At 71.6% G+C, this 46511-nt stretch carries 40 protein-coding genes and 1 pseudogene (1 of these 41 only partly in view); 23 read left to right on the forward strand and 18 right to left on the reverse strand.

Going from position 1 to position 46511, the window contains the following annotated elements:
- Nucleotides 1–774, reverse strand: partial view of a discoidin domain-containing protein gene (locus tag KXC43_RS07260; protein WP_221375155.1) — the 5' portion only. It extends 1482 nt beyond the left edge of the window; the window shows 774 of its 2256 coding nt (coding positions 1–774); its start codon is at nucleotides 772–774; its stop codon lies off the left edge, out of view.
- Nucleotides 775–1107: 333 nt separating this feature from the next.
- Here KXC43_RS07260 and KXC43_RS07265 point away from each other — a divergent pair, with 333 nt between their 5' ends.
- From KXC43_RS07265 to KXC43_RS07295, 7 genes are all read left to right on the forward strand, one after another.
- Entirely contained in the window at nucleotides 1108–1515 is a 408-nt protein-coding gene (locus KXC43_RS07265; RefSeq protein ID WP_308128993.1) for a VOC family protein, read from the forward strand.
- 36 nt (nucleotides 1516–1551) lie between these two features.
- Nucleotides 1552–2163, forward strand: coding sequence for an MCP four helix bundle domain-containing protein (locus KXC43_RS07270; protein WP_255643684.1), 612 nt, complete (start codon nucleotides 1552–1554; stop codon nucleotides 2161–2163).
- A gap of 121 nt (nucleotides 2164–2284) precedes the next feature.
- Nucleotides 2285–3073, forward strand: a complete 789-nt coding sequence (locus tag KXC43_RS07275; RefSeq protein WP_221375157.1) for a class I SAM-dependent methyltransferase — start codon at nucleotides 2285–2287, stop codon at nucleotides 3071–3073.
- Between the two features lie 77 nt (nucleotides 3074–3150).
- Complete coding sequence (locus KXC43_RS07280) at nucleotides 3151–4164, forward strand: hypothetical protein (protein ID WP_221375158.1); 1014 nt, start codon at nucleotides 3151–3153, stop codon at nucleotides 4162–4164.
- A 425-nt stretch (nucleotides 4165–4589) separates the two neighbouring features.
- Nucleotides 4590–5936: a glycosyltransferase family 2 protein gene (locus KXC43_RS07285; RefSeq protein ID WP_221375159.1), complete on the forward strand. Its 1347-nt coding sequence runs from the start codon at nucleotides 4590–4592 to the stop codon at nucleotides 5934–5936.
- A gap of 18 nt (nucleotides 5937–5954) precedes the next feature.
- Nucleotides 5955–7115, forward strand: coding sequence for a non-hydrolyzing UDP-N-acetylglucosamine 2-epimerase (wecB, locus tag KXC43_RS07290; protein ID WP_221375160.1), 1161 nt, complete (start codon nucleotides 5955–5957; stop codon nucleotides 7113–7115).
- On the forward strand, nucleotides 7115–8737 hold the full coding sequence (locus KXC43_RS07295; protein ID WP_221375161.1) for a DUF2334 domain-containing protein: 1623 nt from the start codon (nucleotides 7115–7117) through the stop codon (nucleotides 8735–8737). The genes wecB and KXC43_RS07295 overlap by 1 nt, the downstream gene beginning before the upstream one ends.
- Before the next feature lie 60 nt (nucleotides 8738–8797).
- On the opposite strand, the gene KXC43_RS07300 is transcribed toward KXC43_RS07295, so the two are convergent.
- The 4 genes from KXC43_RS07300 to KXC43_RS50585 form a co-directional block, all read right to left on the reverse strand.
- A complete protein-coding gene (locus tag KXC43_RS07300; RefSeq protein ID WP_221375162.1) occupies nucleotides 8798–9448 on the reverse strand; it encodes an MSMEG_1061 family FMN-dependent PPOX-type flavoprotein in 651 nt (216 codons plus the stop codon).
- A 52-nt stretch (nucleotides 9449–9500) separates the two neighbouring features.
- A complete protein-coding gene (locus KXC43_RS07305; RefSeq protein WP_221375163.1) occupies nucleotides 9501–10052 on the reverse strand; it encodes a DUF4262 domain-containing protein in 552 nt (183 codons plus the stop codon).
- Between the two features lie 93 nt (nucleotides 10053–10145).
- Entirely contained in the window at nucleotides 10146–10886 is a 741-nt protein-coding gene (locus KXC43_RS07310; protein WP_221375164.1) for a S1 family peptidase, read from the reverse strand.
- 129 nt (nucleotides 10887–11015) lie between these two features.
- Nucleotides 11016–11654 (reverse strand): GNAT family N-acetyltransferase, encoded by a 639-nt coding sequence (locus KXC43_RS50585; protein WP_308128994.1) that lies wholly within the window; start codon nucleotides 11652–11654, stop codon nucleotides 11016–11018.
- Between the two features lie 24 nt (nucleotides 11655–11678).
- On the opposite strand from KXC43_RS50585, the gene KXC43_RS07320 reads away from it, so the two are divergent.
- A complete protein-coding gene (locus tag KXC43_RS07320; RefSeq protein ID WP_221375165.1) occupies nucleotides 11679–12380 on the forward strand; it encodes an HAD family hydrolase in 702 nt (233 codons plus the stop codon).
- A 9-nt stretch (nucleotides 12381–12389) separates the two neighbouring features.
- A complete protein-coding gene (locus KXC43_RS07325; RefSeq protein WP_221375166.1) occupies nucleotides 12390–13805 on the forward strand; it encodes an MFS transporter in 1416 nt (471 codons plus the stop codon).
- Between the two features lie 6 nt (nucleotides 13806–13811).
- On the opposite strand, the gene KXC43_RS07330 is transcribed toward KXC43_RS07325, so the two are convergent.
- The gene (locus tag KXC43_RS07330) at nucleotides 13812–15224 is read right to left on the reverse strand and encodes an NAD-dependent succinate-semialdehyde dehydrogenase (RefSeq protein ID WP_221375167.1); all 1413 of its coding nucleotides are present in this window, start codon (nucleotides 15222–15224) and stop codon (nucleotides 13812–13814) included.
- Nucleotides 15225–15301: 77 nt separating this feature from the next.
- On the opposite strand from KXC43_RS07330, the gene KXC43_RS07335 reads away from it, so the two are divergent.
- Complete coding sequence (locus KXC43_RS07335; protein WP_221375168.1) at nucleotides 15302–16165, forward strand: LysR family transcriptional regulator; 864 nt, start codon at nucleotides 15302–15304, stop codon at nucleotides 16163–16165.
- A gap of 147 nt (nucleotides 16166–16312) precedes the next feature.
- Here the strand turns inward: KXC43_RS07335 and KXC43_RS07340 are convergent, their stop codons facing one another.
- Both KXC43_RS07340 and KXC43_RS52615 read right to left on the reverse strand, forming a co-directional pair.
- Entirely contained in the window at nucleotides 16313–17320 is a 1008-nt protein-coding gene (locus KXC43_RS07340; RefSeq protein ID WP_221375169.1) for a DNA topoisomerase IB, read from the reverse strand.
- Between the two features lie 211 nt (nucleotides 17321–17531).
- Entirely contained in the window at nucleotides 17532–18869 is a 1338-nt protein-coding gene (locus KXC43_RS52615; protein ID WP_221375170.1) for a vanadium-dependent haloperoxidase, read from the reverse strand.
- Nucleotides 18870–19142: 273 nt separating this feature from the next.
- Between KXC43_RS52615 and KXC43_RS07350 the strand changes: the two genes are divergently transcribed.
- The 4 genes from KXC43_RS07350 (at nucleotide 19143) to KXC43_RS07365 (ending at nucleotide 23256) form a co-directional block, all read left to right on the forward strand.
- Nucleotides 19143–20708 carry a M28 family peptidase gene (locus tag KXC43_RS07350; RefSeq protein WP_308128995.1) on the forward strand — a complete coding sequence of 522 codons (1566 nt, stop codon included), beginning with the start codon at nucleotides 19143–19145 and terminating at the stop codon, nucleotides 20706–20708.
- Nucleotides 20709–20776: 68 nt separating this feature from the next.
- A complete protein-coding gene (locus KXC43_RS07355; RefSeq protein ID WP_221375171.1) occupies nucleotides 20777–21238 on the forward strand; it encodes a hypothetical protein in 462 nt (153 codons plus the stop codon).
- 107 nt (nucleotides 21239–21345) lie between these two features.
- A complete protein-coding gene (locus tag KXC43_RS07360) occupies nucleotides 21346–22125 on the forward strand; it encodes a hypothetical protein (RefSeq protein WP_221375172.1) in 780 nt (259 codons plus the stop codon).
- A 150-nt stretch (nucleotides 22126–22275) separates the two neighbouring features.
- Nucleotides 22276–23256: a methyltransferase gene (locus KXC43_RS07365; RefSeq protein ID WP_221375173.1), complete on the forward strand. Its 981-nt coding sequence runs from the start codon at nucleotides 22276–22278 to the stop codon at nucleotides 23254–23256.
- 191 nt (nucleotides 23257–23447) lie between these two features.
- Here the strand turns inward: KXC43_RS07365 and KXC43_RS07370 are convergent, their stop codons facing one another.
- Nucleotides 23448–24593 carry a glycosyltransferase gene (locus KXC43_RS07370; RefSeq protein ID WP_221375174.1) on the reverse strand — a complete coding sequence of 382 codons (1146 nt, stop codon included), beginning with the start codon at nucleotides 24591–24593 and terminating at the stop codon, nucleotides 23448–23450.
- A gap of 475 nt (nucleotides 24594–25068) precedes the next feature.
- Nucleotides 25069–26427, reverse strand: coding sequence for an SGNH/GDSL hydrolase family protein (locus KXC43_RS07375; protein WP_221375175.1), 1359 nt, complete (start codon nucleotides 26425–26427; stop codon nucleotides 25069–25071).
- An 80-nt stretch (nucleotides 26428–26507) separates the two neighbouring features.
- On the opposite strand from KXC43_RS07375, the gene KXC43_RS07380 reads away from it, so the two are divergent.
- Nucleotides 26508–27899, forward strand: coding sequence for a PA0049 C-terminal domain-containing protein (locus KXC43_RS07380; RefSeq protein ID WP_221375176.1), 1392 nt, complete (start codon nucleotides 26508–26510; stop codon nucleotides 27897–27899).
- Here KXC43_RS07380 and KXC43_RS07385 read toward each other — a convergent pair.
- Both KXC43_RS07385 and KXC43_RS07390 read right to left on the reverse strand, forming a co-directional pair.
- Nucleotides 27875–29161, reverse strand: coding sequence for an MFS transporter (locus KXC43_RS07385; protein ID WP_221375177.1), 1287 nt, complete (start codon nucleotides 29159–29161; stop codon nucleotides 27875–27877). The two genes, KXC43_RS07380 and KXC43_RS07385, sit on opposite strands and share 25 nt — an antisense overlap.
- A complete protein-coding gene (locus KXC43_RS07390) occupies nucleotides 29158–30549 on the reverse strand; it encodes a pyridoxal phosphate-dependent decarboxylase family protein (protein ID WP_221375178.1) in 1392 nt (463 codons plus the stop codon). The genes KXC43_RS07385 and KXC43_RS07390 overlap by 4 nt, the downstream gene beginning before the upstream one ends.
- Before the next feature lie 50 nt (nucleotides 30550–30599).
- Between KXC43_RS07390 and KXC43_RS07395 the strand changes: the two are divergent.
- Nucleotides 30600–31597: pseudogene (locus KXC43_RS07395) on the forward strand (APC family permease); the annotation flags it as partial.
- The gene (locus KXC43_RS07400) at nucleotides 31594–32607 is read left to right on the forward strand and encodes an acetamidase/formamidase family protein (RefSeq protein WP_221375179.1); all 1014 of its coding nucleotides are present in this window, start codon (nucleotides 31594–31596) and stop codon (nucleotides 32605–32607) included. The pseudogene KXC43_RS07395 and the gene KXC43_RS07400, both read left to right, overlap by 4 nt.
- A 35-nt stretch (nucleotides 32608–32642) precedes the next feature.
- Here the strand turns inward: KXC43_RS07400 and KXC43_RS07405 are convergent, their stop codons facing one another.
- Complete coding sequence (locus KXC43_RS07405; RefSeq protein ID WP_221375180.1) at nucleotides 32643–32918, reverse strand: hypothetical protein; 276 nt, start codon at nucleotides 32916–32918, stop codon at nucleotides 32643–32645.
- A 25-nt stretch (nucleotides 32919–32943) separates the two neighbouring features.
- Between KXC43_RS07405 and KXC43_RS07410 the strand changes: the two genes are divergently transcribed.
- The gene (locus tag KXC43_RS07410; RefSeq protein ID WP_221375181.1) at nucleotides 32944–34023 is read left to right on the forward strand and encodes an MFS transporter; all 1080 of its coding nucleotides are present in this window, start codon (nucleotides 32944–32946) and stop codon (nucleotides 34021–34023) included.
- Between the two features lie 132 nt (nucleotides 34024–34155).
- Here KXC43_RS07410 and KXC43_RS07415 read toward each other — a convergent pair whose 3' ends face one another.
- The 4 genes from KXC43_RS07415 to KXC43_RS07430 all read right to left on the reverse strand — a co-directional run bounded on the left by KXC43_RS07415 (nucleotide 34156) and on the right by KXC43_RS07430 (nucleotide 38769).
- Nucleotides 34156–36753: a helix-turn-helix transcriptional regulator gene (locus tag KXC43_RS07415; RefSeq protein WP_308128996.1), complete on the reverse strand. Its 2598-nt coding sequence runs from the start codon at nucleotides 36751–36753 to the stop codon at nucleotides 34156–34158.
- A 108-nt stretch (nucleotides 36754–36861) separates the two neighbouring features.
- The gene (locus KXC43_RS07420) at nucleotides 36862–37053 is read right to left on the reverse strand and encodes a hypothetical protein (RefSeq protein WP_221375182.1); all 192 of its coding nucleotides are present in this window, start codon (nucleotides 37051–37053) and stop codon (nucleotides 36862–36864) included.
- Nucleotides 37054–37123: 70 nt separating this feature from the next.
- Nucleotides 37124–38089, reverse strand: coding sequence for a nucleoside hydrolase (locus KXC43_RS07425; protein WP_308128997.1), 966 nt, complete (start codon nucleotides 38087–38089; stop codon nucleotides 37124–37126).
- Nucleotides 38086–38769 carry a serine hydrolase gene (locus KXC43_RS07430; RefSeq protein ID WP_221375183.1) on the reverse strand — a complete coding sequence of 228 codons (684 nt, stop codon included), beginning with the start codon at nucleotides 38767–38769 and terminating at the stop codon, nucleotides 38086–38088. Before KXC43_RS07430 ends, KXC43_RS07425 begins: the two co-directional genes overlap by 4 nt.
- Before the next feature lie 125 nt (nucleotides 38770–38894).
- On the opposite strand from KXC43_RS07430, the gene paaK reads away from it, so the two are divergent.
- The 5 genes from paaK (at nucleotide 38895) to KXC43_RS07455 (ending at nucleotide 43460) form a co-directional block, all read left to right on the forward strand.
- Nucleotides 38895–40208 carry a phenylacetate--CoA ligase PaaK gene (paaK, locus tag KXC43_RS07435; RefSeq protein WP_221375184.1) on the forward strand — a complete coding sequence of 438 codons (1314 nt, stop codon included), beginning with the start codon at nucleotides 38895–38897 and terminating at the stop codon, nucleotides 40206–40208.
- Between the two features lie 175 nt (nucleotides 40209–40383).
- Nucleotides 40384–41733 (forward strand): threonine/serine exporter family protein, encoded by a 1350-nt coding sequence (locus KXC43_RS07440; RefSeq protein ID WP_221375185.1) that lies wholly within the window; start codon nucleotides 40384–40386, stop codon nucleotides 41731–41733.
- Nucleotides 41734–42244: 511 nt separating this feature from the next.
- Nucleotides 42245–42898, forward strand: a complete 654-nt coding sequence (locus tag KXC43_RS07445) for a nucleoside/nucleotide kinase family protein (RefSeq protein WP_221375186.1) — start codon at nucleotides 42245–42247, stop codon at nucleotides 42896–42898.
- The gene (locus tag KXC43_RS07450) at nucleotides 42895–43080 is read left to right on the forward strand and encodes an SDR family NAD(P)-dependent oxidoreductase (protein ID WP_221375187.1); all 186 of its coding nucleotides are present in this window, start codon (nucleotides 42895–42897) and stop codon (nucleotides 43078–43080) included. The genes KXC43_RS07445 and KXC43_RS07450 overlap by 4 nt, the downstream gene beginning before the upstream one ends.
- Nucleotides 43077–43460: an SDR family oxidoreductase gene (locus KXC43_RS07455; protein WP_221375188.1), complete on the forward strand. Its 384-nt coding sequence runs from the start codon at nucleotides 43077–43079 to the stop codon at nucleotides 43458–43460. The genes KXC43_RS07450 and KXC43_RS07455 overlap by 4 nt, the downstream gene beginning before the upstream one ends.
- Nucleotides 43461–43550: 90 nt before the next feature.
- On the opposite strand, the gene KXC43_RS07460 is transcribed toward KXC43_RS07455, so the two are convergent.
- The gene (locus KXC43_RS07460; protein WP_221375189.1) at nucleotides 43551–46334 is read right to left on the reverse strand and encodes a glycosyl hydrolase; all 2784 of its coding nucleotides are present in this window, start codon (nucleotides 46332–46334) and stop codon (nucleotides 43551–43553) included.
- Between the last annotated feature and the right edge of the window lie 177 nt (nucleotides 46335–46511).

Here is a 46511-nt window from a genome sequence, read left to right on the forward strand (position 1 = left end):
CACGGTGGTGTAGAAGCCGATGTTGGCCCACACCCGCCCGTACGAGCCGGGCTTGAAGAGGAAGACGTGGCGCTGGCTTCCGAACTGCGCGGTCGGGCTGCGCAGCTGCGCGTTGAACGCCGAGTCCACCGCCGACTGGATGGTCGCCGCCGGCGTGGACGGCTCGAAGATCCGCACGTTCGGGCCCAGGTCCGGGGTGTCGGACGTCGGCAGAGCCGGTCCGGTCGGGGTCGGCGTGGGAGTCGTGGGCCCGGAGCCGTTGGCGAAGACCTGGAACTCCCAGAGCGAGTAGCCGTACGGGGTGGCCCGCGTGGTGCCGTTCATCCGCACGTACCGGCCGCTGCCGGTGGCGTTCAGGGTCTGCACGCCGGCCTGGCCCGCCGTGACCGGCGTGATGTTGGTCCAGGAGGTGCCGTTGGCCGAGGTCTGGATGGTGAACGCCGAGGCGTACGCGGCCTCCCAGTTCAGCACGACCTGGCTGATCGTCTGGGTGCTGCCGAGGTCGACCTGCAGCCACTGCGGATCGGCGAAGGTGCTGGACCAGCGGGTCCCGGCGTTACCGTCGACCGCAGCGGCCGCGCTGAAGGCAGCGCTCTCGACGGACGACGCGGTGGCCGGCTTGCCCTGAGACACCGGGAGTTCCGCGGCGCTGGCATTGGTGGCGACCGAGGCGACGGTGATGCCGAGAGCTGTGGCGAGGACCGCGCTCAGCGCGACCAGTCCGTGGCGTCGGCGTGTCTGCGGCGGTGGGGATGTCAGTGTCGGGGATGTCATGTGCCTGCCTTTGTCGGGCGGTTGCCGCGCGTCCGTTGGGGACGGACGCACGGCGAAACGGGGATGACCGTGCGGCGCTGAGGAAGCGCTTTCTCGGCGATTGTTACTTCGCCGTAACGACGAGTCAAGAACTCGGCAACAACTGGCCGGCAACCGTGCCCTTCTATGCCGTTGCCCGTCACAACCGCGTGCTCCGCTGAAGGAAAATAAGAGGAAGCGCTTCCCAGAAAAGTGTTATCCGGCGCATTAAGTCTGGTTTGCAGTGACCCGGGCGAACCTGACAGCGGTCGATGACCGAAGGTCCGCCCCCGCTGTCCGTGGTGAGATGGACCGGTGTCCGACTATCCCGAACTGATGCACACCGCGCTCGACGCCACCGACGTCCGCGGGCTGGCCGAGTTCTACCGCGAGCTGCTGGGCGCCGAGTACCGGCCGGGCGACGAGACTCCCGAGGACGGCGAGGACTGGCTCGTGCTGGTCGACGAGCACGGCCGCCGGGTGCTCGCGTTCCAGCGCGTGCCGGTGCTCGACCGGCCGACCTGGCCCAGCCACGACGTCCCCAAGCAGATGCACCTCGACTTCCGCGTGCCGACGGCCGGCGAACTGGAACGGCACCGCCGGCGGGCGGAAGAGCTGGGCGCGACCCTCCTGTACGACCGCACCGACGACAAGGAGGAGCCGCTGTACGTCCTGGCCGACCCGGCGGGCCACCCCTTCTGTCTCCTCGTGGGGGCTGAATGACGCCGGTTTCGCGCCGGTGGCGGCTGGTTCGGTAACCTGCCGGTCGGCGCCAAGATCACCATGGCGTTGTCGGTCACGGTGATCGCGGGTCTGATCGTGGCCGGCATCGGGCTCCGCGGCATGAGCCAGGCGGATCACAACGCCGAGGCCATCTACGAGGAGAACCCGAAACCGACGGCGGTCCTGGCCAGCGCGCAGGGTTCGTTCGACGACGAGCTGTTCAACCTCGCCATCATGAACGTCACCGGCACCGCCGCCGGCACCGAGCAGGCGCGACAGGAAGCGCTCGCGGCCGCCGACCTGATCGCCACGGGTTTGAAAGGCTACGTGGACCTGGGCCTCGCCCCGGAACAGGAGGAGCCCGTCGCCCGGCTCCAGGACGGGCTGGCCGCCTTCGCGAAGGTCCGCGACGGACAGCTCATTCCCGCCGCGGCCGCGGGCAACACCGCCGCCTTCGCGAGGGCCTACACGAACAACGCCGTCCCGCTGGTCGACCAGGTCAACGACGCCCTCGACGCGCTGTCGGCGTTCGAACAGGCCAGCGCCGCCCGAGCCGCCCACGACACTCACGCCGGCTACGTTTCGAGCCGGCTGCTCATGCTGAGCGCCGTGGCCGTCGGGACGGGGCTCGCCGCGCTGCTCGGCTAAATCACTGCAAACCATGGTGAACCGGTTCCGGGTCTGACACCGGCGCGCCTCGTGGTCGGCCTGTTGGTGGGCGATCCGGGCTCGGTCGTCGTCCACAGTGAAACCGGCATACGGTGGCTGCGTGACCGAGGATCTGTTCGACGCGGCGTCGATGTACGACGAGGACTATCTGCACTTCTTCGCGGCAGCGGACGGTGGCGGGGCGCCGTCGCACGGGCCGGTCGTGGGTACGGCGTACCCGGGCGCGGCGGTGGCGGCCGACCTCGTGTGGCGGCTGCTCGAACTGCAGCCGGGCATGGCGGTGCTCGACCTGTGCTGCGGGCACGGGGCGCTGGCCAACGAGCTGGCAGCGCGCGGGTGCCGGGTCACGGGGCTGGACTCCTCGGCGGTCTTCCTGGAGCGGGCCCGTGCCGACGCGACCGCGGGAAGCGTCGAGGTCGACTACGTCGCCGGGGACATGCGGGCGCTCCCGCGGTGGGACGGACGCTTCGACCGGGTCGTCAACTGGACCACCGCGTACGGCTACTTCGACGACGACGGCAACCGGGGCGTGCTGGACGAGATCGTGCGCGTGCTGCGGGCCGGCGGGCGGATGGCCATGGACCTCGACAACCAGACGAAGTTCCTGGCCTCGTACACGCCGTCGCGGGTCACGGCCCGGCGCGCCGACGGGGACATGCTCGTCGACCGGCACCGCCTCGACCCGCTGACCGGGCGCTTCGAGGTGGAACGGACCGTGGTGCGCGACGGGCGGACCCGCACGCTGCGCTTTCTCAAGCGGCTGTTCGGCTTTCCCGAGCTGCGGGACTGGTGCACGGCCGCGGGCTTCACCGCTGTCACCGCGTACGGGGAAGATGGCGAGCCGCTGCGAGCCGACCACAACCGCATGGTCGTGATCGCGGAAAGTTAGAAACCTCTCGTGATTCAATGGCGGGCCGCCCATCGACAGCGGTGAGCGGCGTGACAAGAATCCACGGGGAGACGATTGTGAAGCGTAGACGAGTCCTACTGGCCGCCGCCGGAGTCTTGGCGGGCGCGCTGGCCGTGCCGTCCCGGGCCCTGGCCGCCCCGCGCCCACCGACGATGGTGGCCGACCCGGCCGCGGCCGACCGTGATTTTGTCCGGTGGCTGTCGGTCCACGACCCGCGGGCGGCTGTCCGGGCTGCGGCCGAGGCAGCGGTGACCGGCGGCGCCGCGGCGTTCGTGGCCACGGGGTACGCGTCCGCGCTGAGTCAGGCGGCACAGGCCCGGGCGAACGACCTCGACTTCGCGAACCGGATGGCGGCCGAGCATCCGGCACAGTCGAACCCGTGGGTGAACGCGGCGGCCAGGCGCGCGGCGAACGGCACCGACGCCGAGCTGGCGGCCTTCCGCGCCACCGGCTACGCGGCGGCGCTGACCGACGACGACGCCCACGTCCCCTACGACGACGGCGCGGCGCTCGTCAGTCCCGAGGATTTCGACCTCGTGCGAAGCATCCGCTACCTCGACACGGGCCCGACGGTGCTCGAGCGATCGGCCGAGGTGCGAACCGACGCCGACGCCGCCGAGTTCCTGCGCCACGGCTGGCTCAGCGCGGCCCGGATCGACGTGGACACCTTCCGCGCGCGGTACGTCGCCGACGAATGGGACCGGTGGCGCGAGGCGAGGTACCGGGTCTCCCAGGCCGTGAGCCTCGACCGGGCGGCCCGGGAAGGCGCCGCGGACCCCTATGCCGCGGTGCGGGCGTGGGACGACGTGTTCGTGCGGTTCGCCCGCCAGCCGTCCGGCTGGGCCGAGCGCGAGCGGTTCGTCCGGCCCCGGGCCGACGACTGGCTCCGCATCTCGTACACGGCCGCCGATCGGGAGAGCCCGCTGTGGGCTCCGCTCACGGTCGAGGCCCCGGCGATCCGGTCCCAGTGGCTCAATGAGCTCACGGGCGCCACCCAGCAGGGGGCCTGGTGGAGCGAACTGATCCAGTACGCGCAGGCCCTCCGGGACGAGTGGCTTCACAACTCCTGATTCACCATCGGCCGGTTCCCGGCATCGCCCGGGAACCGGCACGATCCACCACGCCATACCGCCGCCGCCTTCCCGCCGTCCTCGGCAGGCCGTGCTCACTCCCCTCTCGCCCGTGATCACACCCGCCGGCACGCTGCGTCACCCAGCGGCCGGAACCCAGCTCGCACGCCATCATTACAAAGAGTGACATCAGCCTCCTCCCGCCGAGCCTGAGCGGTTCGCGGCAAAGGCCCGATTCGTGCCTCGTTTCGACCGGCCACGTCCAGTGTGAGATGTCTGGGTTCAGCCCTTTAGCCAGACTGCGTCGTCGCCCCGGTCAACAGCCTTGTTTCACACTCCGTAGCTTTCTATTGTCCTGATGTGCCCGAAAAACACGGGTATTCAGAACGGGCAGCATCACCAAAGGTGATCAAGCGGAGGTTCCGATGTTCGGAGAACACGGCGGGTTGATCCTCGTCGCGGGCTACGCGCTCATGCTCTCCTGGCCGATCTCGACGGTTGCGCTGGTGACCCTCGCGGTTCGCTACGTCGCGTCACGCCGGCAGGATCTCGTCCGCCGGTCGCTCGTGAACGGCGACGGCACGCCGGAACACTTCTGGATCATCGTGCCGGCGCTGAACGAGGAAGTGGTGGTCGGCAACACCGTACGGGCGGCGCTGGCGCTCACCGGGCCGGGCAACACGCTGGCCCGGGTGCTGGTCGTCGACGACGGCTCGGACGACCGCACCCCGGACGTGCTGGCCGCGATCGACCACCCGCGCCTGCACGTGATGCGCCGCGAGCTGCCCGAGGCCCGCAAGGGCAAGGGCGAGGCGCTCAATGCCGCCTACCGCTACATCGCCGAGCAGACCGCGCAGGCCGGCGTCAACCCGGAGAAGGTCGTCCTGGGCATCATCGACGGCGACGGCCAGGGCAGCTCCAACATCCTGCTCGAGGTGTCCCGGATGCTGCGCGACCGGGCCATCGGCGCGGTGCAGGTGCAGGTGCGCATCCGCAACCGCAACAAGCTGCTCGGCGCGGTGCAGGACCTGGAGTTCGCCACCATCGTCAACGCCTGCCAGAGTCTGCGCGACCGGCTCGACACGGTCGGCCTCGGCGGCAACGGACAGTTCACCCGGCTCTCGGCGCTGCTGGCGCTCGGCGAGGCGCCGTGGTCGGCCTGCCTGGTCGAGGACCTCGAACTGGGCCTGCGCATGCACCTGTCCGGCGTCGGCATCCGCTACACGTCGCGGGCCGCGGTCACCCAGCAGGCGGTGGTCGACGTCCGCCGGCTCACCCGCCAGCGCACCCGCTGGGCCCAGGGCAACCTGCAGTGCGCCCGCTACCTGCGGCAGCTCGTCACCTCGAAGCGGATCGGGCTGACGTCGCTGGGCGAGGTGCTGCACTACCTGTTCTCGCCGTGGATCAACGCCCTGGTCACGGTCTTCCTGGCCGGCATGGTCGCCACGGCCACGGCCGGACTGGTCATCGGCCACCCGATCTCGTTCATCGCGAGCTGGACGGAGCTGACCGCGAGCGCCGGCGTCTGGCTCGGCATCACCTGGTTCCCCGGCCTGGTCTGGGCGCTGGTGCACCGCTACCGGCTCCACGACGAGACCCTCCCGCGGCTGCTCCTCGCCGCCCTGGCCTACCCCGCGTTCCTGCTCCTCGGCCTCGTGGCCACCTACCGGGCCATCGCCCGCCAGGCCACGGGCCGCCAGTCCTGGGCCAAGACCGAACGGCTGGCCGAAGAACCGCTCCCCACCACCACCGCTCTCGCGCTCGCGGCCTGAGACCCCCAGGAGATAGAGATGTCGCTCCCCGAAGTGCACCTGATCGGCGGCACCCGCCCCGAAGCTGTCAAGCTGGCCCCGGTCGCTGTCGCCATGCGCGAGCAGGGCCTGGTCGAGCCGGTGCTGCTGGCCAGCGGTCAGCACCCGGCGATGGTCACCCAGGCGCTGGCCGCGTTCGACCTGACCGCGGACGTCAGTCTGGCTGTCGAACGCACCACCGGCAGCCAGGCCGAGCTGATGACCGAGATGGTCCGGCAGCTGGACGCGCTGTGGGACGTCCGCCCGCCGGCCGCCGTCATCGTGCAGGGCGACACCACGACGAGCCTGGCCGGCGCGCTGGCCGCCTTCTGGCGGCGGATTCCGGTCGTACACCTGGAAGCTGGTCTTCGCTCGGGCGACCTCGACTCGCCGTTCCCGGAGGAGGCGAACCGCAAGCTGGTGGCCCAGGTCGCCTCGCTGCACCTGGCGCCGACCCCCCTCGCCGCGATGAACCTGCTCGACGAGAACGTGCCGGCCGCGGACGTCATGGTCACCGGCAACACCGTCGTCGACGCCACCCTGGCCGTGGCGGGACGCAAGCTGCCGTACTCGGACGCCAGGATCGCCGCCGCACGGGCGAACTCGAAGAACCGTCTCGTGCTGGTCACCGCGCACCGCCGCGAGTCCTGGGGGCACCCGCTCGACCGCATCCTGACCGCGGTGCGCACGCTCGTCGCGAAGTACCCCGACATCGACGTGATCTTCCCGAGCCACCCCAATCCGGCCGTACGGGCCCAGGTCGAGGCCGGTCTGGCCGGGCTCACCCGGGTCACCGTGACCGACCCCGTCCCGTACGCGGACCTGTCCCGCCTGCTCTCCGAGGCCTACCTCGTGCTCACCGACTCGGGCGGCATCCAGGAGGAGGCGCCGTCGTTCGGCGTTCCCGCGCTGGTGCTGCGCGACGTCACCGAGCGGGTCGAGTCGATCGACGCCGGCTGCGCCAAGCTGGTCGGCTCGGACACCCGGCTCATCGTCGACGAGGCGTCCGCCCTGCTCGACGACCGGGCCCGCCGCGACGCGATGACCGTCAACGGCAACCCGTACGGCGACGGCCTCGCCGCCCACCGGACGGCCCAGGCCACCGCCGCCCTCCTCGGTCTCACCGCCTCTCCCGAAGCCATGGTTGGAGTGTCCCGCTGATGCGAATCTCGAAGCCCCTGATCTCCGTCGCCGCCGCCACCGTCACCCTGGGCGCCTTCGCCCTCAGCTCGGTGCAGGCCGAGGCCGCGGTCAAGCCCGTCGCCGCCGTGAGCGCGCTGCCCGCCGCCAAGTCGGGCAAGGCCGCGCCCGGCGGGGGCGCCGCGAAGACCCTCGTCCTGTACGACACCACGGGCCCCTACGGCTGGATGGGCGAGGTCTACGCGACCCAGACGGCCAACCTGAGCTCACACTTCGGCTCGTGGACGGCGGCGCCGGTCGGCTCGTACAAGGCCGGCGACCTCAACGCCTACACCGCCGTGATCTACGTCGGCTCCACCTACGACGAGCCCATCCCGGCCGCCTTCCTCACCGACGTGGCCGCCACCGCCAAGCCGGTGACCTGGCTCTACGACAACATCTGGCAGCTCACGGCGACCGGCGGTTTCGCGGCCGCGCGCGGCTTCACCAGCGGCGGCTTCGACCTCGCGGACGTGGCCGAGGTCGGCTACAAGGGCCAGAAGCTGACCCGCGACACGACCAACAAGTCCGGCATCATGAACCTGTCGATCAGCGACGCCGCCAAGGTGACCACGCTGGCCACGGCCGTGCGACCGGACGGCACGACGTTCCCGTGGGCTGTACGGTCGGGCAACTTCACCTACGTCGGCGAGATCCCCTTCTCGTACGTCACCCACGACGACCGCTACCTGGCGTTCGCCGACCTGCTCTTCGACTCGCTGGGCTCCTCCACGGTGGAGCGGCACCGGGGCCTGGTCCGCATCGAGGACGTCGGCCCCGACTCCGACCCGGCCGAACTGAAGGCCGTCGCCGACTACCTCTCCTCGCAGAAGGTGCCGTTCACCGTCGCCGTCTACCCGCGCTACCGCGACCCCAAGGGCGTCAACAACGGCGGCAAGGCCCAGGACTACACGCTGCTGAGCAAGCCGAAAATGGTGGCCGCGCTCAAGTACATGCAGAGCAAGGGCGGCACGCTGCTCATGCACGGCTACACCCACCAGTACGGCACGATCGCCAACCCGTACGACGGTGTGAGCGCCAACGACTTCGAGTTCTACGCGGCCCACGTCGACGCCAACGACAGCGTCATCTACGACGGCCCGGTCCCCGGCGACTCGGCCGCCTGGGCCACCAGCCGCATGGCCGCCTCCGGTCTCGTCTTCGCCGCGGCCGGCCTCGGCACCCCCACGATCTTCGAGTTCCCGCACTACGCCGCCAGCGCCGTCGACTACCAGGTCGTCAACAGCCTGTTCGGCAAGCGCTACGACCGCGGCCTCTACTTCCCCGGCGTGCTCACCGGCGCCAAGCCCGACTACTCCCGCCAGTTCGGCCAGTTCTTCCCGTACGCCGTCCGCGACGTCTACGGCTCGGCCGTCATCCCCGAGAACATCGGCAACGTGGAGCCCGACGCCTTCAACAACCACCCGGCCCGCCTGCCGTCGGACCTGATCGGCGCGGCCAAGCGCAACCTGGTCGTCCGCGACGGCGTGGCCAGCTTCTTCTACCACCCCTACCTCGGCACCGACTACCTGAAGCAGGTCGTCACCGGGGTCAAGGCCCAGGGCTACACCTTCGTCTCGGCCAACTCGATGCTCACCAACTGAGCCCCACCCCCAAGAAGCGCCGCCGGTACCGTCACCGGCGGCGCTTCGCCGTGCGACCGGTCATTCGTACCGGTACCTCAGCGCGTCCGCCTCCGTCTGCTCGATGTCAGCGATCGTCAGCTCCGGCATCCGCAGCTGGGCCAGCGTCACCTCGGCCGAGGTCGGCTGGGCGTCCGCCGGCAGCCACTGATCCGGCTTCCAGGCCGCGCCGCGCAGGAAAGCCTTGGGACAGTGCGGGTAGACCTCGTCGATGCCCAGCACCAGCGCGCTGGCCGGCGGCTTGCCCACGGCGGTCAGCCGCGCCAGCAGCTCGGAACGGGTGGAGACGCAGGCCCGGCCGTTCACCCGCAGAGTGGTGGTGCGCCCCGGAATGACGAACATCAGCGCCGCCCGCCCGGTGGCGATGACATTCTGCAGGGTGTCCAGGCGCTTGTTGCCGGTGGCGTCCGGTACCGCCACCGTCCGGGAGTCCAGCACGGTGACGAATCCGGCCGGGCCGCCCCGGGGGGACACGTCGGCGTTGCCGTCGGCGTCCGCGCTGGCCACGAAGACCAGCGACGAGCAGTCGATCAACCGCCGGGTCAGCTCGGTGAGCTCGGTCATCTGCTTGCGCACCGCCCGGTCGCCGGGCAGGTCGTAGACCCGGCGCAGCGCCACCTGGTCGGACACGGCGTCGAGCTGCAACGAGTCGAAGGCACTGGTCGGTTGCATTCCCCGACCCTAATGGACAGCGGGCATGCGAGCCGTCCGCGGACGGACGCCCCTACCGGGCCGCCGAGGCGCTCGTCCACACACTGCCCGGGTGTTCATCGATCGGCAGCCAGAGCGACGGCTGGCCCGAGTCACCCGGGTACCGGCCCGCCTCGTCCGGCCAGAGAAGTTGCGCCATGGGGAACGGCGGCCGTTGGTAATAGTCGATGGCCGCACCGAAAAGGTGTTCGTACCAACTGTCGTGCACCGGAGCCAGGACGAGTTCGCCTTCCTCGATCACGCCGGCCAGCGTGAGATCCGGAGTCAGGGTGAGCCCGTCACGGACCAACGCGCCGACTTCGTTGACGGCGAGCATGGCCCTCTGCTGCGGGAGGCCGAGCAGACAGACCTCGACACTGCCGTAGCTGTGCCACAGGCCGATCGAGTATGCCCAGTCGGGCATCGTCGTGCCGAGGACACCGGTGACACCCCAGCCGTACTCGCGAACCAGCCGGCTGTTGCGGCGCTCGCGAGCCGGCAACGACCGCTCCGCCGAGCGCCACCAACGCTTCGGTGGCTGCTCGCACAGCAGGCAGTGGCATTCGCGGTCGAGCGCATCGGACATCGGCGGAGCATAGCGGGCGTCAGCCGGCCGGTTCGCAGTCCCGTGCGACGGCGTGGCCCGGCGCGGGTGCGCCGGGCCACAGGGTGCTTGTCGTCAGGCCGGGAGGCCGCCGACCTGGGTGTTGACCCAGGCGCGGATCGACGGCAGGTCGCCGTAGATGGACGGTGCGGTGGCGCAGGTGGAGCTGTTGTTGCCGGCCCGGCTGGTGACGCCGATCAGGTTCCAGCGGCCGCTCACCGTGCGGACCTGCGGGCCGCCCGAGTCGCCGTAGCAGGCGCCGGCCACGCCGCCGGTGTTGTTGGTGCAGATCTCGTACGCGGCGTCGATGCCGGCGCAGCGGCTGTCGGTCACGATCGACGTGTCGAGCTGGTGGGCCACGGTCGGCGCGGAACCGCAGCCGCGCGGGGCGCAGGTCTGGCCCCAGCCGATGATGCGGGTGGCGGTGCCGACAGCGCCCGACGTGGACGGGATGGGCGCGGGCGCGTAGCTGACCGACGAGGCGAGCTCGAACAGCTTCACGTCGATACGCGGGTGGCTGACCGCGCGCCGCACAGAGACGACGGTGCCGCCGCTGCTGCGGTTGATGCTTCCCACCCGTACGGAGGAAGGGGTCGGGCAGTGTTTCGCGGTGACCACCCAGTTCGCCTTGATCAGCGAGCCGGTGCAGCCGGAGGTGTAGACCATGAACGGGTAGTTCTCGGTTGCCTGCTGACCGCCGACGACGTTGGTGCCGGGATCGCCGGTGGGCGCGGCAACCGCGGCGCCGGCCGGCGAGAGCAGGCCCGCGGCGAGCACAGCGGTGGCGGTGAGCAGAGTCCGGGCGAGGAGGCGCATGAGGGATCGTCCTGTCTGACCGGGAGCGGGATGACAACGGGCGGGTGGCCCGGCCACACGGTAACCGTAAATAGACACAGGTCGATACATGCCAGCTGGGGCCTATCGCCACGTGATGGTGCGCCGCGGTCAGCCGAGCTCCAGCCGCATGACCACGCGCCGGGTGGTCGGCCGGCTGACCTCCCGGAAGCCGGCCGCCAGAAACGTGGTGCGGGAGCCGACGTTCATCTCGCCCCACGTCACGTTCTGCCCCGGCCGGGGAATCATCGGATAGCCCTCGACCGCCTTCGCCCCGCGCTCACGCGCGTAGTCGGCAGCCGCCCGCGCCAGCGGCCGGGTGATTCCCCGCCCCCGATAGCCGGCCCGGACCGCGAAGCAGACGATCGCCCACACGTCCGGGTCCTCCGGGTCCTCGTTGCGCCCGGCCCACGGCACCGGCGAGCCCCGCAGCCGCCGGTACGCCACACGCGGCTCGACCGCGACCCAGCCCACCGGCTCACCGTCCAGATAGGCGACCAGGCCGCTGGTGTCCTCCGCCTCCGGATGCCCGCAGTCGGTCTCCTCCCGCAGCCGGTGCGCCCGCTCCTCGATCCCCGTGTCGAACCAGGCCCGGTCGCCCAGCTTGACCCGCTGGCACTGGCACTTCGCCGCACCCCCACGCCCGAACACCGTCTGCAGGTCGTCCCAGCTCGCCTCGTTGGCCGGAATCACCGATACGTCGTTCTGCTCCACGGCGACGAAGCGTAGGCCCGGTTCCGGACGTTCCACGCCCGGAACCGCTAGCTTCCCGGTGTGGAAGCCGTGGTTTTCGACCTCCTCTACACGCTCGTCCACCCCGGCGGACCGGGCCGGATGAGATGGCTGGCCGAGATGCTCGGCGTCGACCGGGCGGCCCTGAAGGCGAGCTGGAACGAGTTCGAACCGGTGCTCGAGTCCGGCCGGGCCCCCGGTCCCGACCCCGAAATCACCTGGCTGCGCGCCGTCACGAACGCGTCGGAGGCCGACCTGGCCCGCGCCGAAGCCGGCTGGGACAGGGACCGCCGCGAGGCCCTGCTGAACCCACCCCCGTCGTCGGTGGCGACGCTGACCGCGCTGCGCGAACGGGGCCTCAAGCTGGGCGTCCTGAGCAACACGCACGCCCTGGAACTGCGCGCCTGGCCCGAGTCGCCGCTGGCCCCGCTGGTCGACGTCGTCGCCCTCTCCCACGAGATCGGCCACTGCAAGCCCGACCGCGAGGCCTACGACCACGTGCTCGAGCGCCTCGGGGTGGCGGCGCGCTCGGCCACCTACGTCGGCGACGGCAGCAACAACGAACTGGCCGGCGCCCGCGCCGCCGGCTTCGCCCAGGTCGTCCTGGCCGAGCAGGCCGCCGCCGCAGCCGCGCCCGGCACGCTCCCCCGCCTGCGTGCTCAGGCCGACGTCGCGGTGGACTCACTGCCCGACGTCGTCACATTGGTGCGGGCGCGACGGGCGGGCGGGCCGTTCCGGGGGTAGAAAGCGTGGGTGCCTGATCTCAGTCCCCGCCGGCGTGCGCTCGTGCTGGCCATCTGTTGTCTCAGCCTGTTCATCGTGGGGCTGGACAACACCATCGTCAACATCGCGCTGCCGGCTCTGCGGGCCGACCTGGACACGTCGGTGTCGGGGCTGCAATGGGTGCTCGACGCCTACACGTTGGTGCTGGCCAGCCTGCTGATTCTCGCCGGCAGCACGGCCGACCGGGTGGGACGGCGGCGTACCTTTCAAACGGGTCTGGCCCTGTTCACCGTCGGCTCCCTGCTGTGCAGTGTGGCGCCGGGGCTGGGATGGCTGATCGTCTTCCGGATGATGCAGGCGGTCGGCGGGTCGATGCTCAACCCGGTGGCCATGTCGATCATCACCAACACGTTCACCGAGCCGCGCGAGCGGGCCCGGGCCATCGGGGTGTGGGGCGGCGTGGTCGGGCTCAGCATGGCGCTCGGGCCGGTGCTGGGGGGCGTTCTGGTCGAGACGCTGGGGTGGCGCTCGATCTTCTGGATCAACGTGCCGGTCGGGATCACCGCCGTCGTGCTGACCGCGTTGTTCGTGCCCGAGTCGCGGGCGCCGCGGCCCCGCCGCATCGATCTGGTGGGACAGGCTCTGGTGCTGATCCTGCTGGCCTCCATCACGTACGGAATCATCGAGGGGCCCGGCGTGGGCTGGGGCTCGGCCGAGATCGTCGGCTGTTTCGTGCTGGGCGCGGCCGCGCTGGCCGGCCTGCTGCGGTACGAGCCCAGGCGCGCCGATCCGCTGCTCGACCTGCGCTTCTTCCGCAGCGTCCCGTTCAGCGGGGCCACCCTCATCGCCGTCTCGGCCTTCGCCGCGCTGGCCGGGTTCCTGTTCCTCAACACGCTCTATCTGCAGGACGCCCGCGGGCTGTCGGCCCTGCACGCCGGGCTCCACACGCTGCCCATGGCCGCCATGACCGCAGTGTTCGCGCCGCTGTCGGGCCGGCTGGTCGCCGCCCGCGGCGCCCGGCTGCCGCTGATCCTCGCCGGGACCGCGATGACCCTGGCCGTCCTGCCGCTGACCCGCCTCACCACCACGACCCCGGACGCCGTGCTGATCGGCTGCTATCTGCTCTTCGGCATCGGGTTCGGGCTGGTCAACGCCCCGATCACGAACACCGCGGTCGCCGGCATGCCGCGGGCCCAGGCCGGGGTGGCGGCGGCCGTCGCGTCGACGTCGCGGCAGGTGGGCGGGTCGCTCGGCGTGGCGGTCATCGGGGCCGCGGTCGTGTCCGGCTTCGACGGGTCGATGGCCACCGGTTTCGCCGCCGCCAGTCACGCCGGCTGGTGGATCATCGTCGGCTGCGGCTTCGCCGTGCTGACCCTGGGTGTGGTCACGACCGGGCGCCGGGCCCAGGCCACCGCCCAGCGGGTCGAGGACGCGGTCCCCGCATAGAAGCCGTCAGACGGCCAGGCCGACGTATTTCGTCTCGAGGTACTCGTCGATGCCCTCGGCGCCGCCCTCGCGGCCGAAGCCGGAGGCTTTGACGCCGCCGAACGGCGCCGCCGGGTGCGACACGATGCCTTGGTTGACGCCGACCATGCCGGCCTCGAGGGCCTCGCTGACCCGCACGGCCCTCGACAGGTCGCGCGTGAAGACGTACGCCACCAGGCCGTACTCGGTGTCGTTGGCCCGCGCCACCGCCTCGTCCTCGTCGGCGAACGTGGCGATCGGCGCGACCGGGCCGAAGATCTCCTGCCGGTTCAGCTCCGCCTCCGCCGGCACGCCGGTGAGCACGGTCGGCGGGTAGTAGTAGCCCGCGCCGCCGGTCGGCGAGCCGCCGCACAGCACCTTCGCTCCGAGCCGGACCGCGTCGTCGACCAGCGCGGCCACTTTCGACCGGGCGCCGGCGTCGATGAGCGGACCGACGTCCTCCCCCACGCGCAGGGCGGCCATCCGGTCGGCGAACCGCGCGGTGAACTCGGCCGCCACCGACTCGTGCACCAGGAAACGGTTCGCCGCCGTGCAGGCCTGGCCCATGTTGCGCATCTTGGCCGCCATCGCGCCGTCCACCGCGGCGTCGAGGTCGGCGTCGGGGAAGACCAGGAACGGCGCGTTGCCGCCGAGTTCCAGCGAGAGGCGCAGCAACTGCTCGGCCGCCTGCTCCATCAGCAGGCGCCCGACCGGGGTGGAGCCGGTGAAGCTGAGCTTGCGGGTGCGGGGGTCCCGCACGAGCGGTTCCACGACCTCGGCCGTACGCGTGGTGGGCACGACATTGAGAACGCCGGCCGGCAACCCCGCCTCGCGCAGCAGGTCGGCCAGGGCCAGCATGGTCAGCGGGGTCTGGGTGGCCGGCTTGACCACCATGGTGCAGCCGGCCGCCACCGCGGCGCCGATCTTGCGAGTGCCCATGGCCAGCGGAAAGTTCCACGGCGTGATCAGCAGGGCCGGGCCGACCGGCTGCCGCACGGTCAGCAGCCGGGTGGCGCCGTCCGGGGCGGTCGACCAGGTGCCCCCGGCCCGCACCGCCTCCTCGGCGAACCAGCGGAAGAACTCGGCGCCGTACGCGACCTCGCCGCGCGCTTCGGCGGGCGGCTTGCCCATCTCCGCCGTCATCAACGCCGCGAACTGCTCGCGCCGCTCGGTGAGCAGCTCGAACGCGGCGCGCAGGATCTCGCCGCGGGTGCGTGCCGGGGTGGCCGCCCACTGCCGCTGCGCCTCGTGTGCGGCGGTCAGCGCGGCCAGCCCGTCGGCCGGTGTCGCGTCGGCTGCCGAGGCCAGCACCTCTCCGGTGGCCGGGTTCTCGACGTCGACGGTCGCGCCGTCGCCCGAGTCGCGCCAGGCGCCGCCGATGAAGAGTCCCGTGTGCGTCATGCGTCCAGCCTCGGCAGCCGGATGCCATGCTGTCCAATACTTGAAAAGCCGCGGAACGATGCTCGGGAGGCATGGGCGTGGAGCTTCGACCGGTGCGCTACTTCGTGACGATCGCCGACGCCGGGTCAGTCACCGCGGCCGCGGCGGCGCTCCACCTCACCCAGCCCTCGATGTCCCGGCAGGTGCACCAGCTGGAACGGCAGCTGGGGATCGAGCTGTTCGTCCGCGACCGGGGCCCGTTCCGGCTGAGCGCGGCCGGCAGCGAGTTCCTGCCCGTCGCCCGGCGGCTGCTGGCCCAGGCCGAGAGGGCGTGGGAGACAGCGCGCGCCATCGCCGCCGGCCGCCTGCGACGGCTGACCATCTCAGCCCCCGGCACCACGCTGACCGACGTGGTGGCGCCGTTCCTGGCCACCCTCACCGCCGACGACCCGATGCCCGCGGTGTGGGAGGAGGTGCCGGCATCGGTGTACGCGACGCTGAGCCGCGGGGCCGACCTGGCCATCGGGACGACCCCCTGGCCGTCCGACCTCGAAGGCATGCCGCTGGCCGAGCTGCCGGTCTGGGCGTACGTGCGACCGGACGACCGGTGGGGCCGCCGCGAGACCGTCACGGTCGACGAGCTGGTGACCCGCACGCTGCTGCTGCAGACCCGCGACTTCCACCCGCGGCGGGCCCTCGACCAGGCTCTGGCGGCGGCCGGACTGGCGTACGGCGAGTTCCACGAGTTCGCCACGGCCGAGGTGGCCCAGGCCGTGGCCGCCTCGGGCCGCGGGGTGGCGGTCGTCTCCGACGATCCCCGCTTCGGCCTGCGGCCGGTGGCGATCCAGGGCGTACGGATCAGCCTCTACGCCGCCTGGGAACCGCACCACCACGGCGCCGCCACCCTCGAGTCGATCGCCGAACGGCTACGGTCCTTCTGCGCCGGCCGCTACGGCCTCTGAGGAGCAGGACCGCCGTCACCGGGATCCGGCGCGCCGGTGATCGAACCGGACCGCGCCGGGCCGGACCGCGGTCAACGGAATCGTCATCCGCCGGCGGTTCAGCCCTGAGCGCCGTGCTCGCTGCAGCAGCGGCGGGAATCCTGGGACCTACTTCGGACGCGGCAGGAGTTCGAGCGTGGCTGCCTGCACCGCCGGGTCGCGCCACAGCACGCTGAGGCGGTCGTCCCCAATGCGGCCGGCGGCCTCCCGGACGGCGCCGGCGATCGTGCGCCCGCCCTCGAAGGACGTGAGCACGGCCGGATGGATGTAGGAGGCGCGGGCAACAGCCGGGGTGTTGCCGAGCAGCCGGCTCGTGGCGCGAACCGCAGCCAGCTGCGGGGAGCGGGACTTCTCGTCGTGCCGGGCGCCGCCGAGGGCCGCGGCCGCCAGCACGGTGCCGGCCCAGGTGCGAAACCGCCGGGCCGTCGCGTCGAGCCCGGTGTACGCGTGGATGAAAGCGTTGACGTGCGTGCTGTGCACCCGCTGCCAGCCCCCGTCCTCCCGGCTCCAGGCGAGGAAGGCCGGGTCGTCGTCCGGCCGCCGAAGCAGCCGCCGCGCCCACGGCGCCAGCACCGGGTCGGCCACCTCGACCACCCGATGCAGGTGCTCCTTGGCCGAGTAGTCGAACATGACCGTCTCACCGCTCACGCGCACGTGGTGGCGCTGCAGGGTGGTCAGCCCGTACGTGTGGTTGTCGCGGGCGTAGCGCTCCGACCCGACCCGGAAGAACCCCAGGTCGAGCAGCCGCACGGCCGCGCTCAGCACGTGGTCCCGGTTTAGCTCACGCCGATGCGCCCCCAGACCGCGGCTGACGTGCTCCCGCAACGACGGCAGCGAAGCAGCAAAGCCCGGCACATGGGCGAACTTGTCACGCGACCGGCTCTCGATCCACCACGCCGCATAGCGATACTGCGTGCGCCCCGCGCTGTCGACGCCGACCGCCTGCACCTTGGCTCCGGGATCGGCCGCGATCCACACGTCGCGCCAGGCCGGCGGCACGGCCAGCGCCCTGATGCGCGCGACCGCCTCGCCGTCGGTCACCGCCCGGCCGGCGTCGTCCACGTACGAAGAACCCTGACGCCGGTAGCCCGGCGGCCGGGGATGCTCGCTGATCACCCGCCCCACGGTAATCACGGCGACCGGCGGCGGCCGGATCTTGAGACCGGCACCTCACCTCGACCGCGCCGATCCTCCGCGGAGGTACGGACTGGCCCGGTCGTGCCGGCGAATGCGCCACCCGTGCAGGCGTGAGTGGCGGTGTGGGTCGTAGGCCACTGAACGCGCGGCGTCCGGCCCGCCCGCACCGATGGCGGGCGGGCCGGATCGGTCAGCTCAGCCGGGCGAACGCCTGCCCCGCGACCGCGTCACCCGAGGACATTCCGAAGTCAGCGTCCCACTGGTAATGCACCCCCAGGTAGACGCGGCTCCGGGCGTTCTCGGCGGCGGCGGACGAGAACGACGTGTATGTCCGGTACTGCTGCTCGTTCGGGTCGACGCTGTCGACCCGGAAGGTGACGTTGTCGGTGCCGAAGTACCGCCTCATGACCCCGGCCCATGCGCCGGCCAGCGTGGCGTGCCCGGAGGTGTAGGCCGGGAAGGGCGGCGAGAACCGCACGCCGCTGCGGTTGACCGACAGAGGCTGCCAGTTCGGGTCGGCCACCGTGGCCGGGTTGCCGTCGGTGTCGGCCAGGCGGATCGCCGACTCCGGACGCCACAGGTCGATGGGGGTACGGAACTTGGCGTCCCACGACACGATGGCGGCGTCGGCCATGGCCAGGGTGACCAGGGTGTAGAGCCGGGCGGCCTGGAAGGAGTCGAGGTTCCGTTCCAGGGCCAGGATCGACGTGTGGCGCAGCAGTTGGCCCGGCGGCTTGTAGGTGCCCGCGACGTCGTTGGCCCAGAAGAAGGCGATCTTCGTCTGCTCGGCGGTGCGCGTGGTGGAGTTGACCGCGCCGAGCGACTTCACCTCGTTGACCTGCGCGGCGTACTGCGGACTGGCCAGCAACGCGGGCAGTGAGCTGAACCCGCCCGGCAGGGGCGGCCGGAACTGGGTTCCCGAGCTCAGGGTGAACGGCGTAACCCCACCCCAGTTGGGCGTCGCCGCCGGACCGGATCCGGTCTGACGCCACTGGCCGGGCTCAGTGCCGTCGGCGTACGGGGTGTCGTCGTTCGAGTTGTCGTTCGCCCGGGCGGCCAGGATGCGCTGGGCCGCGGTGACCCCGACCGACGTGCTCCAACCCTCCGGGCCCGGGTTGCCGACCGGCTTGTACTTGGCCGCCTCGGCGTAGAAGGCAGTGAAGTCGACGGTCGGAAAGATTCGCGGCAGGACAGTTCGCGCCGCGGCATCGATGTTGGACACGACGTCGTAGTTGTAGTTCGGCTCGCGTGACACCCGCCCCAGGTAGGGGGTGGCGTTGCCCTGCAGCGAGACGACCGTGTCGTAGATCGCCGCGTTCAGCACGGCCGCCCAACGGGTGAGCGGGCCCGGGGCGAAATCGGTGCGGCTGAAGGCGTACCGCAGGGCTTCGTTCCACAGGATCACGTGGTCGGTACCGGCGGGAATCGCCCCGGCCGGGCCGGAACTCGCCAGCACGACCGCGGTGCTTCCGGTCGCGGCCGCGAGGCCGAGCGCGAGGGTGTTTCTCAGGACGGATCGTCGTTTCACCAGGGTCCCCCGTGAGCGATGGATGCACGGGGCCCCCCGGCCAGTCTTCCCCAGCCGGACCCCCGTACGGCTTCCCCCGATTCTTCGCATGCCCCGCCATCGACGTCAATGGATGCTTGATCCGGACGATGGCCGGAAGGTGGCAACGGATGGCTGAGTGACGGGTTCCGTGCGGACGGTGACGGATCTAGGTTGCTGCATATTCAGGTCCACCGTTCGACCAGGGGAGAGCACATCGTGGTGTCTCGATCGACATGGAGACGGGTAGGCGGCGTGGCCGCCGCGGCCGTGCTGCTGGGCGGCTTTGTCGCCGCCGGGCCCGCGCAGGCCTCGTCCGGGAGCTCAGTCAAGGATGTGACCAAGGCGGTCACGTTGGCCGGGGTGCTGCGGCACCTCGTGGCGTTCCAGGCAATCGCCAAGATCAGCGGGGACACGCGGGCGTCCGGAACGCCCGGATACAAGCGCAGCGCCGACTATGTCGCGACGCTGATGCGAGCGGCCGGCTACCAGGTCACCCGGCAGCCGTTCGAGTTCAATTTCTGTACCGAGAACGGGTCGTCGTTCGCGCAGACCGCGCCGGCGCCGGCCACCTACACCGACCAGGTCGACTACGACGTCATGGACTGTTCCGGCTCCGGAACGGCGACCGGACCCGTCGTCCCGGTCGACCTGCAGCTGACGACACCCAACACCAGCACCTCGGGCTGCGAGGCGGCCGACTTCGTGGGCGTGACCGGCCGGATCGCGCTCGTGCAGCGGGGCGGATGCCCGTTCGGCCAGAAAGCGGCCAATGCCGAGGCGGCGGGCGCGATCGGGGTCATCATCATGAACCAGGGTGACACCACGGGGGCGGACCGCCAGGACCTCTTCTTCGGCACCCTGGGCACTCCGGTCGGCATTCCGGCCATCGGGGTGTCGTACCCGCAGGGTGTTGCCTTCGCCGGCACCGCCGGCCTCACCCTGTCGATCACGACCGACACGGTGGCCGACGTGCGGCAGACCGAGAACGTGATCGCCGAGTCGCGCCACGGCAACCCGGACGAGGTCGTCATGTCCGGCGCCCACCTCGACTCGGTGCCCGCGGGGCCGGGCATCAACGACAACGGCACCGGCAGCGCCGGCATCCTCGAGACGGCGCTCCAGATGCGCAACCAGAAGACCAAGAACAAGCTGCGGTTCGCCTGGTGGGGCGCCGAGGAGGCCAACCTGGTCGGCTCGACGTTCTATGTGAACAGCCTGAGCGAGGAGGAGCACGCCAAGATCGCGCTCTACCTCAACTTCGACATGATCGGCTCGCCCAACTACACGTTCGGCGTGTACGACGGTGACGACTCCGACGCCACCGGCGCCGGGCCCGGGCCGGCCGGCTCGGCCCAGATCGAGGCCGTCTTCCAGAAGTTCTTCGCCGACCGCCGGCAGTTCACGGCGGCCTCGGACTTCACCGGCCGCTCCGACTACGGGCCCTTCATCGGCACCGGCATCCCGGCCGGCGGCCTGTTCACCGGGGCCGAGGTCGAGAAGACCGCGGACGACGTGACCAAGTGGGGCGGCGTCGCCGGGGCGGCCTACGACCCCTGCTACCACCAGGCCTGCGACAGCCTGACGCCCGAGCGGGACGGCGCCGACAAGGCGTTGTACGCCCAGCTCCGGCGGGCCTACAAGAACAAGCTGTTCGGCAACGTCAACACGTTCGCGCTCGACACCAACGCCGACGCGGTCGCCACCGCGGTGGCCACTTTCGCCAAGGACACGTCGTCGATCCCGCCACGCGCCGCGGCGGTCTCGGCGGCCCGGGCGGCGGCGGCCGACCGGAACAGTCACGGTGATTGGCTGAGTTAGGGACAATGGTGGTGGCCGGCGTCACACCGCCGGTCACCACCTTGACCCGATGACGGAGAATGGTTCGCATGATCGCGAGGCGGATCGGCACCCTGGTCGCCACCCTGCTGGCTGTGGCCGGCGCCGGAGCCTGCGGAAACGCGGCCCCCGCCGACCAGCGCCGCCACGAGCAGGCCGCCATTGCCCCGGCTCCCGCGGCCGAGGTGCGCGCGCCCGCACGCGAGGTTCAGGCCGCCGCAGCCGCCATCACCGGCGTCCTGAACGTGCCCGCGACCTTCCGCCTGCCGCCCGGCAGCCAGGTGACCGCCCTGGCCGACAGCGAGGCCGGCGCGTCGTTCACGCTGACCGCGCCCGGTCCCGAGGCGGTCCTCTCGTTCTACCGCAGCGAGCTGCAGCGGGCCTCCTTCACGATCGTCGCCGACCGGGCCGAGGCCGGCGCCACGAGCCTCTCCTTCCGCGACGCCGAGGGCTGGGCCGGCACCATCTACGCCACCGCCCAGCGCGCCACCGTCGCCGTCCGCCGCGCCTGACCCCGCCGCCCCCACGGCGTCGACGATCTTTGGCAGGATGCTGCCGCGGCACGGGAATGCCATTCGCGACACGGGGCGCGGTTCCCGGTCCGCGGGGAGGATTCCACATGCGACGGATATTCCTGTCGATCGCGCTGGTGCTGTCGGGCCTGGCCTTCGCGACGCCGGCGAGCGCGGCCGCGGCGGCGCCCACCGTGCGGCTGGTCTCGGCCACCGTGGTGGCCGGCGGAGCCGGGGTCGATTTCCGCTACACCGTCAACTGCGGCGGTCCGGGCCGCTTCGCGCTCAACCAGTACGTCTCGCAAGAGGTCGGCGAGGAGTCGACCAGCGCTACCGGCACGCTCTACTTGGACTGCACCGGCCGCCCGCAGGACGTGTCGCTGCGCGCGTGGTACTCGTTCCGCCTCGCGGCGCAGCCCGGCCCGGCGACCCACGAGCTGACCGCGGCGTTCCTGCTCGCCGGCGGCAACAACACGCAGCAGAAACAGGAGGGAGCCGTCACGTTGGGGGACGGTGCCCCGCGCAACGTGATCAGCGCGCCGGGTGTGCCGACGATGTTCTTCTACGGCGCCTCGGTCGACCCGGCCGCCGACAAGATGACCCTGAACGCGGTCTGGAAGTGCGACTCCAGTCCGGCCACGAGCACCGGGATCACGGTGGCGCAGGCGGTCGACGGCCGCGTCGCGTACGGCCACGGCGGCTTCGAATACGAGTGCACCGGCCAGTGGGAGACGACCGAGGTGGTCTTCACCGGAACGGTGAGCCAGCCGTCGTTCCGAGCCGGGACGGTCAGCGTCACCAGCCAGTTCGGGTGGTGCGGCAACGACGAGAACGGCGAGTTCTCGTGCACCGACCGCAGTCTGAGCGACACGGTCACAGTCGGCTGACCGCAGCGCCGTTTCGCTCGGAACATCCGACGACTCGGCCACCGGCGGCCCTCAGCCATGGTTGAGGGCCGCCCTCTTGATCTCGGCGCGACCGTTGATTGAAGCGCGCGACGCAGCATAATGGACGGACAGCCGACGCGGGGGTGTCAGATGGCCCGAGTGTTCGAGTCGCCGGACGGGCCGCCCGGCCCGGCGCGCATCATCGATCTGTACTGCGGCTTCATGATCTCGAAGACGGTCTTCGCGGCCGTCGAATTCGGCCTGTTCGAGGCGGCCGGGCCCGAGCCTGCCACCCCGGCCCAGCTGGCCGAGCGCTGCGGCATCCCGGAACGCAGCGCGCGGGCGATGGCCGATCTGCTGGCCGACGCCGGTCTGCTCGTGCGCGACGGCGGCGGGTTCCGCAACGCGCCCGACGCCGAGGCCTTCCTCACCGGCCGCGGGCCCGCCGACCTGCGCACGATGGCCCGCTACTGGGACTCGGTGAGCTACCCGGCCTGGACCCATGCGGTCGAGGCGTTCCGCACCCGGCAGGGCGTGCGCCCGGTGCTCGACGAGGCGCAGACCGAGGCGTACGAGTCGACGGTCGCCCTCGTGACGGCCGAGACGGCGGCCGACCTCGCTCGCACGTACGACTTCGGCCGGCACCGGCGGCTGCTCGATGTGGGCGGCGGCTACGGCACGTTCGTCCGGCCCCTCCTTTCCGCGTACGAGAATCTGTCCGCCACCCTGGTCGACCTGCCCGAGGTGGCCGCGGTGGTGGCCGGGCAGGCTGTTCCCCGGCTCACCGCGGTCGGCGCCGACATCTTCGAGACCCCGCTGCCCGAGGGCCACGACGTCATCCTGGTCGCCAACCTCGTGCACCTGCTGCCGCCGGACCGGATCTCCGAACTGTTCCGCCGCCTGCGCGAGGCCGCCTCCCCGGGCACGACCCTGCTGCTGGTCGACTGGTGGCGCACCGACCTGGCCCCACACCCCTCGGCCCGCTTCGGCGCCGGCGAGTTCCTGATCATCAGCGGCGGCGACCTCTACCAGGTCGACGAGGTGGCCGGCTGGCTGACCGACAGCGGCTGGACCTTCACCGGCCTGACCCCGCTGCCACCGCCGTCCGGCGTGATCACAGCCAAGCTCTGACCCCACTTCCCCACCACCGTGAGGCGGCGTGGTTACAGCTTCGTCCCGAGCCCGACAACGCCGCCATCCGCCGTACAACGGACCCGTTCGCCCCCTCGCCGCTTTCTGGCCGAGCCTCCGCCATGAACAGATTCTGCAATTCGGCGTGCTCACGAGCGGGTTCGAGTCGCTGACACTGCCGTCCGGCGTCCCTACGACTGAGTTTCGAGCCGCTCCACGAATTGCAGCACCGCCTCGGCTCCGTCTTCGGTGGCGAGCTGCCGGGCCAGAATCGCAGCGCGGTCGCGACAGGACGGCTGAGTGAGCGACGACCGCAGCGCGTCACCCAGGGTCTCGGCGGTCAGCTCAGCCATCAGCAGGGGAGGAGGCGCCACGCCGAGGTCGTGCAGCCGGCCCGCCCAGAAGGGCTGATCGAGCAGGACGGGAACGGCGACGGCCGGCACTCCCGCCCGGAGTCCGGCGCCGGTGGTGCCCGCCCCCGCATGGTGGACCACTGCCGCCGTACGAGGGAAGAGCCAGTCGTGCGGCAGGTCGCCGACCACCAGGAGGTCGTCGCCGATCGGCCCGAGCCCGGCCCAACCGGACTGCACGACCGCTCGGGCTCCGGCTCGGGCCACGGCGGCCGCGACAACTCCCGGCAGGTGCTCATGCCCGGGGGTCATGCTGCCGAACCCGACGAACACCGGCGGCGGCCCGGCCTGAAGGAAGTCGACCAGCACGTCCGGCGGCTGCCAGCCCGCCGGTTCGGCGGGCCACCAGTATCCGGTGACGTGAACGTTCGCCGGCCAGTCGGCGGGCCGCGGAACGACCGCGGGGCTGAAACCGTGGAAGACCGGCCACGGCTCGCGTACCTGCGCCGGGAGCTGCAGCCGCCGCAGAACACCGGCGTAGAGGGCCGCCGACCGGGCCGCTGTCTCGTAGTGCACGGGCCATCCGGGTTGGTCGGCCGGGACACCGGGTGCGAGATAGACACCGGCGCTCGGGATACCGAATCGCTCGGCCACCGCCCGGCTCAGTGGAGCCGGGCCGAACGCGGTGAGGACGACGTCGGCCCCGGCGGCTACCGCCGCGACCACGCCGTCGCCCAGTTCGTCGACGAATGCAGCGAAAACCGTCCGGGCTTCCTGCGGGGTGGGAGCGGCGGTGCGGGCGCGCACGAGCTCGACCGGGTCGCCCGGAAGGAGCCGGTGTTCCAGCCCAGCCCCGCGCACCAGGCCGGCGAACCGGTCGTGGGCGGCCAGCGCCACATCGTGGCCCGCCTGCCGCAGTCGCTGACCGAGGCCGGTGAACGGCGCGACGTCACCCCGCGAGCCCGCGGTGACGATCAGAATCCGCATGCGAGCCCTTTCAACACACGAACCAGGCGGCGGCCCCCTGGCAGAATATCGCCGGCGGGACGCGGAATGCCGGACAACAGCATCGTGCCGGCGGGTGCAGGCAGGGGGCCTCCCCATGCTGACCGTGCACGGGTAGGCCCCGGCCACGGCTGAGGGCCAGCACGTTCTCGGTCGAGGGCAGCCAGCTGAAGCCGGCCCGTGAAGCTCGACGCCATGCAGGGTCGTCGCGGCCTACCGGACCTACCGAAGGCCGGGTCTGCAGGTGCGCCGTCTTGATTGCATACCTCTTGACGTCAATATTGATCCAGTCAACATGACGCCGCGCCCATCAACACGACGCCGCGCCCATCAACACGACCGCCGCGCCCATCAACACGACGCCGCGCCCATCAACACGACCGCCGCGCCCATCAACACGACCGCCGCGCCATCAATACGACCGCCGCGCCGTCAACATTGTTCGCCGCTCGTCCACCTAGCGCGCGGCGACGGCATTGAGGGCCCAGCGCCGCAGCTGGTTCACGTCGATCGCGTTGCCCATGGCCAGGAAGCCGGCGCGGTTCGGGTGCAGGTGGTCGCCGGGGCCGCCGACGCTGCTGTTGGTGTCGAACTCGGGGCGCAGGCGGCCCGGGTTGGCGGGGTCCTCGGTCACCGCGGCGAAGTCGGCCACGCCGTCGAACGCGCCGCTGCGTACGAAGTCGTTGACCGCGCGGCGCTTGGCGTCGGTCTCGGGGGTGCCGTAGAGGCCGAACTCGGTGCCGGCCGACGGGGTCAGCGTGGCGCCGACGATCTTGATGCCGCGGGCGTGCACGCGCCGGATGATCTCCCGGTAGCCGGCGATGACCTGGGCCGCGGTCGCGTTGCCGCCGCCGAGGTCGTTGATGCCCTCGAGCAGGATCACCACCCGCACGCCGGGGCGGCCGAGCACGTCGCGGTCGAGGCGGTCCAGCGCGGGCGGGCCGTCACACGGCGTGCAGCCGCCGGGCGTACGACCGATGCGGGTGACCATGTTGCCGCCGATCGCCTCGGTGACCACCGAGATGTCGCCGCGCTCCCCCAGCCTGCGCTGCAGCACGTCGGGCCACCGGTCGTCGCCGTTGATCGTGGAGAAGAAGCCGTCGGTGATGGAGTCGCCGAACGCCACCACGGTGGCGACATCGGAGCGCTGCACCTGCACCTCGGAGAGGAAGAACCACGAGGTGGTCGAGTGCGGGAACGCCGCGTCGCCGCGGTCGGCGGCGTGGTCGCCACTGCCCGGGTCCGAGATGTACGAGGTGGTGAACGAGGCCGCATGCCAGGTCATCGGGCCGCTGAGGCCGGACACGTACAGGCTGACCGCGAGGCGCTGGGACTGCGCGTCGGTCACCTTGACGCGCACCGGGTCGCTCAGGACCGTTCGCCCCGCCGGCACGACGACCGATCCCCGGCCGCCGAACGTCAGGGGCCGGTTGGTGCCCGCCGTGAGGTTGGCGCCGCTGGACTGCAGACCCGCGTACGCGCGGCCGAACGTCACAGCCTGGGTGCCGAACTCGTTGCTGAGCCGGACGCGCCAGCTCGTGCCGGCCACGCTCGGGCGCACGAGCAGGCGCAGTGTCTGGTTCCGGGCCTGGTTGTCCGGGAAAGCGGCGGTCAGCAGCGGCGCCGTATTGCCGGGCCCGGCCGGCCCGGGCGTTCCGGGTTGCCCCACCGAATAGCCCACCGGGTAAACCCCTTGAGCCGACCCGGCCCACGCCGCGGCCCAGGTCTGCCCGCGCGCCTCCGCGGCGGCCACGGGTGTGAGCAACACACAAGCGGCGACGGCGGCCGTCACTCTGCTCATCCGGCTGATTCGCATGGCACCTCCTCGGTATCCATCGACGCTCATCGTTACCACCGGAGCGAGCGGCAATCAATCGACAGTCATATATTGATGGAATGAGGCTTCTCCGAGCGTTCGCAGTGCTGTCCCTGGCCGTGGGCTCCGTGGGCGTCGCCGGTCCAGCCCGGGCGACGGCCGGGTGCCTCGACCCCGGCGTGCCGCTGTCGGTCGAGGAGGGCCGGCTGAGCTTCACGCTTCCGCAGAACGACCGGCCCTTCGCCCGGCAGATGATCGAGGGCGCGGGCTTCCAGGGCTTCACGCCGGCGCTGGTCCGGCGTCTCTGCGCCGCCCGCTCGCCGGAGTCAGCCGAGCGGATCCTGTCGCGCGACGGCGAGAAGCTGTGGCAGGCGGCGGTCGACCGCGCTCAGCGGCGAGGGCCGGTACTCGGGAACCTTCCGTACAGCGACGACCGGCCGCTCTACTGGACCCGGATCGAGGCCATGGCGGCCATCCGGCAGTGGCTGCCCCGCTTCCCCCTCCTCGCGGGCGAGCGGCTGGAGCTGATCGAGAAGTTCGACCGTACGTCGCGGGGAATGTTCGACATCAAGCTGCCGGCGGGCGCCTCCGTCAAGCGCGTCATCGTCAGTGGGTTCGACCCGTACACGTTGGACGGCGGGGTCGGGGGCAACAACATCCGGCACGGCAACCCGTCCGGGGCGACGGCGCTGTCGCTCGACGGCACCCGCCACGGGAACGCGTTCATCGAGGCGTACACGTTGCCGGTGAGCTATCCCGAGTTCCGGCGCGGCTATCTGGAGGACACGGTAGGCCCCTTCCTGCGGCCCGGCCCGCGGCAGGTGGACGCCTCGATCACGGTCAGCCAGGCCGGGGGCGCGGTGTTCAACCTCGAGCAGCACAACGCGCGCTACCACGGCGTCTCGGCGGGCAACGACAACTTCCGGCCGTGCGCGGCAGTCGGCGGCGTGCCGCAACTGGCGGTGAACAACCCCGAATGCAACATCACCGTGGTCGACCGGTGGGGCGGTCCGGCCACGCCCGACCTGCGGAACCCGCCGCAGTGGACCGCGGCGACGCTGCCGGTGGAGCGGATGATCGCGGCCAACACCGGCGCCGACGTGCCGCGGCCGCCGGGTGACACCTGGCCCGACGAGTCGGTCGCGTTCGGCGTCGCGTGGCGCACCTCGTACACCGAGTTCCCCGACTGCGCCGCGCCGGACCGGGTGACCCGCGACGGCGTGCCGCCGGCTCCGCAGTCGTGTTCGTACAGCGGCGGGGGCGGCAACTACCTGTCCAACGAGAGCGCCTACCGCAACACGCTGCTGCGCGACCGGATGGGGCTGACCATCCCGGCCGGGCACATCCACACGCCGGACATGCAGCACTTCGAGACCGACTACGAGCCGAGCGACGCCACCTTCGACGCGTGGCGCCTGGCCATCGCCCAGCAGACCCGCAACCTGGTTCACGTGGTGGCGGACGAGGCGTGAAGATCGGTTCGTGACGTCTCGGGGGCGAACCACAGGGCGACCAGCGTGATGAGGAGCGCGACGAGCACGTACACGGAAACGGCGAACGCGGAGCCGGTCACCTGGACCAGTTTGATCGAGATGAGGGGCGCGACCGCGCCGCCGAGGATGCCGGCGATCTGGTAGCCCATCGAAGCGCCCGAGTAGCGCAGCCGGGTGCTGAACATCTCGACGATGAACGCCGCCTGCGGCCCGTACATCGCCGCGTGGGTGGCGAGGGCGACCACCGTGGCCAGCACGATCACCGCGCGGTTCTCCGTGTCGAGCAAGGGGAAGAAGGCGAACGCCCACACCGCGGCGCCGGCCGCTCCGGCCGCGTACACCGGCCGCCGGCCGATCCGGTCGGACAGGGCGCCGAAGAACGGGATCAGGGCGAGCTGGAAGGCCGAGCCGATGAGCACCGCCGCCAGGCCGACACTGCGGGGCCGGCCGAGCGTGCCGGTGATGTACGTCAGCACGTACAGGGAGAAGGTGTAGAAGGCGACGTCGGTGCCGATCCGCGCGGCCATCGCGACCAGCAGTCCCCGCGGGTGGCGGCGCAACACCTCGACCAGCGGCATCCTCGCCTTGGCGCCCGACTGCTCGACCTCGGCGAACAGCGGCGACTCGGTGATCGTCAGCCGGATCCACAGGCCGACGATGACCAGTACGCCGGAGAGCAGGAAGGCCACCCGCCAGCCCCAGGAGAGGAAGGCCGCCTCGGACAGCGTGCCGTTGAGGATCCAGAGCACACCCGCGGCGAGCAGGTTGCCGGCCGGCACGCCCACCTGCGGCCAGCTGGCGTTGAGACCGCGACGATGCTCGCCGCCGTGCTCGACCGACATGATCACGGCGCCGCCCCATTCGCCGCCCAGCCCCAGACCCTGCAGGAAACGCAAAACGACCAGCAGGATCGGCGCGGTCACCCCGATCGAGGCGTACGACGGCACCAGCCCGATCGCGACCGTGGCCGCCCCCATGAGCACCAGCGTGACCACCAGGACGTTGCGCCGCCCGGCCCGGTCACCGAAATGGCCGAAGACGATGCCGCCCAGGGGCCGGGCGACGAACCCCACGGCGTACGTGGTGAAGGCCAGGAGCGTGCCGGTGAGCGACTCGAACTGCGGGAAGAAGAGCTTGCCGAAGACGAGCGCGGCCGCCGAGCCGTACAGGAAGAAGTCGTACCACTCGAGCGAGGTGCCGATCAGACTGGCGACGATGACCCGCCGCGGCGAAGACGTCATCCGCCGTCGTTACCCACGCCCCTTGATCGACATGCTTCGATCGCCGCGACCGTTCGGTCCACGTCGTCCTCGTCGGTCGACCAGTTCGACACCGAGATGCGGATCGCCGCGGAGCCGTTCCAGGTGGTTCCGCTCATCCAGGTGGTTCCCTCGCCCTGCAGGGCGAGCAGGGCCCGCCGCGTCTCGTCGTCGCTTCCCAGCCGTACGAGAACCTGGTTGAGCACCACCTCGTTGAGGATCTCGGCGCCGCCCGCGCTCAGGCGTCGCGCGAACCGGCGGGCCAGCTCGCACGAGCGGTCGACCAGGGCGGCGATGCCGTCGCGGCCGAGCTGGCGCATCGCCGCGTAGACCGCGAACCCGCGAGCCCGCCGGGAATGCTCGGGGTTGTAGTCGACCTGATCGCGCTCGCCACCCTCGGCGTGCTGCAGGTAGCTCGCCCGCACCCCCATGGCGGCGCGGTGTGCCGCCGGGTGCGCGCAGATGACGAGACCCGAGTCGTACGGGACGTTGAGCCACTTGTGGGCGTCGGTGGACCACGAGTCGGCCCGCTCGACGCCGGCCAGCAGCGGCCGCATACGCGGGCTGGCCGCCGCCCACAGCCCGAACGCCCCGTCGACGTGCAGCCAGGCCCCGGCCGCCGCGCACAGATCCGCGATCGCGCCCAGCGGGTCGATCGCCCCGGTGTTGACGTTGCCGGCCTGGGCGCAGACGATCGCCCGCCCCCCTTCGAGGGCCTCGGCCAACGCCTCCGGAACCATCCGTCCCTGCGCGTCCATCGCCACCGGGACGACGCAGTTCGTGCCCATCCCGAGGTGGCGCAGAGCCCGGTCGATCGTGCCGTGCCGCCCCTGCCCCACGATCACCCGTACCCGCGGCGCGCCCCACAGCCCGTCGGCGTCGACGTCCCAGCCGTCGCGGCGCAGCACCTCACGGACGGCGATCGCCAGCGCCGTGAAGTTGGCCATCTGCCCGCCCGTGACGTAACCGACCGAGGCCCGCGCGGGCAGCCCGAGCACATCCAGGAGCCAGGTCGCGGCCGTCTCCTCGACCACGCTCGCGGCCGGACCGAGCACGTACAGGCCCGCGTTCTGGTCCCAGGCCGACGTCAGCCAGTCGGCGGCGAGCGCAGCCGGCGTGGCCCCGCCGACCACGAAGCCGAAGAAACGACCGCTCGACGAGGCCATGATGCCGGGCTCGGCCGCCGCGATGAGCTCGGCCACCACCCGCTCCGGTGGCAGCGGCCCGGCCGGCAGCGGTCCGCCGAGGGCCGCCCGCAACTCCTCCAGCGAGGCCGACGGCCGCACCGGGCGATCCGGCAGCCCGCCGAGATACGTCGTCGCATGGTCGAAGGCCGCGCCGAGCGGCCCTTTCCAGTCCGGTCGCTCCATGCCGTCAGGCTAGGACTTTTCCCGCCGGTGGCTATTGGATGATCGGCCACCTGTGCGGGTCGGTCTACAGCTATGCGGGGCGGGGCATCGCGCCGCCGGTCGGGTTCCTGGCCGGATGGGTGATCCTGCTCGACTACGTGCTCGTGCCGGGTCATCCTGGCTGTCTTTCTGGTCGTCGGCGTGGTGGCGCTGGCCGACGGCAAGGGCGCGGGCTTCTCGTGGAGCCCCGCTCTACAACGCGGACACGTTCTCGTGGTCGGTGGTCTTCGGCGCGGTGTCCATCGCGGTGCTGTCGTTCCTCGGCTTCGACGGCATCTCGATGCTGGCCGAGGAGAGCCGCGAGGAGGCCCGCCAGATCGGACGGGCCATGGTGGGGGCGCTGCTGCTGGCGGGCACGCTGTTCGTCGTACAGACCTGGGTGGCCGCGCTGCTCGTGCCGGACGCGCCCGGGCTGCTAACGGACGGCGATCCGGACGGCACGGCGTTCTACGACGCGGCCCGTGCGGCCGGGGGTGGGTGGCTGCTGGCGAACCTGACCGCGCTGGCCACGGCCATCGCCTGGGGCTTCGCCAACTCGCTGGTGGCCCAGGCGGCGACCAGCCGGCTGCTGTACGCGATGGCCCGCGACGGGCAGATGCCGCGGTTCCTGAGCCGGGTCAACGAGCGGCACCGGGTGCCGGCCAACGCCACCCTGCTGGTCGCGGCGGTCTCGCTGGTGCTCGGGCTCTACATGGCGAACCGGGACGACGGCATCTCGCTGCTGTCGACGCTGGTCAACTTCGGCGCGATGACCGCGTTCCTGGCCCTGCACGTGGCCGTGGTCGTCCATTACGTCGTACGGAATCGCAGCCGGGACTGGTGGCGGCATCTGGCCGTGCCGGTGATCGCCTTCCTGATCCTGCTGTATGTGGTCATCAACGCGGACATCGCCGCGCAGACACTCGGCTTCGCCTGGCTCGGCGTCGGGGTGATCGTGCTTATCGTGTTCTACGTGACCGGCCGCCGCCCCGCGCTGGCCGGCCTCTCAGCGCAGGAGGACAGCCGATGACCGACGTCGTGAGCTACCGGCCGCCCCCGGAGGAGTTGTCGTACACCTTCGGCGGGCGTGAATCGGTACGCCGGGTCGAGCCGGGCACGATCGTCGAGCTCTACACCGAGGACTGCTTCGGCGGCCGGGTGCGCGACGTCGGTGACCTGCCCTCCGTGGTCTGCGAGTTCCCCTACCTCAACCCGGTCACCGGCCCGATCCACGTCGAGGGCGCCGAGCCCGGCGACACCCTGGCCGTGCACTTCGCCGAGATCGTGCCGGCCCGCGAGTGGGCCGTGTCGTCGACCTTCCCGCACTTCGGGGCGCTCACCGCCACACACACCACGGCGATGCTGCACGCGCCGCTGGACGAACTGGTGTGGCGCTACGACGTCGACGTGGCGGCCGGGGTCGTCCGCTACCACGCCCGGCGCAGCGACTTCAGCGTCGAACTGCCGCTGGACCCCATGCACGGTACGGCCGGAGTCGCCCCGGCCGCGTTCGAGAGCCGCATGACGATCGTCCCCGACGCGCACGGCGGCAACCTGGACACCCCGGAACTGCGGGCCGGCGTGACCGCCTACTTCGGCGTCAACGTGCCGGGCGCGCTGTTCGCCCTCGGCGACGGCCACTGCCGCCAGGGCGACGGCGAGGTCTGTGGCACCGGCGTCGAATCGGCCATGAACACGGTGGTGATCCTCGACCTGATCAAGGGGGTCCCGACGCCGACGCCCCGCTTCGAGACGGACGAGGCGCTGATGTCGGCCGGCTCGGCCCGGCCGCTCGAGGACGCGTACCGGATGAGCCAGCACGACCTGGTGACGTGGAGCGCCGGCTTGACCGGCTTGGACGTGCTCGACGCCTACCAGCTGATCAGCCAGGCCGGCGAGGCCCCGGTCGGCAACGTCTGCGACCCGAACTACACGATGCTGGCCAAGGTGGCCAAGACCTTCCTGAACAACCCTTCCGCGTACGAAGGCATCCACGCCCGCCTGCGCTCCACGGCCCGGGATTACCTGACCACGAGGTGACCGCGGCGCCGGATCAGTCACGGTGACGGCGCTCGTCAGCCGCCGGTGAGGATCGACAGCACGGTGCGGGTCACGATGCCGGGGACTTCGCTTTCGCGGAGGCGGCCGGTGCGCACCTCTTCGGCGGCATCGGCGTGCAGCTGGCGCACGCGGCCCTCGGGCAGCACCTTCTCGGCCGCCGCGAGCAGCGCGGCCGACTCCGACACGAGCGCCCAGCTCGACGTGAGCAGCCGGGTCAGCACCTCGCGTGGGTCGCCCTCGAGGTCGACCCGGGACAGTGCCTCTTCGCCGGCCCGCAGAGCGTCGAACAACGCGGCCTCGACCAGTTCGGGGCGGGTGCGGAAGTGGCACGCGCCGGCGGCGCTGTCACTGGTGGTCGGCCTGTTCGACGGCGACGAACGCAACCGGGGCCTGGGCGTCTGGTCGGCCCTGGGCGGTGGTGGGGCAGCCCTGGGAGTGCTGCTCGGCGGCCTGATCACCGCCGGCCCGGGCTGGCCCTGGGTCTTCTACGTCAACGTGCCGGTCGGCCCGGTCATCGCGGCCGCGTGGGCGCGCATGCTCCCGGCCGGCGCCGTCGCTGCGACCCGGGCGCGGCTCGACGTGCTCGGCGCGGTGCTGGTGACCGGCTCCACGGCCGCCGTCATCTTCGCCCTCATCGGGGCCGGGGACCGCGGCTGGCTCAGCCCCGTCACCGGACTGCTCGTGCTGCTCGCCGCGGCCGGCTACCTCGCGTTCGTGGCCTGGCAGCGGAAGACGCCCTCACCGCTGATGGACGTCTCGCTGCTGGCCCGCCGCCCCGTCGCCACCGGCGCGTTCCTGGTCCTGCTGGCCACCGCCCTCATGATCGCCGTGTTCTTCCTAGGCACGTTCTATTTCCAGCACGCCCGCGGATTCGGCGCCCTCACCACCGGCCTGCTCTTCCTGCCGGTGGCGGTGTCCACGATGGTCGGCGCCCAGCTGACCGGCCGGCTCCTCGGCCGCCTCGGCCCCCGGCCGCTCGCCACAGCCGGCACGGCGATCGCCGCCGTGGGCATGGCGATCCCGGCTCTGTCGCTGAGCACCGCCTCGGTGGTGGCCGGCGTCGTGATCGCCGCGGCCGGCACCGGCGTGCTCTTCGTTGTCGCCTCGGCGACCGCGCTCGGTCGGGTCGCCCCGCACGAGGCCGGCATCGCCTCCGGCATCGTCAGCACGTTCCACGAGTTCGGCGCCGCCCTGGGCGCAGCGGTCATCTCCAGCGTCGCCGCGGCCAGCATCGCCGGGACCACCCTGACCGGCTTCGAGAACGGCTTCCTCACCGCCGCCATCATCGCCGCGGTCAGCATCCTCGCCGCCGCCGCGCTGACGCCGGGCCGGCAGCGGGCAGCGGGCAGCCGACGCCATCTGACACGCCGGTCGGCCGGTCCTTCCCACTCCTGAAGTCTGGCCGGTCGAAGCGGGCGCGGGCCGAACCGCTGATCGCCGAGGTCGACGCCGCCAGCGACGGCCGATCTGGACGATCCGAGTGGGCGCAGGTCGAACGGCTGATCGCCGAGGTCGGCAGTGACGCCGTCAGCGACGGCCGACCAGCGCGCCCACCTCGGTGCGGGAGCTGACGCCGAGCTTGCGGAGGATGTTGGAGACATGGACGGCGGCGGTCTTCGGTGAGATGTAGAGGCGGCGGGCCAGTTCGGTGTTGGTGAGGCCGTCGCTGATGAGGACGGCCACCTCACGTTCGCGTGGGGTCAGCGAGGCCGGCCCGGACACCGCGGGCGGCGCATCGGCCGGGGCGAGGCCCAGTTGGGCGCGTACCTGGTCGAGCTGGGCCACGCGCCAACCGGCCCACCCGGCCAGCAACGTCGCGGCCGCCTCGGCGTGGGCGGCCGCCTCGGCCCGCTGGTCGGCGGCGAGCAGGCAGCGGGCGGCTCCCACCCGTACGGTGCCTCGGATCGCCGAGTTGAAGAACGGCACCTCGGTGATCGAGAGATAGCCGGGCAGCGCCTCGGCGGGCCGGCCGCGGGCCTCCGTCAGCTGCGCGCCGACCAGAGTCCGGTAGGCCGGCGCCACGTCGGCGTCGAGCAGTTCGTCGACCAGGCGGTCGAGGTGGGGCGAGGGCAGGCCCAGTTCGAGCGCGGCCGAGGTCAGGTCGTGGGCCTGCTCCCCGCTGCGCCATTCCTGCCGCTTCAGGCCGGCCAGCAGGTCGCCCAGGGCGGCCTCGGCACGCGGCAGGTCGCCGCGGCGGCAGGCCAGGTGGAAGGTCAGGCCGGGAACGGTGACCGGTGGGTTGTCGGTGAGCGCGGCCAGGTCGGCCACGATCTGCTCGACCCGGTCGTAGTCGCCCGCCTCGAGCAGCAGCCCGGCCAGGAACACCCCGTGGTAGTCGGCCCAGCGGCCGCGGCGCCGGTAGCCGCTGTCGTGTTCGCGCCCCTCTTCCAGCGCGGCTATCGCGACCCGCAGGTCGCCGGTGCGCTGAGCCAGCCGGGCCCGGCCCTGGAAGTAGGTGGCCACGGCCAGCGACTCGAAACCGGCCCGCTCGGCGTCGACCCGCATCCGTTCCAGTGCCTCGGCGTGCTCGTCGGGCGAGGCCGGAGGGACCTCCTGCACCAGGGTGTTGAGGGCGCGGGCGGCCAGCACCCACTCCCCCGCCTTCTCGGCCTCGTCGACCAGGCCGGACAGGATTTCCCGGCCCTCGGCGGCCGACTGCGGGCGCTCGCTCAGGGCCGAGCCCTTCTCGAGCAGCGCGGTCAGGCGGATCACGGGCAGGTCGAACTCGGCGGCCAGTTCGAGCGCGCGGTCGGCCCAGACCAGCGCCCCCTCGAGGTCGTCACGCAGGTAGCACGACTGGGCGACCGCGGTCATCGCCCGGGCCTGCCCGGCGCCCGGCGGGAGCTGGGCGATCAGGGTTTCGATGTCGTGGGTCAGGACGCCCATCTCGTCGTACTCGCGGGACTCCCAGGCGATGCGGACGAGCAGATAGAGCGCCTCGGCCCGGTCGGCCGCAGCCCCGGCGAGGTCGCGCCAGCGCCGGCCGTAGCGCAGCGCGTCGTCGAGCAGGCCGGCCAGCCACGCCGCCCGGGCGGCGGCGCCGAGCAGCCCGGCGTCGTCGGGCAGCTCGTCGAGGCCCATCTCGGCCAGTTGCAGGGCCTGGTAGGCCGAGCCGATGGAGAGGTAGAGGGCGGCGCCGCCGCGGGCGGCCGCGACCATGTCGTCGTAGCGGCCGGCGCCGCGGGCGTGGTGCGCGACCATGGCCGGATCGGAGGAGCCGCCGGCCAGCAGGACCTCGAGGGCCGCCTCGTGCAGCCGGCGGCGCTGGCGGCCTAGCATCTGACCGGCGATCGCCTCGCGCACCAGGGCGTGGCGGAACGCGAACTCGTCCTCCCCCGACTCGATCAGCACACCCCGGGTCACGAGGTCGCGCAGCACGGCGATCAGGTCGTCCTCGCCGGTGCCGGAGACGCCGGCCAGCAGGTCGAACGGGATGCGCTGCCCGAGCACGGAAGCCGCCTCGACGATGCGCACGCTCGCCGGCTCGAGATCGTCGACCTGGCGGCGCAGGACGTCGGCCAGGCTCCACGGCAGCGGCTGCTCGACCAGCGCCTCGACGTCGTGGCCGGGCAGCGCGCGCAGCAGCTCTTCGAGGAAGAACGGGTTGCCGCCGGTGCGGTGGTGCAGGGCGGTCGCGGCCCGCAGCGGAGCCGGAGCGCCGGTGGCCGCGGCGAGCAGGGCCGCCGTCTGGGCCGGGGTCAGGCGGTCGAGCCGCACGTGGGTGACGGCGTGCCGCCGCTCCAGGCGACCCAGCAGACCGGCCACCGGCTGGCGGCGGGTCACCTCGTCGGGCCGGTAGGTGCCGATCAGCAGGCGCGGCCCGCGCTGGTCGGCGATCCGCTCGAACAGGGCCGCGCTCTCGGAGTCGGCCCAGTGCAGGTCTTCGAAGACGACGACGGCCGGCCGGTCGCCGATCAGGCCGGCCAGGATGGCCACGCCGGTGTGCAGGCGCTCGACGGGGCTGCGCCGGGCGTCGGTCAGGGCGGCCAGCTGCTCGTCGCTGACTTCGGCGCGGCCGTCGATGGCGTCGAGCAACACCTCGTACGGCCGGGAGAGCGACCCCGGCTCGGCCTGACCGACCAGAACGACGGTCGACGCGGGCAGCGTGGCCAGCAGCTCGTGCACCAGCCGGGTCTTGGCCGATACCGGGCTCGCCCGCGATGATCGCGACAGCCGGCTCGCCGGAGGAGGCGAGCCCCGCCAACCGGCGCAGCTCGCCCTCCCGGCCGATCATCACCGGGCCGGCACCGCCGCGGAGGGTTCGCACGGGGCAACCCTACCGGTGGGCGGGCGGGCCGTCCGGGCCTGGCGCGTGACACGGAACTCGCGAGCGCGCTTCAGCAGGTGGCTCTTCTCGGCCTCGGCGATCATCTCGCGGTGACGGTCGTTGACCAGGGTCAGCATCAGTTCCGGGTGGATCAACATGGTGGGCCTCCTCGGTGCCGGTTGATAGCTCAATCCTGGGCCGGCAGAAGGCCTGTCACATCGGGCGCGTTTACCTATCTTCGCTGGTCACAAGCGGTCTAGGTATGCCTAGATCATGGACCGCGCCGATAAGCAGGCGCCAGAAGGCGTCGACGTCGAGCGCCACCGCGACCTCGCAGTTGTCCGGCCTTCCGCTGCGGTGATGCAGGTCCGCGACGGTCGCGCCCCGGGTGTACGTGCCACCGAGCTCGACCACGACCGGAACCGCCACCGTGCGTACGACGGACGGGTCGAGCACGCAGGCCACGGCGACCGGGTCGTGCACGGGCGGGTGCTCGAAGCCGAAGTTGCGCCGGTAGGCGTCCGCGAAGAACGTCATCAGCTCGGCGCAGACGGTGCCGAGCCGGGTGCCCAGGCCACGGAACTCGTCGATGACCCGCGTGGTGGCCAGCGCCCGATGCGTGACGTTGAGCCCGATCATGGTGAGCGGAAGGCCCGACCGCAGCACGATGTCGGCTGCCTCGGGGTCGGTGACGATGTTGAACTCCCCGTACGGCGTGGTGTTGCCCCGCTCGGTCGAGCCGCCCATGAAGACGATGCGGCGCACGTTCCGGGCCGCCTCGGGGTGCAGCCGCAGGAACAGCGCGACGTTGGTCAGCGGCCCGGTGGCGATCAGCGTGACCGGCTCGGGCGACCCCGCGACCAGCCTCCGCATCAGCTCGACAGCGTGTACGCCCGCCGTTCCGGCGACCGGCCCGTCGAGGTCCGGACCGTCCAGGCCGGATTCGCCGTGGATGTCGTCGGCGACGGTCAGGTCGCCGACCAGCGGCCGCTCGCACCCGGCGGCGACCGGGATGTCGGACGCGCCGGCCAGGGCGAGGATCTTCTGGGCGTTGGCGGTGGTCTTGTCGAGCGTCTGGTTGCCGGCGACGGTGGTGACCCCGAGCAGGTCGAGCCGGGGGTCGGCCACGGCCAGCAGCAGCGCCAGCGCGTCGTCGTGCCCGGGGTCGCAGTCGATGATGGCGGGGTTGGTCACGTCACTCCCGGGAGGATGGTGCCGGTCAGCAGGCTGCCCGGGTCGGGCGGGCCCTCAGGATTGTTGGTGACGACCACGACGAGGTCGCGGTCGGGCACGACGGCGATGTACTGGCCGCCGTAGCCGACCGCGGTGAACGTCCGCTGGCCCGCGCCGTCGTCGTCGATCCACCAGTGCAGCCCGTAACCGGTCACCACGTCCGGCGGCAGGCCGGTCGGCGTGGTGGCCGCCGTCACGAACTCGGCCGGGACCACCTGCGTGCCCTCCCACCGGCCGCCGTTCAGATAGAGGTAACCGAGCTTGGCCAGCTCGCGGGTGGGCAGGCGCAGGATCTTTCCCTCGCCCGGGGCGATGCCGACCAGCGTGGCGACGAAGCTCTTGGTGACCGAGCGGACGTCATGGCCCGAGCCCGCGCTCAGGCCCCGCCGGTAGCGCTCGTGGACGATGTGGCCGTGCCGCACGATCAGCACGCTGCGCACCTCGGTGAACGTCGTGTCGATCTGATGGTCGAGCTGGGCCAGGGCGGCCGGATCGACGCCCTGCGACTGCGGTTCGGTCGTACGCCACCCGGCCGTGGGCCAGAAGACCGGAGTCGCCTCGGGCGGCGCGGGCGCGGAATCGGTGCACGCCGCCATCGTCACGCCGATCAGCGCGACCGCGACGAGCGTCCCGACCTTCATGCCCCGCCCTCCTAGCGGCACGCTACGCCGTCTGATGGTGTGAGCCCAGGGAGCTGCGCCACCTTGACAGGTGTAACCGCTCAGCGTTGGGTAACGAAACGTCGAACGACGTTGGAGGCTGTGCCATGACGGCTGCTGAGGGCGAGGCGCCACCCGCTGACCTGCTCGACGAGGCCGAGCGCATGGGTGTCGGCCAGCTGCGCGAGCTGCAGTTGCAGCGGCTGCGATGGACGTTGCGGCACGCGTACGAGAACGTCCCGCACTACCGTCGCGCGTTCGACGCGGCGGGCGTTCATCCCGATGACTGCCGCGACCTGTCCGACCTGGCCCGGTTCCCCACCACCAGCAAGGGCGACCTGCGCGAGAACTACCCGTTCGGGATGTTCGCGGTGCCCGAGGCTGACATCCGCCGCATCCACGCGTCGTCCGGGACGACCGGGCGGCCCACGGTGGTCGGCTACACCCAGAACGACCTGGACATGTGGGCGGCGGTGGTCGCGCGGTCGATCCGCGCCGCGGGCGGCCGTGCGGGCGACCGGCTGCACAACGCGTACGGCTACGGCCTGTTCACGGGCGGGCTCGGGGCCCATTACGGCGCCGAGCGGCTGGGCTGCACCGTCATCCCGGTCTCGGGCGGCATGACGCCGCGGCAGGTGCAGCTCATCACCGACTTCCGGCCCCGCGTGATCATGGTGACGCCGTCCTACATGCTCACGGTCATCGACGAGTTCGAGAAGCAGGGACTCGACCCGCGGAAGTCCAGCCTCGAAATCGGCATTTTCGGCGCCGAGCCGTGGACTGAGGAGATGCGTCTCGAGATGGAGGAGCGCGCCGGCATCCACGCCGTCGACATCTACGGGTTGTCCGAGGTGATCGGGCCCGGCGTGGCCCAGGAGTGCGTCGAGACCAAGGACGGCCTGCACATCTGGGAGGACCACTTCTACCCCGAAGTGGTCGACCCCGAGACCGGCGAGGTACTGCCCGAAGGTGAGTTGGGCGAGTTGGTCTTCACGTCGCTGACCAAGGAGGCCATGCCGGTCATCCGCTACCGCACCCGCGACCTCACCCGGCTGCTGCCGGGAACGGCACGGCCGGGTCTGCGGCGGATGGAGAAGGTCACCGGCCGCAGCGACGACATGATCATCCTGCGCGGCGTCAACCTGTTCCCGACCCAGATCGAAGAGATCATCCTGCGTACGCCCGGGCTGGCCCCGCACTTCCAGCTCGTGCTCTCGACCCGCGGCCGGATGGACCATCTCACCGTCCAGGTCGAGGCCCGCCCCGACTGCCCGGCCGACCGCCGCGACTGCGCCGCCGTAGAGGTGGTCAAGGCGGTCAAGGACACCATCGGCACCAGCGTCGAGGTGGTGTGCGTCGAGCCCGAGACCCTGGCCCGCTCGGCCGGGAAGATCCAGCGCGTGATCGACCACCGCTCGTAGAACTACCCGAAGGGCTGGACCGACCAGCAGGACGGCATCGACCAGCTCGAGCCACGACGCGCGCCTGCTGCGCCTGGCCCGGCGTCTCAAGCCGCCCGTGTTCCGCCAGTTTCTCGAGACCAACGCCCGCGCGTTGTTCGGCCTGGAGGCCTGACCAGCGCCGATAGTGTGTCTCATGCCTCCGATCCTGGGCCGGTTCCGCCGCCGCCTGCGCCGCGACCTGCTTCAAGGCGGCCCGCCGACCGCCGACCTGCTGCGACCGGTCGGCCCCGACGTGCCGTCCGACGCGGACGTCGTGCAGGTCGTCGACCTGTGCATGGGCGTCGGCGAGGTGCTGCTGTCGAGCGGCGAACCGGCCGGCGAGACCGCCAGGACGATGACCCGCCTGGCCGCCGCGTGCGGTCTGCCCACAGTGGACGTCGATATCACGTTCAACTCCATCGCCATGTGCTGCCACCGCGGCAAGGTGGCCGCCCCGGTCAACTCGATGCGGATCGTCCACTACCGCACGACGGACCTCACCCGCCTGGCCGCGGTGACCGACATCGTCGACCAGGTGACGCGAGCCCGGATGACCGTCGACACCGCCACGGCCGCCCTCACGAAGGCGACCGCGGCCCGCCACCCCTACCCCCGGTGGGTGGCCACCACCGGCTGGGGCGGGCTGGCGGCCGCGGTCGCGCTGCTGCTGGGCGGCACGGTGCTGATCGCCGTGACCGCGTTCGTGGTGACGGCGCTGATCGACCGCCTGGGCCGCGTCCTCACCCGCTGGGGCGTGGCGCCGTTCTTCCTGCAGCTCACCGGCGGCCTGGTCGCCACGCTGGCCACGGTCGGCGTGTTCGCGACCGGCATCCTGCCGCCGGGGACGCAGCCGTCGCTGGTCATCGCGGCCTGCATCACGGCGCTGCTGTCCGGCCTGTCGGTGATGAGCGCGGTCCGCGACGCCATCTCGAGCTTCTACGTGACAGCGGCCGGCCGCGCCGCCGAGATCGCTCTGCTCTCGGCCGGCCTGCTGTCGGGTGTCATCCTCGGGCTCAAGCTGGGCCTGCAATTCGGGGTGACCCTCGACCCGGCCCAGCCCGTCAGCGCCGACCTCGCCCAGTTCGGCCTGTCCACGTTCGCCGCCGCCACTGCGGCCGGCATGTTCGCGCTGGCCTCGTACGCGCCGCTGCGCTCCCTGGCCGCGGCCGCGGTGGCCGGCGGAACCGGCTGGGCCGTCTACGGCGCGCTCACCCTCTACGCCGACCTGGGCCCGGCCACCGCCACCGGAGCCGCCGCCGCGATGGTCGGCCTGGCCACCGGCCTCTCCCGCCGCCGGGGCCGCGTGCACGCCCAGGTCATCATCCTGGCCGGCGTCATCCCGCTGCTACCCGGTCTGACGGCCTACCGCGGCTTCTACCAACTGGCCACCCAGCAGGCGGCCAACGGCCTGGTCACCATCACGCTGGCCCTGGCCATCGGCCTCGCGCTCGCGGCGGGCGTAGCCCTCGGCGACTTCGTCGCCCGCCCCCGCGGAAGTGGCTGAAGGCGAGCCGATGCTGGTCCTCGCGTCGGGCGACGTGAACGCCGGCGAGAAAGACATCGCCTACATCGGCTGACGAACGCATTCTTGCGGGAGCGTGTTGCCCGGGCGGCTGGACGGCCCGGAGCGACTTCACTGCCCGGCCCCGTGCGCAGCAACAGGACGTAGCGGGGAGGCAGGTGGTTGACGATCGGCAGGCCGTTGACGGCGCAGATCTGCCGGAGCTTCCGCCAGCCCGCATACGCCAGGGACCGCTCGCCCGAGCTCAACGCGGTCGAGATCTCCGCTCCCAGCGCGTCCGCCTCGACGACCTGGTTGCGCGACAGCGCCCACGGATAGTCCGACCGGACCGACGACGTTATCCGCTCCGCCTCCTCCGCCCGGCCGGCTGCCACGAAGACCTGCGCGGCCGCGAGAGCCGAGATCGACCCCCACAACTCATTGACGTCGTGCCAAGCCAGCAGGGGCAGTACCCGATGCGCGTAGGCTGCGGCCGCGTCCCGGGGATCACCCCATGGGGCAAGGATCTCGATGTGCCGAACCTCGATGTTTAGCCGCATGTCGTGAGCAGCTGGCCGACGGCGGCGAGCGCCGCGTCCTCGGCATCACCGGGGCGCCCGGAGCCGGCAAGTCGCCCCTCGCCCAGCAGTTGACCGAGGCCCTGGGCGACCGGGCCGTGCTGGTCGGGCTGGACAGCTTCCACCTGTCCAACGCCGAGCTGAACCGCCTGGGCCGGTACGCCCGCAAGGGCGCCGCGGACACGTTCGACGCCGCCGGCTACCAGAGCCTGCTGCGCCGGCTGCGCCCGCAGACCGACGAGATCGTGTACGCCGCGGAGTTCGACCGCAGCCTCGAGGAGTCGATCGCGTGCGCCGTCCCGGTGCGCCGGGAGACGTCGCTGGTCGTCACCGAGGGCAACTATCTGCTGGCCGACGACGACCGGTGGCGTGCCACGGCCGGCCTCATCGACGAGGTCTGGTATGTCGACCCGGGCGAGGACGTGCGGATGGACCGGCTGATCGCCCGGCACGTCCGGTTCGGGCGGAGCGAGCAGGAGGCGTACGCCCGCTCGCACGGATCCGATCAGCGCAACGCCGAACTCATCGCCTCGACCCGCCCCCGGGCCGACCGCATCGTGCAGATCGTCACCGAGAAGGAGCTGGCATGACCGTACTTGACCTGTTCCGGATGGACGGCAAGGTCGTCGTCGCCGGCGGCAACCGCGGCATCGGCAAGGCCATCGCGACCGCCCTGGCCGAGGCGGGCGCGACCGTGGTGGTGGCCGCCCGCGACGCGGAGCGCAACGACCGGGCCGTCGCCGAGATCTCGAAGGCCGGTCCGGCCAGGTGATCGGCGAGCAGATGGTGGCCCGCCGCTCGGGCGCGATCGTCAACGTCGGCTCGATGTCCGGCATGATCGTCAACCGCCCGCAGTGGCACGCGCCGTACGCCGTCTCGAAGGCCGGCGTGCACCACCTCACCCGCTCGCTGGCAGCCGAATGGGCCCCGCATGGCGTACGGGTCAATGCGATCGCGCCGGGCTACACGAAGACCGAGATCTCCGACATCGACAATCCGAAGTGGAAGCACTACTGGATCGACGAGGTGCCCATGCAGCGCTACGCCCAGTCGGCCGAGATCGCGCCGTCCGCCCTCTATCTGGCCAGTGCCGCGTCGACCTTCGTCACCGGCGAGATCCTGGTCATCGACGGCGGCTACACCCTCTGGTGACCACTGGGACTCCGTTCACCGACGGCGGCTCGAGCCGTTGACGACCGGCCCGGGCGGGCTCGATACGGGACCGAGCCCGCCCGGTTCGGGTCAACTGCAGGCGTAGACCTTGAACTCCCAGAGCGAGTAGCCGTACGGGGTGCCGCGCTCGGTGCCGTACATCCGCACGTAGCGCGCGTCGCCGCTGAGCGTATGGCTCGCCTGGCCGCCGGTTCCGGTGCCGCTGACCGTGACGGCCGGCGTCCAGGTGGTGCCGTTGGCCGACGTCTCGACCCGGTACGACCGGCCGTACGCGGCCTCCCAGGTCAGCTCGGCCCGGGTCAGCGTCCGCGACGAGCCCAGGTCGACCTGAATCCACTGTGGATCGGCAAACGTCGACGACCAGCGGGTTCCGGCGTTTCCGTCGACCGCCAGGGCGCCTTCGAAGCCGGCGGCCTCGCTCGACGACACGGTGACCGGACGCCCCTGCGAGGCCAGGGCGCCTTCGCCGCAGCCGGTGGGCGGCGGGTCGGTCGGCGTGGTGCCACCGCCGGTGGCGTTGCCGCCCGTCCAGTTCGTCGCGCCACTGGCCACCGTCTTGCCGGCCGGCAGCGCGAGGGTGCGCCCGTCGGAGAACGTCACGGTCTGCGCGGCGTTGGTGATGTTCGAGGCCACGTACGTCTTGGCGCCGCTCTTGCTGAACACCTTGGCCAGCGGGTGATTGGCCGTGACGGTGGTGTCGACCTGGCCCAGGGCCTGCAGGTTGCGGATCCAGTGGAACGTGTGGGCCCGGCTCTCGCCCTCCTCCGGGGTGTAGTTGCCGGCGGCGCGCAGCCGGGACATCGCCCCGTCCGGGTCACCGAGTGCCAGGTACTGCCACAGCATGTCGCGCCACAGCGTGGGTTCGCTGCCCTTGTTGCGCACCATCTCGGCGTACGTGTTGCGCACTGCCGCCGGATAGTCGCCCAGATAGAACTGGCCGCCCGTGATCGGCAGCATGTTGATGCCGACGATCATCTCGTGCTCGCCCGAGAACCACGTCGCGTAGGCGCCACCCGAGCCCCACACGATGGCCGAGTAGTTGTGCCCCCAGCTCGCGGGGAAGTTCTCGTTGCGTACGTCGAACCAGTACTCGTTGATGGCGGCCGACTGGGTCGTGTAGATCCAGATGCCGGCGTCGCGCACCGCGTTGTTGCCGGTGGCCTGGCCCCACTGGATGAGGGCGTTGGCGAAGTTCTGTCCCTCCGAAGAGGACTCCTGGTTGTTGCCGGCACCGAACGACCCGTGCCCGGAGGCCCAGTCGTGGCCCTCGTAGATGTCGAAGTCACGCAGGTACGGGAACCGGGTGTCGTTGCGGTCGTAGTTGTTGGCGTCGCGGATCAGCAGGTCGACCATGCCGCCGTACCGTCCGGCGGTGGCCCAGTTGGGATCGAACTTGGCCAGGGTGGCCGCGGCCGCAATGAAGTAGCCGTAGTGGAAGTGGTGGTCGTTCAGCTCCTGATCGGAGCCGTACGACGCGGGGTAGCCGATCAGCGTGCCCCAGTTGCGGTCGTAGTAGAAGACGCGCGAGGTCTTGCCGGCCGACGCCGTGAACCAGTCGGTCAGGCGGGTCCGGATGACGGTGAGCGCGGAATCCCGTACGGCCGTGAGGTTCAGTTGATCGGCGATCTCCGCGACGCGGGCCGCGCGGCCCAGGCCCTTGCCGGTCCAGTACGTGTCGTCGCCGCGGAAGTCGGCCGGGTTGTTCAGCTCCGCGTTCAGATAGTTCGTGATCGTGGTGAGGTCGGCGCCCGACGAGTCACCCACCGCGGGGATCTCGGGCAGCACACCGGTGTACTTCATCGACGTGCTGAACTGGGTGCCGGTGAGGATCCGCATGGCGCCGCGGGGCGAGATGTAGCTCTGCGCGAGCGGCGTCGAGCCGGTCAGGTAGCGCCACTGATGCGGATAGAGCGCGATGACCGTGCCGGTGCCGCTGCCCTCGCGGGCCGTGGTGGTCAGCGCGTACGTGGTGTTGACCGTGCTCGCGCCCTGGTTGTAGCTGTAGGACAGGCGGCTGCCGGTGACGTGGTTGTGCGCGAACGGCGTGTACCGGTCGGCCAGCGCGATCTTGTCGGCTGTGCTGGTGGACGCCGTGGTCGGCAGCACCGCCACCGACAGGTAGCCGCGCCCGGCCAGGTTGGACCGGATCGTCGTGCCGCTCAGGGCCCAGGTGGCGCCCGTGGGGGCCCAGGCCACGTAGTCGTGACCGCCGATCGAGAAGCCAATGCGGCTGCCGCTGTTCGACCACGCGGTGGCCGGGCCGGTCGTCGTGATCACCGCGTCGCCGCCGGTCACCTGGTAGTACGACAACGGCAGGCCACGGCCGATGGTGGCCCGCAGGGTGCGCCCACCGCCGCTGAGGCTGGTGCTGACGGTCCAGTCGCTCCAGCCGTCGACCAGGGCCTGGGTGGCGTTGAGGCCGTCGACCCCGACGCGTACGTGTTCCGCGTACGGGTAGTGGTATTCGCCCGTTCCGGTCGCGGAACCGCTGATGGCGGCGTCCGTCTGGTACGACAGGCCCATCCCGCCGGCGCCGGGCTTGTAGGCGGCGGGGCCGGCGAACAGCGGGGTCGAGAACTGGCAGTCGATCCGCTTGTAGAGCAGCGAGGACCACCAGTCGTTGGTGGGCACCGCGCCGCCGGGGGCGTTGCTGGTGACGTACTGCCGGGGGTTGGTCGAGAGGGAGCCGCAACCCGTGGGCAGGCTGCGGCCGGCGGGGAGGGTCTCGGTGTAACTGCCGGCGCCGACCGGGGCAGCTGATGCGCTGCTCACACCGGCGATGACGGCCACGCTGCCGGCTCCTATCGCGACGAGAGCGGCGGTGATCAAGCTGGTGAGGCGTTTGGATTCCATTGGGGATGGGCCTCCGTGGGATGGGGGATTCCGGAGGGCGCTAAGCGGGGAGAGAGCGCTCTCCGAGTTTCAGAACGCTATCGACCGCAGAGAGTTTCGTCAATGTTACGAACGGTCGGGCGTGCCGCCGCAGACCATTTCGTCAGCGTTACAACCGATCCGCGTCACGACCGGTCC

This window comes from Paractinoplanes polyasparticus (assembly GCF_019710575.1).
GTDB lineage: Bacteria > Actinomycetota > Actinomycetes > Mycobacteriales > Micromonosporaceae > Actinoplanes > Actinoplanes polyasparticus.

Excerpts from the sequence above, each read along its gene's own strand:
- KXC43_RS07355 (WP_221375171.1), top strand. The coding sequence starts at position 20,777 with ATGATCGCGAGGCGGATCGGCACCCTGGTCGCCACCCTGCTGGCTGTG.
- KXC43_RS07285 (WP_221375159.1), top strand. The coding sequence starts at position 4,590 with ATGTTCGGAGAACACGGCGGGTTGATCCTCGTCGCGGGCTACGCGCTC.
- KXC43_RS07310 (WP_221375164.1), bottom strand. The coding sequence starts at position 10,886 with ATGCGCCTCCTCGCCCGGACTCTGCTCACCGCCACCGCTGTGCTCGCC.
- KXC43_RS07420 (WP_221375182.1), bottom strand. The coding sequence starts at position 37,053 with ATGTTGATCCACCCGGAACTGATGCTGACCCTGGTCAACGACCGTCAC.
- KXC43_RS07445 (WP_221375186.1), top strand. The coding sequence starts at position 42,245 with ATGGGGCAAGGATCTCGATGTGCCGAACCTCGATGTTTAGCCGCATGT.
- KXC43_RS07390 (WP_221375178.1), bottom strand. The coding sequence starts at position 30,549 with ATGGAGCGACCGGACTGGAAAGGGCCGCTCGGCGCGGCCTTCGACCAT.
- KXC43_RS07360 (WP_221375172.1), top strand. The coding sequence starts at position 21,346 with ATGCGACGGATATTCCTGTCGATCGCGCTGGTGCTGTCGGGCCTGGCC.
- wecB (WP_221375160.1), top strand. The coding sequence starts at position 5,955 with ATGTCGCTCCCCGAAGTGCACCTGATCGGCGGCACCCGCCCCGAAGCT.
- paaK (WP_221375184.1), top strand. The coding sequence starts at position 38,895 with ATGACGGCTGCTGAGGGCGAGGCGCCACCCGCTGACCTGCTCGACGAG.
- KXC43_RS07400 (WP_221375179.1), top strand. The coding sequence starts at position 31,594 with ATGACCGACGTCGTGAGCTACCGGCCGCCCCCGGAGGAGTTGTCGTAC.
- KXC43_RS07385 (WP_221375177.1), bottom strand. The coding sequence starts at position 29,161 with ATGACGTCTTCGCCGCGGCGGGTCATCGTCGCCAGTCTGATCGGCACC.
- KXC43_RS07440 (WP_221375185.1), top strand. The coding sequence starts at position 40,384 with ATGCCTCCGATCCTGGGCCGGTTCCGCCGCCGCCTGCGCCGCGACCTG.
- KXC43_RS07375 (WP_221375175.1), bottom strand. The coding sequence starts at position 26,427 with ATGCGAATCAGCCGGATGAGCAGAGTGACGGCCGCCGTCGCCGCTTGT.
- KXC43_RS07300 (WP_221375162.1), bottom strand. The coding sequence starts at position 9,448 with ATGCAACCGACCAGTGCCTTCGACTCGTTGCAGCTCGACGCCGTGTCC.
- KXC43_RS07305 (WP_221375163.1), bottom strand. The coding sequence starts at position 10,052 with ATGTCCGATGCGCTCGACCGCGAATGCCACTGCCTGCTGTGCGAGCAG.
- KXC43_RS07380 (WP_221375176.1), top strand. The coding sequence starts at position 26,508 with ATGAGGCTTCTCCGAGCGTTCGCAGTGCTGTCCCTGGCCGTGGGCTCC.
- KXC43_RS07460 (WP_221375189.1), bottom strand. The coding sequence starts at position 46,334 with ATGGAATCCAAACGCCTCACCAGCTTGATCACCGCCGCTCTCGTCGCG.
- KXC43_RS07330 (WP_221375167.1), bottom strand. The coding sequence starts at position 15,224 with ATGACGCACACGGGACTCTTCATCGGCGGCGCCTGGCGCGACTCGGGC.
- KXC43_RS07430 (WP_221375183.1), bottom strand. The coding sequence starts at position 38,769 with ATGAAGGTCGGGACGCTCGTCGCGGTCGCGCTGATCGGCGTGACGATG.
- KXC43_RS07370 (WP_221375174.1), bottom strand. The coding sequence starts at position 24,593 with ATGCGGATTCTGATCGTCACCGCGGGCTCGCGGGGTGACGTCGCGCCG.
- KXC43_RS07295 (WP_221375161.1), top strand. The coding sequence starts at position 7,115 with ATGCGAATCTCGAAGCCCCTGATCTCCGTCGCCGCCGCCACCGTCACC.
- KXC43_RS07450 (WP_221375187.1), top strand. The coding sequence starts at position 42,895 with ATGACCGTACTTGACCTGTTCCGGATGGACGGCAAGGTCGTCGTCGCC.
- KXC43_RS07365 (WP_221375173.1), top strand. The coding sequence starts at position 22,276 with ATGGCCCGAGTGTTCGAGTCGCCGGACGGGCCGCCCGGCCCGGCGCGC.